Annotated in this window: 55 protein-coding genes (1 of these 55 only partly in view); 31 read left to right on the plus strand and 24 right to left on the minus strand. The window is 70.5% G+C overall.

All coding sequences use genetic code 11. From position 1 onward, the window contains the following. Positions 1-69 precede the first annotated feature (69 nt). Positions 70-2,031 carry a BCCT family transporter gene (locus tag CJ226_RS05760; RefSeq protein ID WP_102208602.1) on the plus strand — a complete coding sequence of 654 codons (1,962 nt, stop codon included), beginning with the start codon at positions 70-72 and terminating at the stop codon, positions 2,029-2,031. A gap of 18 nt (positions 2,032-2,049) precedes the next feature. Here CJ226_RS05760 and CJ226_RS05765 read toward each other — a convergent pair whose 3' ends face one another. The 3 genes from CJ226_RS05765 to CJ226_RS05775 are packed head-to-tail and all read right to left on the minus strand — an operon-like array spanning position 2,050 to position 4,451. Continuing rightward, the gene (locus CJ226_RS05765; RefSeq protein WP_102208603.1) at positions 2,050-3,633 is read right to left on the minus strand and encodes an SDR family oxidoreductase; all 1,584 of its coding nucleotides are present in this window, start codon (positions 3,631-3,633) and stop codon (positions 2,050-2,052) included. Between the two features lie 39 nt (positions 3,634-3,672). Next, on the minus strand, positions 3,673-4,218 hold the full coding sequence (locus CJ226_RS05770) for a MarR family winged helix-turn-helix transcriptional regulator (protein WP_025104061.1): 546 nt from the start codon (positions 4,216-4,218) through the stop codon (positions 3,673-3,675). Continuing rightward, entirely contained in the window at positions 4,215-4,451 is a 237-nt protein-coding gene (locus CJ226_RS05775; RefSeq protein ID WP_025104060.1) for a hypothetical protein, read from the minus strand. Before CJ226_RS05775 ends, CJ226_RS05770 begins: the two co-directional genes overlap by 4 nt. 128 nt (positions 4,452-4,579) lie before the next feature. Between CJ226_RS05775 and CJ226_RS05780 the strand changes: the two genes are divergently transcribed. Further along, on the plus strand, positions 4,580-5,026 hold the full coding sequence (locus CJ226_RS05780) for a MarR family winged helix-turn-helix transcriptional regulator (RefSeq protein ID WP_062633229.1): 447 nt from the start codon (positions 4,580-4,582) through the stop codon (positions 5,024-5,026). A gap of 69 nt (positions 5,027-5,095) precedes the next feature. Next, the gene (locus CJ226_RS05785) at positions 5,096-5,422 is read left to right on the plus strand and encodes a hypothetical protein (protein WP_101847700.1); all 327 of its coding nucleotides are present in this window, start codon (positions 5,096-5,098) and stop codon (positions 5,420-5,422) included. A gap of 167 nt (positions 5,423-5,589) precedes the next feature. On the opposite strand, the gene CJ226_RS05790 is transcribed toward CJ226_RS05785, so the two are convergent. Further along, entirely contained in the window at positions 5,590-6,342 is a 753-nt protein-coding gene (locus CJ226_RS05790) for an SDR family NAD(P)-dependent oxidoreductase (RefSeq protein WP_062633228.1), read from the minus strand. A 192-nt stretch (positions 6,343-6,534) separates the two neighbouring features. Here CJ226_RS05790 and CJ226_RS05795 point away from each other — a divergent pair, with 192 nt between their 5' ends. Further along, positions 6,535-7,470: a GrpB family protein gene (locus CJ226_RS05795; protein WP_146008208.1), complete on the plus strand. Its 936-nt coding sequence runs from the start codon at positions 6,535-6,537 to the stop codon at positions 7,468-7,470. Positions 7,471-7,491: 21 nt separating this feature from the next. On the opposite strand, the gene CJ226_RS05800 is transcribed toward CJ226_RS05795, so the two are convergent. Then, complete coding sequence (locus CJ226_RS05800; RefSeq protein ID WP_102208605.1) at positions 7,492-8,838, minus strand: MFS transporter; 1,347 nt, start codon at positions 8,836-8,838, stop codon at positions 7,492-7,494. Between the two features lie 110 nt (positions 8,839-8,948). Here CJ226_RS05800 and CJ226_RS05805 point away from each other — a divergent pair, with 110 nt between their 5' ends. The 3 genes from CJ226_RS05805 (at position 8,949) to CJ226_RS05815 (ending at position 11,783) form a co-directional block, all read left to right on the plus strand. After that, on the plus strand, positions 8,949-9,356 hold the full coding sequence (locus tag CJ226_RS05805; protein WP_102208606.1) for a metalloregulator ArsR/SmtB family transcription factor: 408 nt from the start codon (positions 8,949-8,951) through the stop codon (positions 9,354-9,356). 1 nt (position 9,357) lies between these two features. Continuing rightward, the gene (locus CJ226_RS05810; RefSeq protein ID WP_102208607.1) at positions 9,358-10,335 is read left to right on the plus strand and encodes an SRPBCC family protein; all 978 of its coding nucleotides are present in this window, start codon (positions 9,358-9,360) and stop codon (positions 10,333-10,335) included. Positions 10,336-10,430: 95 nt separating this feature from the next. Further along, on the plus strand, positions 10,431-11,783 hold the full coding sequence (locus CJ226_RS05815) for an FAD-dependent oxidoreductase (RefSeq protein ID WP_102208608.1): 1,353 nt from the start codon (positions 10,431-10,433) through the stop codon (positions 11,781-11,783). On the opposite strand, the gene CJ226_RS05820 is transcribed toward CJ226_RS05815, so the two are convergent. From CJ226_RS05820 to CJ226_RS05845, 6 genes are all read right to left on the minus strand, one after another. Beyond that, positions 11,774-12,472, minus strand: a complete 699-nt coding sequence (locus CJ226_RS05820; protein WP_257996535.1) for a Pr6Pr family membrane protein — start codon at positions 12,470-12,472, stop codon at positions 11,774-11,776. The genes CJ226_RS05815 and CJ226_RS05820 overlap by 10 nt on opposite strands. Positions 12,473-12,611: 139 nt before the next feature. Next, positions 12,612-12,995 carry a MauE/DoxX family redox-associated membrane protein gene (locus CJ226_RS05825; RefSeq protein WP_102208609.1) on the minus strand — a complete coding sequence of 128 codons (384 nt, stop codon included), beginning with the start codon at positions 12,993-12,995 and terminating at the stop codon, positions 12,612-12,614. A 28-nt stretch (positions 12,996-13,023) separates the two neighbouring features. Next, positions 13,024-13,782: a ribonuclease H gene (locus CJ226_RS05830; RefSeq protein WP_062633215.1), complete on the minus strand. Its 759-nt coding sequence runs from the start codon at positions 13,780-13,782 to the stop codon at positions 13,024-13,026. Positions 13,783-13,890: 108 nt separating this feature from the next. After that, positions 13,891-14,082, minus strand: coding sequence for a hypothetical protein (locus CJ226_RS05835; RefSeq protein WP_102208610.1), 192 nt, complete (start codon positions 14,080-14,082; stop codon positions 13,891-13,893). Positions 14,083-14,185: 103 nt separating this feature from the next. Continuing rightward, entirely contained in the window at positions 14,186-14,497 is a 312-nt protein-coding gene (locus CJ226_RS05840) for a protealysin inhibitor emfourin (protein ID WP_102208611.1), read from the minus strand. Beyond that, positions 14,472-15,542, minus strand: coding sequence for a M4 family metallopeptidase (locus CJ226_RS05845; RefSeq protein ID WP_102208612.1), 1,071 nt, complete (start codon positions 15,540-15,542; stop codon positions 14,472-14,474). The genes CJ226_RS05840 and CJ226_RS05845 overlap by 26 nt, the downstream gene beginning before the upstream one ends. A 106-nt stretch (positions 15,543-15,648) precedes the next feature. On the opposite strand from CJ226_RS05845, the gene CJ226_RS05850 reads away from it, so the two are divergent. The 8 genes from CJ226_RS05850 to CJ226_RS05885 all read left to right on the plus strand — a co-directional run bounded on the left by CJ226_RS05850 (position 15,649) and on the right by CJ226_RS05885 (position 26,425). Next, positions 15,649-16,824 (plus strand): ROK family transcriptional regulator, encoded by a 1,176-nt coding sequence (locus CJ226_RS05850; protein ID WP_102208613.1) that lies wholly within the window; start codon positions 15,649-15,651, stop codon positions 16,822-16,824. A gap of 79 nt (positions 16,825-16,903) precedes the next feature. Beyond that, entirely contained in the window at positions 16,904-18,391 is a 1,488-nt protein-coding gene (locus CJ226_RS05855; protein ID WP_062633204.1) for a M81 family metallopeptidase, read from the plus strand. Between the two features lie 150 nt (positions 18,392-18,541). Continuing rightward, complete coding sequence (locus CJ226_RS05860; RefSeq protein ID WP_102208614.1) at positions 18,542-20,347, plus strand: peptide ABC transporter substrate-binding protein; 1,806 nt, start codon at positions 18,542-18,544, stop codon at positions 20,345-20,347. Between the two features lie 15 nt (positions 20,348-20,362). Beyond that, positions 20,363-21,379, plus strand: a complete 1,017-nt coding sequence (locus CJ226_RS05865; protein WP_082802807.1) for an ABC transporter permease — start codon at positions 20,363-20,365, stop codon at positions 21,377-21,379. Further along, the gene (locus tag CJ226_RS05870; protein ID WP_062633201.1) at positions 21,376-22,254 is read left to right on the plus strand and encodes an ABC transporter permease; all 879 of its coding nucleotides are present in this window, start codon (positions 21,376-21,378) and stop codon (positions 22,252-22,254) included. The genes CJ226_RS05865 and CJ226_RS05870 overlap by 4 nt, the downstream gene beginning before the upstream one ends. Next, on the plus strand, positions 22,251-23,918 hold the full coding sequence (locus CJ226_RS05875) for an ABC transporter ATP-binding protein (protein WP_102208615.1): 1,668 nt from the start codon (positions 22,251-22,253) through the stop codon (positions 23,916-23,918). Before CJ226_RS05870 ends, CJ226_RS05875 begins: the two co-directional genes overlap by 4 nt. Positions 23,919-23,971: 53 nt before the next feature. After that, complete coding sequence (locus CJ226_RS05880; RefSeq protein ID WP_180964544.1) at positions 23,972-24,871, plus strand: ROK family protein; 900 nt, start codon at positions 23,972-23,974, stop codon at positions 24,869-24,871. Positions 24,872-24,907: 36 nt separating this feature from the next. After that, on the plus strand, positions 24,908-26,425 hold the full coding sequence (locus tag CJ226_RS05885) for an SDR family oxidoreductase (protein WP_062633195.1): 1,518 nt from the start codon (positions 24,908-24,910) through the stop codon (positions 26,423-26,425). Between the two features lie 69 nt (positions 26,426-26,494). Here CJ226_RS05885 and CJ226_RS05890 read toward each other — a convergent pair whose 3' ends face one another. Then, a complete protein-coding gene (locus tag CJ226_RS05890) occupies positions 26,495-27,586 on the minus strand; it encodes a HAMP domain-containing sensor histidine kinase (RefSeq protein WP_102208617.1) in 1,092 nt (363 codons plus the stop codon). Beyond that, complete coding sequence (locus CJ226_RS05895; protein ID WP_025104044.1) at positions 27,579-28,250, minus strand: response regulator transcription factor; 672 nt, start codon at positions 28,248-28,250, stop codon at positions 27,579-27,581. The genes CJ226_RS05890 and CJ226_RS05895 overlap by 8 nt, the downstream gene beginning before the upstream one ends. An 87-nt stretch (positions 28,251-28,337) precedes the next feature. Here CJ226_RS05895 and CJ226_RS05900 point away from each other — a divergent pair, with 87 nt between their 5' ends. Genes CJ226_RS05900 through CJ226_RS05910 form a run of 3 tightly spaced genes read left to right on the plus strand, consistent with a single transcriptional unit; the run spans position 28,338 to position 31,074 of the window. Then, entirely contained in the window at positions 28,338-29,009 is a 672-nt protein-coding gene (locus CJ226_RS05900; protein ID WP_102208618.1) for a D-alanyl-D-alanine carboxypeptidase family protein, read from the plus strand. Further along, positions 29,006-30,127 (plus strand): alanine racemase, encoded by a 1,122-nt coding sequence (gene alr / locus CJ226_RS05905; protein ID WP_102208619.1) that lies wholly within the window; start codon positions 29,006-29,008, stop codon positions 30,125-30,127. The genes CJ226_RS05900 and alr overlap by 4 nt, the downstream gene beginning before the upstream one ends. Further along, the gene (locus CJ226_RS05910) at positions 30,124-31,074 is read left to right on the plus strand and encodes a D-alanine--D-alanine ligase (RefSeq protein ID WP_102208620.1); all 951 of its coding nucleotides are present in this window, start codon (positions 30,124-30,126) and stop codon (positions 31,072-31,074) included. Before alr ends, CJ226_RS05910 begins: the two co-directional genes overlap by 4 nt. Positions 31,075-31,108: 34 nt before the next feature. Here the strand turns inward: CJ226_RS05910 and CJ226_RS05915 are convergent, their stop codons facing one another. From CJ226_RS05915 to CJ226_RS05930, 4 genes are read right to left on the minus strand one after another with little or no spacing between them, the layout of a single operon-like run. Next, positions 31,109-32,086: a sugar kinase gene (locus tag CJ226_RS05915; RefSeq protein ID WP_102208621.1), complete on the minus strand. Its 978-nt coding sequence runs from the start codon at positions 32,084-32,086 to the stop codon at positions 31,109-31,111. After that, the gene (locus CJ226_RS05920) at positions 32,083-32,841 is read right to left on the minus strand and encodes an SDR family oxidoreductase (RefSeq protein ID WP_102208622.1); all 759 of its coding nucleotides are present in this window, start codon (positions 32,839-32,841) and stop codon (positions 32,083-32,085) included. The genes CJ226_RS05915 and CJ226_RS05920 overlap by 4 nt, the downstream gene beginning before the upstream one ends. Beyond that, on the minus strand, positions 32,838-33,863 hold the full coding sequence (locus tag CJ226_RS05925) for a zinc-binding dehydrogenase (protein ID WP_102208623.1): 1,026 nt from the start codon (positions 33,861-33,863) through the stop codon (positions 32,838-32,840). The genes CJ226_RS05920 and CJ226_RS05925 overlap by 4 nt, the downstream gene beginning before the upstream one ends. Before the next feature lie 11 nt (positions 33,864-33,874). Continuing rightward, positions 33,875-34,828 (minus strand): C-terminal binding protein, encoded by a 954-nt coding sequence (locus tag CJ226_RS05930; RefSeq protein WP_062633178.1) that lies wholly within the window; start codon positions 34,826-34,828, stop codon positions 33,875-33,877. 139 nt (positions 34,829-34,967) lie between these two features. Between CJ226_RS05930 and CJ226_RS05935 the strand changes: the two genes are divergently transcribed. From CJ226_RS05935 to CJ226_RS05975, 9 genes are all read left to right on the plus strand, one after another. Beyond that, the gene (locus tag CJ226_RS05935; RefSeq protein ID WP_102208624.1) at positions 34,968-36,056 is read left to right on the plus strand and encodes a mandelate racemase/muconate lactonizing enzyme family protein; all 1,089 of its coding nucleotides are present in this window, start codon (positions 34,968-34,970) and stop codon (positions 36,054-36,056) included. A gap of 53 nt (positions 36,057-36,109) precedes the next feature. Then, complete coding sequence (locus CJ226_RS05940; RefSeq protein WP_102208625.1) at positions 36,110-37,171, plus strand: ABC transporter substrate-binding protein; 1,062 nt, start codon at positions 36,110-36,112, stop codon at positions 37,169-37,171. Positions 37,172-37,202: 31 nt separating this feature from the next. Beyond that, the gene (locus CJ226_RS05945) at positions 37,203-38,762 is read left to right on the plus strand and encodes a sugar ABC transporter ATP-binding protein (protein WP_102208626.1); all 1,560 of its coding nucleotides are present in this window, start codon (positions 37,203-37,205) and stop codon (positions 38,760-38,762) included. After that, positions 38,759-39,742 (plus strand): ABC transporter permease, encoded by a 984-nt coding sequence (locus CJ226_RS05950; protein WP_062633171.1) that lies wholly within the window; start codon positions 38,759-38,761, stop codon positions 39,740-39,742. Before CJ226_RS05945 ends, CJ226_RS05950 begins: the two co-directional genes overlap by 4 nt. Beyond that, a complete protein-coding gene (locus CJ226_RS05955) occupies positions 39,739-40,728 on the plus strand; it encodes an ABC transporter permease (protein ID WP_062633169.1) in 990 nt (329 codons plus the stop codon). Before CJ226_RS05950 ends, CJ226_RS05955 begins: the two co-directional genes overlap by 4 nt. Positions 40,729-40,762: 34 nt before the next feature. Continuing rightward, entirely contained in the window at positions 40,763-41,542 is a 780-nt protein-coding gene (locus tag CJ226_RS05960; RefSeq protein ID WP_102208627.1) for a glucose 1-dehydrogenase, read from the plus strand. A 19-nt stretch (positions 41,543-41,561) separates the two neighbouring features. Continuing rightward, positions 41,562-43,055 (plus strand): aldehyde dehydrogenase family protein, encoded by a 1,494-nt coding sequence (locus tag CJ226_RS05965; protein ID WP_257996536.1) that lies wholly within the window; start codon positions 41,562-41,564, stop codon positions 43,053-43,055. Positions 43,056-43,137: 82 nt separating this feature from the next. Next, positions 43,138-44,163, plus strand: coding sequence for a LacI family DNA-binding transcriptional regulator (locus CJ226_RS05970; RefSeq protein ID WP_197462090.1), 1,026 nt, complete (start codon positions 43,138-43,140; stop codon positions 44,161-44,163). A gap of 62 nt (positions 44,164-44,225) precedes the next feature. Further along, positions 44,226-44,615 carry a VOC family protein gene (locus tag CJ226_RS05975; protein ID WP_025104040.1) on the plus strand — a complete coding sequence of 130 codons (390 nt, stop codon included), beginning with the start codon at positions 44,226-44,228 and terminating at the stop codon, positions 44,613-44,615. A gap of 15 nt (positions 44,616-44,630) precedes the next feature. Here the strand turns inward: CJ226_RS05975 and CJ226_RS05980 are convergent, their stop codons facing one another. From CJ226_RS05980 to CJ226_RS06010, 7 genes are all read right to left on the minus strand, one after another. Next, positions 44,631-47,240, minus strand: a complete 2,610-nt coding sequence (locus CJ226_RS05980) for an RNA helicase (protein ID WP_102208628.1) — start codon at positions 47,238-47,240, stop codon at positions 44,631-44,633. A gap of 24 nt (positions 47,241-47,264) precedes the next feature. Then, positions 47,265-47,765 (minus strand): hypothetical protein, encoded by a 501-nt coding sequence (locus CJ226_RS05985; RefSeq protein ID WP_062633156.1) that lies wholly within the window; start codon positions 47,763-47,765, stop codon positions 47,265-47,267. After that, positions 47,762-48,325: an ATP/GTP-binding protein gene (locus CJ226_RS05990; RefSeq protein WP_062633154.1), complete on the minus strand. Its 564-nt coding sequence runs from the start codon at positions 48,323-48,325 to the stop codon at positions 47,762-47,764. The genes CJ226_RS05985 and CJ226_RS05990 overlap by 4 nt, the downstream gene beginning before the upstream one ends. Positions 48,326-48,393: 68 nt before the next feature. Further along, entirely contained in the window at positions 48,394-48,765 is a 372-nt protein-coding gene (locus CJ226_RS05995) for a hypothetical protein (protein ID WP_062633152.1), read from the minus strand. A gap of 110 nt (positions 48,766-48,875) precedes the next feature. Continuing rightward, positions 48,876-49,589, minus strand: a complete 714-nt coding sequence (deoD, locus tag CJ226_RS06000) for a purine-nucleoside phosphorylase (protein ID WP_062633150.1) — start codon at positions 49,587-49,589, stop codon at positions 48,876-48,878. 13 nt (positions 49,590-49,602) lie between these two features. Continuing rightward, the gene (locus tag CJ226_RS06005) at positions 49,603-50,262 is read right to left on the minus strand and encodes a DNA alkylation repair protein (RefSeq protein ID WP_102208629.1); all 660 of its coding nucleotides are present in this window, start codon (positions 50,260-50,262) and stop codon (positions 49,603-49,605) included. Between the two features lie 106 nt (positions 50,263-50,368). After that, a complete protein-coding gene (locus CJ226_RS06010; protein WP_062633146.1) occupies positions 50,369-51,406 on the minus strand; it encodes an aromatic acid exporter family protein in 1,038 nt (345 codons plus the stop codon). Positions 51,407-51,507: 101 nt separating this feature from the next. Here CJ226_RS06010 and CJ226_RS06015 point away from each other — a divergent pair, with 101 nt between their 5' ends. The 4 genes from CJ226_RS06015 to CJ226_RS18590 all read left to right on the plus strand — a co-directional run. Then, on the plus strand, positions 51,508-51,963 hold the full coding sequence (locus CJ226_RS06015; protein WP_025104032.1) for an SRPBCC family protein: 456 nt from the start codon (positions 51,508-51,510) through the stop codon (positions 51,961-51,963). 94 nt (positions 51,964-52,057) lie between these two features. Beyond that, positions 52,058-53,146, plus strand: coding sequence for a DUF998 domain-containing protein (locus CJ226_RS06020; protein WP_257996538.1), 1,089 nt, complete (start codon positions 52,058-52,060; stop codon positions 53,144-53,146). 132 nt (positions 53,147-53,278) lie between these two features. Then, complete coding sequence (locus tag CJ226_RS06025; protein WP_102208630.1) at positions 53,279-53,500, plus strand: hypothetical protein; 222 nt, start codon at positions 53,279-53,281, stop codon at positions 53,498-53,500. 65 nt (positions 53,501-53,565) lie between these two features. Further along, positions 53,566-55,768: the 5' portion of a helix-turn-helix transcriptional regulator gene (locus CJ226_RS18590; RefSeq protein ID WP_180964545.1), read on the plus strand. It continues 665 nt past the right edge of the window; 2,203 of the gene's 2,868 nt are visible here — the first part of the coding sequence; the start codon lies at positions 53,566-53,568; its stop codon lies off the right edge, out of view.

Genomic DNA, 55,768 nt, shown 5'->3' on the forward strand with positions numbered 1-55,768 from the left:
CGCTCCCGCGCGGGAGTGCCTGATCTCCCGCGTCCGCCTGAGCCCGCGCAGGTGGAAAGATGGTCTCTCATGGACACGCCTGACGAGAAGCCCACCGAACGCTCCGCAGGATCCCCGACCCGTCCGCGCACCGACGCCGTCGTGACCGGGACGCACCGCCAAGCCGCGAAGGCCTCCGAGACGGCGCGCAAGATCGTCCGCGACATCACGACGGTCCCGCCGCGCAGTGTGCACCCGGCGCTGGTTCCCGGGGTGTCGGTGGAGGAGACGGGGCGCACCTACCGCACCGACCCGCTCGTGTTCGGCGTCGCCGCCGCGTTCGCCCTCGCCTTCATCGCGTGGGGCGTGTTCGCGGGGGACAACCTCGCCGGCACCACGAGCACGGTCCTCGCCTGGGTGGTCGAGTACTTCGGATTCTTCTTCACGACCATCGCCACGATCATCCTCGTGTTCATGCTGTTCGTCGGCTTCAGCAAGTACGGGCGCATCCCGCTCGGTCGCGACGACGAGGAGCCCGAGTTCTCGATGTTCTCGTGGATCTCGATGCTCTTCGCGGCGGGCATGGGCATCGGCCTGGTGTTCTGGGGTGCGGCGGAGCCGCTGACGTTCTTCGAGAACCCGCCGCCGGGCACCGTCGAGGCGAACACCCTCGAGGCCATGCACACCGCGCAGGCCCAGGTGCTCTACCACTGGGGTCCGCAGGCCTGGGCGTTCTACGCGCTCGTCGGTGGGGCCATAGCGTACGGCGCCTACCGCCGCGGCCGTACGCCGCTGATCTCGTCGATCTTCGCCCCGCTGCTCGGCGAGAACCGCACGACGGGCCCGGTCGGCCGCACGATCGACATCTTCTCCATCATCGTGACGCTGTTCGGCACGGCCGCCTCCCTCGGTCTCGGGGCGCTGCAGATCGGCCACGGCGTCGAGCTCGTCAGCGGCATCGGCCCGCTCGGCAACGGCATCCTCATCGCGGTGATCGCGGTGCTCACGGCGTGCTTCATCGCCTCCGCTGTCTCCGGCGTCTCCAAGGGCATCCGGGCGCTGTCGAACATCAACGCCGTCGTCGCGATCCTGCTCGCGTTCTTCGTGTTCTTCGTCGGTCCGACGCTGCTGATCCTGAACGTGATCCCGTCCGTCGCCGTGCAGTTCCTCGGCGATCTGCCGACCATGATCGGCCGCTCCGCATCGCAGGGGGAGGCCGCGCAGGCCTTCCTGTCGAGCTGGACGATCTTCTACTGGGCGTGGTGGATCTCCTGGTCGCCGTTCGTCGGCATGTTCATCGCGAAGATCTCCCGCGGACGCTCGCTCCGTCAGTTCGTGTCGGTCGTCATCGTGGTGCCGTCCGCCATCTCGCTCGTGTGGTTCGCGATCTTCGGAACCACGGCGATCCAGCAGCAGATGGACGGCGCAGGGCTCACCGTCGACCCGCCGGAGGAGGTGCTGTTCGGGGTGCTGGAGAACCTGCCGTTCCCGCTCATCACCAGCATCGTGCTCATCCTCCTCATCGCGATCTTCTTCATCACGGGCGCCGATTCCGCCTCGCTCGTCATGGGCACGCTGTCTCAGCAGGGCCGCCCGGAGCCGTCGCGCTGGGTCGCCGTCGTCTGGGGTGTGTTGGTCGGTGTGATCGCCGCGGTGCTGCTCGTCAGCGGCGCCGAGGGGAGCGGTCTGCAGTCGCTGCAGAACGCGACGATCATCGCGGCGCTGCCGTTCGCGATCATCATGGCGTTCATGATGATCGCGTTCATGAAGGATCTGCGGCGCGATCCCCTGATCCTGCGCGACCGCTACGCCAGGGCCGCCGTCCGCCACAGCGTCATGGCCGGGCTCGAGGAGTACGGCGACGACTTCGCGCTCGTGCCGGTCGAGTACGACCACTCGGAGGACGACCTCGCCTGGATCGACGAGGACACCGTCGACGACACCCTCGCCGAGGTGTACGAGGCCGCGACCGAGGCGATCGACATCATCCCGCCGGCCGAGGTGGACGCCGCCGTCGATGCGGCGATGGACGCCCCTGCCGACAAGGACTGAACGCGAGAGCTCAGGCGCTCACGCCGGGTCAGGCGCGTCCTCTCGCAGGACGCCTGAACCGGCGTGGTCGCCTGTTTCGGCGGCCGCGGTGATCCGGGCGGCCATGCCGGAGAAGATGAGTCCGTGGAAGGGCAGCACGGCGAGCCAGTACAGCCGGCCGAGGAGTCCGCGGGGGAAGAACACGGCGCGCTGCTCGTAGCGGGCGCCGTCGCCGTCGGGAACCGCACGCAGTTCGAGCCATGCCTCGCCCGGCACCTTCATCTCGGCGCGGAGTCGCAGCAGATGGCCGTCCTCGGTCTGATCGACCGCCTCGACGCGCCAGAAGTCGATCGCATCCCCGACGCGGGCGGCGGTGCGGCTGCGGCGTCCGCGTCGGAGCCCCACGCCGCCGACCACGCGGTCCATGAGCCCCCGCACCGCCCAGAGCAGCGGTGACGAGTACCACCCGTTCTCGCCGCCGATCCCGAGGATGACGCGCCACAGCTCCGCGACGGACGCGCGGGTCGCGACGGAGCGCTTGTCTGTGAACACGGTGCGTCCGGCCCAGTCGGGGTCGCTCGGCAGCGGGTCGCTCGGGGCGCCGGTCACCTCGGCGTCCTGCCAGCTCGTCTCCACGGCGTCCGCGTCCACCCGGCCGAGGGCCAGCGCCACGGACCGGCGATACGGCGTGAGTCCGCCCTCGGGGCGCGGGATGAGCGCGTCGACGGCGTGGTCCTTCATGATGCACTCGTTCTGCAGCGAGGCGACGAGGGGCCGGGCGATGGAGCGCGGCACCGGGGTGACGAGGTTCACCCAGTGCGAGGCGAGCTCCGGGGTCAGCACCGGAAGGGCGGCGATGGCGCGCTGCCGCAGTCCGGCCTCTACCGCGTACCCGTTCATCATCTGGCCGTAGCGCAGCACATCCGGTCCGCCGATGTCGACCGCGCGATTCACCCGGTCGTCGACCCGTGCCGCCCCGAGCAGGTAGTGCAGCACGTCGCGCACGGCGATGGGCTGGATGCGGTTGCGCACCCATTTCGGCGCCGGCATGTACGGCAGCACGTCGGTGAGGTGCCGGATCATCTCGAAGGACGCCGAACCGGAGCCGATCACCACGCCCGCCTGCAGGACGAGGGTGGGCACCCCGGACTCCAGGAAGATCTCGCCGACGTGGACCCGGGAGCGCAGGTGCGGGGAGAGCTTCACGTCGTCCGGGTGCAGGCCGCCGAGGTAGACGATCCGCCGCACGCCTGCCCGGGCAGCGGTGGTGGCGACGGTGGTCGCCGCACGCTCGTCGCTCTCCTCGAAGCCCTTCCCCGCCGACATGGAGTGGATGAGGTAGTACACGACGTCGACGTCGTCCATCGCGGAGGCGACGGCGTGCTCGTCGTCGGCGGACCCCTCAAAGATCTCGCACTCCTCGCCCCAGCCGAATGAGGCGGCGCGGACGGCGTCGCGGGCGAGGATGCGGACCCGGTAGCCGGCGTTCAGCAGACGAGGGGTCAGGCGGCCGCCGATGTAGCCGGTGGCGCCGAGCACGAGGGCGCGGGGTGCGGAGCCGTCGTCGCGGGGGACCGCCCGCAGGGCGTCTTCGCGACCGGTGGGCTGGGTGAGCTCGCTCATGCTCCGAGGGTAGATCCCGGGGCCGACATGCGGTACGGGCTAGGCCGGCTCCTCCACGAGGTCGGCGCCGCCGTGCACGGCGTCCGCCTCGGCGGCCTCCTGGATCGCGGCGGTCATCCCGACGAGGAACCGCATGACGACCACGCGCTCCTCATCGGTGAGGTCGTCCACGAGGGAGAGCATCCGGCGGTGCATGGCACCGAGTGTCGCGCGCACCTCGTCGTCGCTGCTCACGGTGGGCACGACGATGCCGGCGCGGCGGTCGGTCGGGTGCGGTTCGCGGCGGGCGTGCCCACCCTTCTCCAGCCGGTCGATGAGCGTCGTCGTCGACGCGGTCGAGATGTCGAGCATGCGCGCCAGATCGATGGGCCGCACGATGCGGCCGGCCTTCTGCTCGCGCAGCAGGAACCGGAGGGCGACGAGGTCGGTCTCGTTCATGCCCATCGACGCGCGCGTCCGGGCGCGCATCGCCGTCTCGGCACTGCGGTAGCGCCGCAGCATGTTGAGCACGTCGACCGTGGTGGCGCGCTCGCTGTCGGGGTACCAGTACCCGGAGGCGTGGAACTCGCCGGTGCTGTCGGTCACGCGACCTCTCCTTCGTCGCTGGAACCGGCCTCCCGCTCGAGCATCTCCATCGCGCCGGTCTCGACCTCGGCCGGGACGATGCGCAGAAGCCCGCCCGTGATCGCATCGGTCTCGGCGGCGATGATCTGCTCGATCCGGCGTCGCGAGACGGAGGGGAAGAGTTCCTCCAGGCGTGCGAGCAGATCGGCGTAGCGGATGTACGACGCCTCCTCGAGGCTCAGTGGCTCGGGCATGGCATCCTTTCGGGGGCAGGGTTCCATCATCGCACCTCCGGAAGTCCCTGGTCGCACCCGATATCGCTAGACAGCCTTACTGTCAGGTTGTCGAGGTACCATGGAGAGCGGGGAAGGAGGATCTCTGCATGGGAAACACGAGTACCGACGTCACGACCTCAGCGCTCGCTCGCGATGTCGACGACTTCCGTCGCGCCGACGCGCAGTTGAACCGCCGTCTCGCCGCCCGGCGCGAACCCAACGATACCGACCGTGCGGCGATGCACTTCATCAGCACCGCGCCCGTCGAGAAGCCCGTCACCCCCCGCGACCTTGCCACCTATCTCGGCATCAGCACGGCCGCCGTCACGAGCGTCGTGCGGCGGATGTCGGAGCGGGGGCAGATCGTCGTCGCGCCGCACCCTCTGGATGCGCGGTCCAAGGTCCTTCGGCCGTCGCTCCGCGATCTGCACGGACAGGGGGACGAGCTGGCGCAGCGCGTGGCCGCCGTCGAGGGTGAGTTCACCGCGGAAGAGGCGACCGTGATCTCCCGCTTCTTGCGCCGCCTGACCGACGAGCTCGGCGATCTTCCCTGATCGATTTGATTTAACTAGTTAAACTAGTAAACTATCCTCGTCCAGGTTTTCTGCCACGAGGAGAAGAACATGGGAACCCTCACCTACGCGAACCTCGCCGAGCCGATCGAGATCGACGACGAGCTGCTCGCCCACCTTCGCGCCGCCACCGTCACCAAGCTGCGGCGCAACGAGCCGTTCGCGCTCACGGTGCAGACCGGCGCCGACCGCACCGAGACGCTGTGGATCCACGCGTCCATCCCGATCCGCTTCGTCGTCGAGACGTCGGTCGCCCTGCAGCGACCGCTGCTGGCCCGTCTCATGCAGGCCGCGGGTTCGACCGGCGGACTCGACCTCACCGACCCCGAGCTCGCGCTCGATGCGGTATCGCGCGAACTGCACGCGATGTCCGCCTGATAACGGAGGGGTGCAGACCTGCCTCACCGCCTCGGGATCCTCTTCAAGGGCTCTCGGATCCCGGGTGGTGACGGCTACGGCGAGAACGGAGCGGGGGCTCTCGATCGCCGACCGCGGCATCCGGCCGCCGGGATTCGGGTTCCCGGCAGCCGGATGCCGTTTCTTCGTCAGAGGGCGGTGTAGCCGCCGTCGACCAGGTGGTAGCTGCCGGTGATGAAACTCGCGGCGTCGCTCGCGAGGAACACCACGAGGTTCGCGACCTCCTCTGCCTGGCCGAGGCGCCCGATCGGGTGCTTCGACACGAGGAAGTCCTTCGCCTCGTCGCCCATGTTCGCCAGGAGCGGGGTGTCGATGAAGCCGGGGCCGACCGAGTTCACGCGGACGCCCTGCGCGGAGTACTCGAGGGCGGCTGTCTTCGTCATGCCGACCACGCCGTGCTTGGCGGTGACGTAGGCGGGGGAGCCCGCGAAGCCGACGCTGCCGAGGATTGAGGCGATGTTCACGACCGAGCCGCCGCCGTTGGCGAGGATCGACGGGATCTGCGCCTTCATGTTGCGGAACACGGCGTTGAGGTTGATGGCGATCACCTTGTCCCACGCGTCTTCCTCGTAGTCCGCGGTGGGCGCCGTCGCGCCGCCGATGCCGGCGTTGTTGACGCCGATGCGGAGCGGGGCGAGCGAGTTGGCGAGCTCGACCGACGAGGCGATCCAGGCCGGGTCCGTCGCGTCGCCGACCGACGCCTCCGCGGTGCCGCCGGCGGCGCGGATCTCCTCGACGACCGCGTTCGCGTGCTCCGCGTTCAGGTCGTTGACCACCACCGCCGCGCCGTTCTGCGCCAGCAGGAGGGCGACCGCACGGCCGATGCCGCTGCCCGCTCCTGTCACGATCGCCGAGCGGTTCGAGACGTCGTACTGAGCCACTTTCGGGCTCCTTCCCGGGCGGGCGCGGTGCCGGGAGATCTTCTCGGACGGTCCGTCCTTCCCTCCAGCCTACGCCCGGAATACCGGTGTGGATTCATGTGAATGGAAATGGTCAGCGGGCTGGCTACGCTGTGGGGACCGTCTGCTCCGGGAGCACCGATTCCGGCGGGACGAACCCCGAGGAGGCGACCAATGCATCCGCTTGCAGATGATTCCGCGAGCTCTCCGGGGGCTGACGTGTTCTCGCCCCTCACCGTGATCGTCGTCGGGGAGGATCATGGTGTGGTCGTGCGCCGTCTGCGTGCGGCGCGACCGGATGCGATCGTGACGGGACTCGGACCCGTCGATGCGGCTGCCCTGGCGCACGCCTCCGCAACGGCTCATCTCGTGCTCGGCGTCGGCGAAGTCTCCGCCGCCGCGTGGTGCGACGCGGTTCTCGCGGAGGGCGACGAGGGCGGCCTGTCCCGCTTCCTCGCCCGAGCGGCGGAGGTCGAGGAGCGCCGGAGGGCTCGGCGACTCCCTCCGGACACGCCGCCGATCCTCGAGCCGTGGTCGCCGCACTGGGCGGCGGATGCCGCTCGCCTCGGCGCCCGCGTCGCCGCGGCGTTCGACGGCGTCCCGGTGCGCGTCGATCACATCGGCTCGACGGCCGTGCCCGGGCTGCGTGCCAAGCCGATCATCGACCTTCAGGTGGGGGTGCGCGACCTCGCGGACGCGGATGCGGCGGAGCAGCGCCTCGGGGACGCCGGCTTCGTGAACGTGCAGCGCATCGTGCCGGACGCGCCGGGCGTCTCCCGGGACAACGCGCGGACGAGCGGCGACCAGGGCGAGTGGTCGAAACGCCTGTTCGCGAGCGTGGACGCCGGCGCGCGGGCGATCGTGCATGTGCGACGCGTCGGGGCGTCGAACGCGCGGTACGCCCTCCTGTTCCGGGACTGGCTGCGGGCGGACCCGGGGGCGCGCGACGAGTACGCGGCGCTCAAGACCGCGCTGGCCTCCGCCCACCGGGACGACCGCGACTTCGACGACTACGCGCGCGCGAAGGACCACTGGTTCGACCGGGCGCAGCGGGAGATGGAAGCCTGGGCGCGAGCGACCGGGTGGGTGCCGGGAGGCCGTGGGGCGTGAGTGCCGCGAAGAGATCCGAGCTCATGACGCAGGGCGAGGCTGCTCCTCGCCTGCGGGATCCCCGTGCTGCGGTGCCGCGTCGTCTGAGTCCTCGGGGTCATCGACATCCTCGCGGGGTTGAAGGCCACGCATGAGCGTGGCACCCAGGCACAGCAGGACGAGAGCGACCACGCCGGCGCCGACGAGGGCGAGCCGGGGGCCGGCCACCGCCACGATGATGCCGGCGGAGAGGAAGACGAGGATCTGGATGACGTTCTCGGCCATCTCGTCGAGCCCGCCGATGCGCCCCAGGTGTTCGTCCTCGACGCTCGTCTGGAAGAGCGAGGTGACGGCGACGTTGTAGGGCGCGTTGACGAGCGCGCTGATACCCACGCCGACGAGGAGGACTCCGATGTGGGGTGCCATGCCCATCACGAACTGCGCGACCACGAAGAAGGCGAGGCAGACAAGGAACGACGGTTTGACCTTCACCCACTTCACGAAGACCCCCACCAGCAGAGCAGCGACGACCGCGATCAGTCCGTTCCACGACAGCACGATTCCGAGGGTCTCGACGGGGAGGCCGAGTTCGTCGTCGAGGAGGAAGAGGAGACCGAAGGAGTTGACGCCCGCAGTGAACGTCACGCCGTAGGAAGCGACCAGCATGCCGAGCGCGAGTCGGTTGCGCGCCAGGATGCCGACAGCTTCGGGAATGCCGCGGATCGAGTCGGCGGCTTCCGCCAGGCCGGTGCGGATGCTGACGCGGAGAGGCGTCTTCTCTCCGCTCGTGGGCTCAGGGCGGATCAGGACCTGCAGGAGCGCGGCCGAGACGAGGAAAGACACAGCGTCCAGGAGGAAGGCGACCGACGGGCCGTAGGCGGCGAAGGCAAGTGCCGCCAACGCCGGACCGACGGAGGCGAGGGCCCAGCTCACCGCCTGGATGATGCTGTTCGCGCGGGGGATCATCCCCCGCCGCACCAGGCGGGGCACGAAGACGAACGCCGACGAGGCGAAGAAGACGCTCGCCGTCGCTGCGCTGAAGACGAGCACATAGGCGAGCGCGCCTGGGGCAACCGACCATGCGACGACAGCGAGCGCCACGCTGAGAGCGCCGCGGATGAGCATGGTGGCGATGAACGTCTTCCGAAGGTCGAAGCGATCGGCGATCGCTCCGGCGATCGGAGCGAAGAGCATCCCGGGGACGACTCCTGCCAACAGGAGAAGGACGCGGGTGAGCTCCTTGTCCGGCGTCTCCTCGTAGAACCAGAGATTCAACGACATGACCCGGAAGGCGTCGCCGAGGTTCGACACGGCGATCGTGCTCAGGAACACGAAGAAGGTTCCGGGGAGGCCCACGAACGACCTTCCGGGGTGCCGCACTGTGTTCATGCTCTGCCTTCTCGAGTCGCTGCAAGAGGATGCGCCCACCGTAGCCGAGCGGGAATCGTCCACAGGAAAGTTCTTGACACGCTCCCGACGCGGGTCTAACGTACAACCAAATGGTTGCACAAACGGAGTTGAGCGAAGCGGAGGTCGACCGTGTCTTCCACGCACTGGCGACGTCGACCCGGCGGGACATCCTGCGCCGGACGATCGAGCGGGAGCAGTCCGTCTCGACCCTCGCCTCCGAGTACGAGATGTCGTTCGCCGCGGTCCAGAAGCACGTGGCCGTGCTCGAGGCGGCGAACCTCATCGTCAAGCGCGCCGAGGGACGCGAGCGGCTCGTCCGCGCGAACCCCGAGATGATCGCCCGCGCCAGGGCGCTCCTCGCCCGATACGAAGAGCTGTGGCGGTCGCGCATCGCCCGGCTCGACGATCTCCTGGCCGAGCCCTCCCCGCCCGCGGGGGAGCGACCGGCCTCCACCGACCCCACCAGCAGTCAACGCAACGAATCGCAAGGAGACTGACATGCCTGTCACGGACATCATCACGGATGCCGAGAACCTCACCATGACCGTCGTCGCCGACCTCGCCGCGCCCGTCGAGCGCGTCTGGGCCGCCTACACCGACCCGCAGCAGCTCGAGCGGTTCTGGGGTCCTCCCGGCTGGCCGGCCACCTTCACCCAGTGGGACCACACCGTCGGCGGCCGAGCCGTCTACACGATGAACGGTCCCCGCGGGGAGAAGGCCTCCGGCACGTGGGAGTTCCTGGAGATCGACGCGCCGCGCAGCTTCACGGTGCTCGACTCGTTCGCCGACGAGGAGGGCACGCCGGACGCCAACCTCCCCTCCATGCGCATGACCTTCACGTTCGAGCCGACGGCCGAGGGCACGCGCATGGTGAACACGAGCCACTTCACATCTGCCGAGGCGCTCGAGCAGGTCGTCGCGATGGGCGCAGTGGAGGGCACCCGGATGGCCATGGCCCAGCTCGACGCCGTGCTGCAGGACCTCCGCGACTACGCCCAGGGCAAGGGCACGCGGGTGGAGCTGCTCGACGACACGCACGTGCGCATCACCCGCCTCGTCGAGGGTCCGCGCGAGCTGGTGTGGCGCGCCCACTTCGAGCCCGACCTCATCCGGCAGTGGATGCTCGGCCCGGACGGGTGGGAGATGACCGAGTGCGTGTCGGCGACCGAGGTCGGCCAGTCGTACCGGAACTCCTGGGCGCCCGTGGGCGACACGGAGGGTGAGCCGTTCGGGTTCGAGGGGGAGGCACTGCTGATCGACGCCCCGAAGCGCGCCGTCACCACCGAGCGGATGCAGGGCATGCCGACCGAGACGCTCAACGACCTCAACCTCTACGAGGAGGACGGCGCGACCCTCGTCACGGTGCTCATCGAGTACCCCGACAAGGAGACGCGGGACATGATCCTCGCCACCGGCATGGCCGACGGCATGGAGGCTTCGTTCGCGCGACTGGAGCGGGAACTGCTGTCCGTCTGACATCCAGGCACTCGCGCCGGAACAGGCGGTTCTCATCGAGAGCCGCCTGTTCCGGCGCTTCTGCCTGTGCGAAAGCGGGATAAAGTGGCGGCACGATGAGGATCACGCGCCGTACCCTGCTCCTCGGCGCCGGAGCCGGTGCCGTCTCGGTGCTTCTCGCCTCCTGCACCCCGGAGCCGGAACCGACGCCGACCCCCACCCGCACGCGCGAACCGGAGCCGCCGCCCGGTGTCCCCGCCCCGAGCGGCAGCGTCCGCAGCACCTGGACCACCGACCCCTTCGCCCGGGGTGCCGCGAGCTTCACTCCCGTGGGGGTGCTCGCCGCGACCCGTGCGGCACTCGCGCAGCCCGTCGACGACCGGCTCTTCTTCGCGGGCGAGGCGACCGACGACGAGGCGCCGGGTACCGTCCGGGGAGCCCTGCGCTCGGGCCGCCGTGCCGCGCGGGAACTCACCGTCGCCGCCGAGGACGGCGAGCGGGTGGCCGTGATCGGCGCCGGGATCGCCGGGGCGACCGCTGCCGCGCAGCTCGCGGAGGACGGCCTGCAGGTGACGGTGTTCGAAGCGCGCGACCGCGTCGGCGGCCGGATCCTCTCCCGCGCAGACGAGAAGTGGCCCGTTCCGGTGCAGCTCGGCGCGTGGCTGTTCGGCGAGGCCGACGCGGAGCTTCTCGAGACGATCGACGCGGGCGACGGGGACCTCGTCGACCTCGACGGGGCGCGGTGGCGCTCGGCCGAGGGCGATGTCGACCCCGTGGATCCGCAGCCGGTGGAGGCCGCGGTGGCCACGGCGCAGTCCGCCCCGCAGGACTCCTCGGTGGCGGACGCCCTGGTGGCGGCCGGCATCGACCCGGATGACCCCGCGACCGCCGCGCTCCTCGCGCTCCTCGCGGCACGGACGGGCGCGGACGCCGCCGACCTGTCGAGCTGGTTCGCCCCGCCGCTCCCCGACGCAGCGCTGCAGGGAGTAGGCGACGACCTGACCCCGTTCATCGAGAGCGCCCTGGACGGCGTGAAGGTGGGGCTGAGCTCGCCGGTCACGCGCCTCGCGTGGGACGACACCGGGGTGAGCGTGCGCCTCGGCACCGGGGAAGCCCTCTCCTTCGACCGGGTGCTGCTGACGGTGCCGCTCGGGGTGCTGCAGGAGCAGGGCATCGAGTTCGATCCGCCGCTGCCGTTCGACAACCGCGGCGCCGTCTCCGCGCTCGGCATGGGCGCCATCGAGACGGTGTGGCTGCGATGGGACGAGCCGTTCTGGGACGGCGACGAGGCGATCTGGCACGCGGTCGGCGACGACATCGCGATCCCCACGTGGATCAACCTCCGCCCCTCGACCGGCGAGAACGTACTCGTCGGCATCGTGGGCGGGGCGGCGGCGCGGGACTTCGCGGAGCTCGGGGATGCGGAGGCCGTCGAGGCGGCGCTCGCCTCGCTGGCGCTCTACGCCTGAACCGTCTCGCGCGCGGCCTCGGTCGGGGCGCGGTCCTCGGGAGGGGGCTCGGCAGGAGCGCGGTCCCACGGGTCCGGCAGGCGACTGATGAGCACGAGCGCGGTCGCCACGGCGGCGAAGACGGCCAGCGCGATCGCGCAGGAGACGGTGAACTCGACGGGACCGCTCACCTGCCGCGGGTCGAGGAAGTAGTACGGATACCAGCCGATCAGCGGTCCGCGGATGAGCGTCACGACGCCCCACAGCACCGGGTAGGCCAGGGTCACCGGGATCACGCGCCACGGCACCGCCCGATGCCCCGGGGCCAGGGCCCAGGCCGCGACGGTCACCGCGGGCAGCCAGAAGTGCAGCACCTGATCCGACCACGGCACGTCGATGCGGATCCCCCGGACTCCGGCCTGCCAGACGAGGATCGCGAACACGAGCCCCGCCGTGATCGTCCAGGTGAGCACGAGGGCGAGGGCTACCGTGAGCCACCGCGGGTCCTGGGCTCTCCGCAGCGCGAGGACTCCGGCGACGGTGAGGAGGACGACGAAGGCGATGTTCGACTGGTTCGTCAGGTACGCGAAGAAGTTCTGGCTCGCGATGGTGTTCGACGCGAGTCCCCACGCGAGGCGGTGGATCAGCGCGATGAGGCAGACGGCGGCAGCGGTGAGCCGGAGCAGGCCGAAGACGGTGCGCCTGCTCACCGTCGCCTCGTCCTTTCCGCCATCCGCCGAGTCTACGGAGCCGACCCGGGGGGACGCCGCATCAGGCTGTCGCGCGGGTTCAGGCGTAGGTGGGTGTGGGAGCCTGTTCTCGCGGGAACGCCGGTTCTCGCGGGGTGGGTCAGCGGCGCGGGGCGCGCGTCGACCACAGGGCCAGCGCGATGAGCGCCGGCTGGAAGAACAGACGCACGAAGCGCTTCATGTCGGTGTCGAGGCCGAAGCCGTCGCGATGATGCATCCACTGCGCCACGTTGCCCGGGAAGACCGCCGCGAAGAAGAGGGCGGCGACGGTGCCGACCGTGCGGCGGCGGCGGGCGAAGAGGAGAGCGGAGCCGAGCGCGACCTCCGCGACGCCGGACGCGAGCACCGTGGTGTCGGGATCGAGCGGCAGCGATTCCGGCACCTGCGCCTGGAACTCCTCGCGGGCGAACGTGAGGTGGGAGACGCCGGCGAACACGAGCGCGGCGCCGAGGAAGATCCGGCCGATGGTGCGGGGAGTCGACATGGTGCGAGTGTACGCCTCGGGGTCGCCGTCAGATCAGGCGGCGGAGTGCTTCTTCCAGGGTGATGCCCTGCGCTTCAGCGCGGTCCCGGAGGCGCGCGTGCTCGTCGGGCGACAGTGGGAGCTGGAGCACGATGGGGTCGTCCTGCGCGAGGTCGAGTCCGTCGAGGAGGTCGGAGGTCTCGGCCCACAGTGGCGCGGCGAACTCCGCCTCGGCGACGGGTGTCGAGGTGCGAGACGAGGCTGTCGTTGCGGAGGATGCCGGGGCTTCGGTAGCGGCAGCGGCGACCGGAGCGGACGCGGCGACGGCGGCTCCGGCATCGGTCGCGCGGGTGAACCCGGGGCCTCGACGAGGCTCCTGCTTCTGCTGATAGGCCTTGGCGGCGGCGTTCGCGCGCTCGTCGGCGGCTTCGTTCAACGGGTGCCCGGCGTGACCCTTGACCCAGGAGAACTCGACGTCCCGACCGCGCAGGGCCTCATCGATCCCCTCGAGGAGGTCGCGGTTCAGCACGGGCCCGCCGTCGGACTTCCGCCACCCGCGGCGCTTCCAGCCGGGCATCCACTTCGTCACGGAGTCGATCACGTAGCGGCTGTCGCACTCGATCAGGAGCTTCTCGTCGGTGCCGGCCGTCGCCCGGAGCAGTTCGAGGACGGCGCGGAGCTCGCCCTGGTTGTTCGTGCCGTGCGGGGAGCCGCCGGCCGCCCAGTTCGCGTCGTCGATGTACCAGGCCCAGCCGTTCGGGCCGGGGTTGCCCAGGGCGGAGCCGTCTGCGGCGGCGGTGATGGTCATCCGTCCACCGTATCGCTGGCCGCGGACGCCCTTTCGCGCCGCGGTCGCACGGAGTTGTTCGGAAGCTGCGACGGGAGTGCGAAACCGCGACGCCGCGCGGGGAGGGGGTCAGGCCTCGGGGGCAGGCGGGGCGACCGGGAACACGATAGAGCTCACGGAGGACGGGGTGTCGAGGCCGAGGGTCAGCGGGTCGACCGTCGGCGCGGCGTCGAGCGTGTCTGCGGCCGAGGTCTCGAGAGGTTCAGAGGGGAGTCCCCACTGCTTCTCTTCTTCCTCCGGTCGCTGCTGGAAGAGTCCCATGTGTCCATTGTCACCCCCGGCCGGCGCGGCGTCGCGGTTTCGCACCGAGGTCGCAGGGATCCGGCGGATCCGTGCGACAGGAGCGCGAATCTCCGACCGCGGCTCACTCCGCGCGCGCCGCCTCGCGCACCGCGTCGATGAGGGTGCGCCACGGACCGTCCACGGCGGAATCGGGCAGCTCCCGCTCCCGGCGCTCGGACGGCGTGCGGGCGCGGATGCTCCACACGAACCGATCGGCTCCGGGCGGGGCGTCGACGTCGTCGTCCCAGGGGCAGCTGTCGATGAGGCCGATCCATTCCTCGGCCTCCGGCGGCTCGGCCTCCACATGCCACTGGCGACGGATGCCGGCGAGCCCTCCCGAGCGGACGACGGCGATGACGACGGGGGCGTCAGGCGGAGTCGGGTCCTCGGTCATTCTCATAGACTCCCACGGTCGTCCAGGCGCGTCGAGCGGCGACGACCGCCTCTCGGTCGACGGAGGCTGCGGCGGCGACCGTGGCGTCGGCGAAGTCCCTGAAGGTCGCGGTGCTCGACAGCCCGCCGGTGAGTGCCCGATACCAGACCGTGCCGGCGCGTTCCCAGGCGTTGCCGCCGAGGTCGAGGGCGAAGAGGGCGAAGGCGCGGTTCGGGATGCCGGAGTTGATGTGCACGCCGCCGTTGTCCTCGGTGGTGCGCACGAATCCGCTCATGTGGTCGGGCTGCGGGTCTTTCCCGAGCTCATCGTCGTCGTAGGCCGTGCCCGGCGCGATCATGGAGCGCAGCGCTGAGCCCTCCACCGCATCCGTGAAGATCTCCGCCCCGATGAGCCAGCTCGCCTGGTCGGCGGACTGCCCCAGGGCGTACTGCTCGGTGAGCGCGCCGAACACGTCGGCCACGGACTCGTTCAGTGCGCCCGGCTGGCCCTGGTACTCCAGGTTCGCCGTGTGCTGTACGACACCGTGGGCGAGCTCGTGTCCGATCACGGTGAGCGAGCCCGTGAAGCGCTGGAACACCTCGCCGTCGCCGTCACCGAACACCATGCGCTCGCCGTCCCAGAACGCGTTGTCGTAGTCGACGCCGTAGTGGACGGTCGCGTCGAGAGGAGCGCCGGCGTCGTCGAGCGAGTTGCGGCCGAACGCGGAGAGCAGCATCTCGAACGTCGCACCCAGGCCGTCGAAGGCCTCGTTGACCGCGGTGTCGGCGACGGGCTCGTCGTCTTCCGTGCGGACCACGGCCCCCGGAAGCTGCTGCGTGTTGCCGGCGTCGCTGATCGTGCGGTTCGGCGCATCGGAGAGCTGCGCGACGAGGTCGCCGTTCTCGTCGATCGAGAGATCGATGCGGGCGCGGAACGGCGGGCGCCCCGCGGTGAGCGTCTGTCGGGCGGCGGCGGCGGCCTTCGGGAAACGACCCGACTCCGCCAAGCGGGCGAGCAGGTAGGAGGGGACGACGCCGGGATGCGGGATGGATTCTGCGCTGCTCATGCGATGACCCTACGCCGGGGATCCGACGTTGCGGCGGAAGTGATGACACCCTCTCGTTCTGGGGCTATCTTTGTTTGACCAACGAAACAAGGTGATTCGAGGACCCGTGGCGCCGGCGACACAGACCGTACATTCCGAGGGCGAGATCTTCCGGCTCGTGCATACCGGGGCCGCGCATTCGCGTGCCGACCTCGCGCGCCTGACAGGTCTGTCGCCGTCCACCGTGGCGCTCCGCGTCGAGGAGCTCATCGCACGCGGTTACATCGAGGAGAACGGCGAAGGCGAGTCCCGCGGCGGTCGGCGCCCGCGTGTGCTCGCCGTGGCGTCCGGGGGTTCCGTGGTCGTCGGAGTCGAGCTGGGGGAGCAGCATGCGACGGTCGCGCTGTTCGACCGGCAGGCGGAGGTCGTGGCGTCGACGGTCGTGCAGGTGTCCCTACTGGACGGGGTGGAGCGAGTGGTCACCCAGGTGTGGGAGCACGCCGAGGCGCTCGTCGCGGAGAACGGCGGTCGGCGTGTCGAGGGGATCGCGATGAGCCTGCCAGGACCCGTCGACGCGAAGACCTCGCGGCTCCTGTCTCCGATGCGGATGCCGGGGTGGAACGGGGTGGACGTGGGCGCGGTGCTCGGCTCGGTCACCGGGCTGCCGTTCCTGGTGGACAATGACGCGAACGCGATGGCCGTCGGGGAGTACATCGAACGCGGTGGCGAGCTCGAGCAGCTGGTGTTCGTCAAGGCCGGCAGCGGCATCGGCTGCGGGATCATCCTCGACGGTGCCGTCTACCGCGGCTACCGGGGTGTCGCCGGAGACATCAGCCACGTCGCGCTGCACAACGCGCCGCCCGTCATCTGCTCGTGCGGCCGCGTCGGGTGCCTCGACGTGGTGGCCAGCGGCGCGGCGATCGTCGACGCGCTGCGGGAGGCCCGCGTCCCGGTCGAGACACTGGACGACGTGCTCGCGCTCGCTCAGGATGCGCACCCCAAGGCGACCTCGGCGCTCCGCGAGGCCGGGGCCAGGACAGGCGAGGTCCTCGCCACCATCATCAACTTCTTCAACCCGCAGGCCCTGGCGCTGGGGGGCCGTCTCGCGACGGCCGACGCCTTCGTGGCCGGAGTGCGCCAAGCGCTGTTCACCCTCTGCTTGCCGATGTCGACCGACGCGCTGGAGATCGGCGTGAGCCGTGCGGGCGCGCTCGCCGGGGCGCGCGGGGTGGCATGGGAACTGCTGGAGCGCATGCTCGACCCGGCCCGCATCGACGAGGTGCTGCGAGAAGCCGCAACATAAATTCGAGGATCGATATAAGTTTCTGTTCCTACGCACCAAGTCGCCTAATTTGCTTCGATCCTCGTTCTAGACTCGGAGCATGATCGAGACCGTCCCGCTCCCGCGCATCGCCATCGCCGGCATGGCGATCGAGTCCAGCACCTTCTCGCCGCACCGGGCGGGCGAGCGGGACTTCCTCCGAGTCGAGGGTGACGCGCTCGTCACCCGCTACGACGCCCTCCGGGTCGGCGAGCTCACCGATCGCGCGGAGTGGCTCCCGGTGTACTACGCGCGGTCGATCCCGGGTGGCGCCGTGCTGCCGGAGGTGTACGAGAGCATCAAGGTGCGGATCTGCGACGGCCTGCGGGCCCTGGTGGCGGACGGCGGGCGTCTGGACGGCCTGTTCTTCGACATCCACGGCGCGATGAGCGTCGTCGGGATGGACGACGCGGAGGGCGATCTCATCACCGCGATCCGCGACGTGATCGGCCCTGATGTCGTGGTCTCGGCGTCGATGGACCTCCATGGCAACGTCTCCCGCACCCTGATCGAGAACGTCGACCTCATCACCTGCTACCGGCTCGCCCCGCACGAGGACACCTGGGAGACGCGCGATCGCGCGCTGCGCAACCTGGTCGAGGCTCTCGAGAGCGGAGTGACGCCGCGACGGGCCTGGGTGAAGGTGCCGATCCTGCTGCCGGGCGAGAAGACCAGCACCCGCGTCGAGCCCGCGAAGAGCCTGTACGCGCGCATCCCCGAGATCGAAGCGCGGCCCGGGGTGACCGATGCGGCCATCTGGATCGGGTACGCCTGGGCGGATGAGCCTCGCTGTCACGCGACGGTGGTCGTGACCGGCACGGACGACGATGTGACCGCCGCGGCGGCCGAAGAGCTCGGGCGCGCGTTCTGGGACGTCCGGGACGACTTCGCCTTCGTCGGCCCTCCCGGCACGCTCGATGAGGGTGTGGCCGCCGGTCTCGCTGCGGCCGACACTCCGTATTTCATCAGCGACTCCGGGGACAACCCCGGGGCCGGCGGCACGGGGGACGTCACGTGGACGCTGGCCCAGCTCCTGCAGAAGCCGGAGCTCACGGCCGAGGACGCGCCTGTCACGCTCTGCGCTTCCGTGTTCGACGAGGGCGCTCTCCGGATCCTGCGGGGTCGCCGGGTCGGAGACCGAGTCTCGGTCGAGGTCGGGGCGCGCGTCGACGACGGGCCGCACGGGCCCGTGCGCGTCGAGGGTCTCCTGCACAGCCTGCACGAAGGGGATCCGGACGCGGGGGGCATCGCCGTCATCCGGGTCGGCGGTCTGCACGTGATCGTCACGGAATTCCGCAAGGCCTACCACGACGTCGCGGACTTCACTGCGATCGGTCTGGATCCGGCCTCCGCTCAGATCGTCGTCACGAAGATCGGCTACCTGGAGCCCGAGCTCTACGCGGCCATGCGCGGTTGGACCCTCGCGCTCACTCCGGGTGGGGTGGACCAGGACCTCGAGCGTCTCGGCCACCACCGCATCGTGCGGCCGATGCACCCGTTCGACGCGTTCGAGGAGGATCCCGACCTCCGCGCCGAACTCGTCGGCTGATCCGTCACATTCTTCGACGCTGAAAGAAAGTTAGTTACTTAACCGTAACAAGATTGGCTTTTGTGCGCGTACTTTATTCGGGCATCATGCAAAGTACGTCATGATTCGGACGAACGCTTCGGTGACGAGGCATTGAACAAGGAGGTTTTCATGCGATCTCAGTCGCTGCGCCGCCGGCTGCTCGCCCCTCTGGGCGCGATCGCCGTCGCGTCGCTCGCCCTCACCGCCTGCTCCGGCGGCCAGGGCGACAGCGGGGCCGAGGAGAAGGACACCGTCAGCTTCGCGCTGCAGGTGGGCACCGGACCCAACTGGATCCTGCCGATCTCGTCGCCGGACAAGATGGCCACGCACAACAGCGCCATCAAGGCGACGATGTGGCCTCGACTCTTCGAGTACAACGGCGTCGACGGCGAGATGGGCTGGGACGAGCGCGCTTCGGCCGCGAAGTCCTACGAGTTCTCGGAGGACCGGAAGACGATCACGATCACCCTCAACGACCTCGACTGGTCGGACGGGGAGCCCGTGACGTCCCGCGACGTGGAGTTCTGGTACAACCTCGTCCGCTTCAACGGCGAGAAGACCGGAGGCTACTCCGCGGGCCTGATGCCCGACAACATCACGGCCTTCACGACCATCGACGACAAGACGTTCTCGCTGACGATGGACAAGGTCTACAACGAAGAGTTCCTGCTCGGGAACCAGCTCAGCCTCATGTACCCGATGCCGCAGCACGTCTGGGACAAGACGAGCGCCGACGGCGAGATCGGCGACCATGACCGCGACGCCGCGGGTGCCGCGGCCGTGCTCGACTACCTCTTCGCCGAGGCCGAGGACATGAAGACCTATGCGACCAACGAGCTGTGGAAGACCGTCGCCGGCCCCTACACGGTCAAGCGCTGGTCGGACTCGGGGCTCGTGGAGCTCACCGCCAACACCGAGTACACCGGCGAGGACAAGCCGAGTATCGAGAACGTCAAGTTCCTCCCGTTCACGTCGGCGGACGCCGAGATGAACGTCGTGCGCTCCGGAGAGGTCGACTACGGCTACGTGACGAGCTCGCAGCTCACGAACGAGAAGCAGTTCACCGACCTCGGCTACCGCGTCGAGCCGTGGGCCGGCTGGTCGATCACGTACATGCCGTACAACTTCGCCAACCCGGAGAAGGGCCCCTTCTTCGAGCAGCTGTACGTGCGCCAGGCGCTGCAGCACGCCGTCGACCAGGAGACGATCTCCGAGGTCGTCTGGCACGGCGCCGCGACGCCCGACTACGGCCCCATCCCGCAGACCGCGGAGTCGAACAGCCTGTCCGACGTGCAGAAGGACAACCCGTACCCCTTCGACCTGAAGAAGGCCGAGAAGCTCTTCACCGACAACGGGTGGGTCGCCGGCTCCGACGGCACGCTCGAGTGCGCCGACGCCGGTGCAGGCGCCGGGCAGTGCGGTGAGGGCATCGCCGCCGGGATGAAGGCCGAGATCGTCGTCACCACGCAGAACGGCTCGCAGGAGACCGACAACATGATGGCGGAGATCCAGTCGTCGCTCGCGAAGATCGGCGTGAAGATGACGATCGACTCCAAGCCGCTGGACACCGTCCTCACGCAGGCCCAGGAGTGCAAGACCGGCACCTCGTGCACGTGGGAGCTCGTGTTCTTCGGCACCGCCGGCAGCTGGTACTTCCCGCCGTACGCCACGGGCGAGCGCGTGTTCGCCAAGGACACGAAGTGGAACGCGGGGCAGTACGACAACCCCGAGGCCGAGGAGCTGGTGCAGGCCATGGCCTTCTCCACCGACCCGGAGATCGCGAAGAAGTACTCCGAGTTCCTCGCCACCGACCTCCCGGTCATGTGGATGCCGAACCCGGTGTACCAGGTCTCCGTCGTCCGTGACGGACTCGACATCGCCCACCAGGACCCGGGTGCGTCGTTCCTCCCGCAGCGATGGTCCTGGTCCGAGTAACAGCAGGCAGGTGACATGAGCGTGGTGGAAGCGGCGCCGAGTGCGCAGAAGAAGGAGAGGGCCGGCGGCCCCCGATTCTGGTGGTACCTGTTACGACGGGTCGGCCAGGGCGGGCTCGTCATCCTCATCGTGACGCTGATCGTGTTCGCGCTGCTCCACCTCGCCATGCCGCAGGGGCCCGCCGCCGGAATCCTCGGCATGCAGGCCACACAGGAGCAGATCGATGCCTTCAACAAGGAGAACGGCTTCGATCTGCCCCTGTGGCAGCAGTACTTCCATTTCCTCGGACAGCTCCTGCAGGGGGACCTCGGCGACTCCTTCAAACTGAACCGTCCGGTCTCCGATGCGATCGCCCAGCGGCTGCCGAAAACGCTGATCCTGGCACTGATCTCGATGATCGTGGCGCTCGCGGTGGCGATCCCCATGGGCATCTTCCAGGCCGTCCGCCGCGGCAAGGCTTCCGACTACGCGCTGACCACCTGGAACTTCATCGTCTACTCGACGCCGTCGTTCTTCCTCGGCCTCATCCTCGTGATCGTCTTCGCGCAGTGGCTCCGGCTGGTCCCGGCGCAGGCGCCGCAGGGCGAGACCGTGGGCGCTGTGCTCGCGAACCCGGCAGGACTCGTGCTGCCGGTACTCACCGCGGCACTCGGCATCATCGCGACGTTCTCGCGGTACATGCGCTCCGCGACGATCGACAACCTCTCCGAGGACTATGTGCGCACGGCCCGAGCCAAGGGCACCTCGGTGCGCACGGTCATCACGCGCCACGTGGTCCGCAACTCCCTCACGCCGGTGATCGCGATGCTCGGCTACTACCTGCCGGTGATGTTCGGCGGCATGATCGTCGTCGAGTCCCTCTTCAACTACCCCGGCATGGGGCTGCTGTTCTGGACATCTGCGCAGACCTCCGACTACCCCGTCCTGCTCGGCTGCATCCTGGTGATCGCGCTCGCGACCGTCATCGGATCGCTGCTGGCCGACATCATCCAGGCGCTGCTCGATCCCCGCACCCGAGAGGAGCTGTCGTGAGCACGACAACGATCGCCCTGCGCACGCTGACGCCGCGCCAGCGCGGCATGCGCCGCTTCCTGCAGAACAAGCTCGCGATCTTCGGCATCGTGACGATCGCGCTGTTCCTGCTGTTCTGCTTCGTGGGGCCCCTCATCCACCCCACCGACCAGATCCACACCGACCTCCGGAACACGATGCTGCCACCGGGCAGTCCTGGCCACCCGCTCGGCACGGACGACGTGGGCTACGACGTGCTCGGACGCCTCATGATCGGGGGGCAGATCTCGATCCTCATCGGTCTCGCCGCCGGCATCCTCGCGACCGTGATCGGCACGCTCTGGGGAGCGATCGCCGGCTACGTCGGTGGCACCGTCGACACCGTCATGATGCGCGTCGTCGATGCGGGTATCGCGATCCCGGCGACCTTCCTCCTGCTGATCCTCTCCGCCATCCTCCGGCCGAGCGTGCCGCTCATGATCTGCGTGATCGGCCTCGTGTCCTGGCTCGTGCCGGCCCGGCTCGTGCGGGCGGAGTCGATCTCGCTCAAGTCACGGGAGTACGTCCTCGCGCTGCGGGCGATGGGTGGCACGCACTCCCGGGCCGTACTCAGGCACATCGTCCCGAACACGGTCGGCACGATCGTCGTGAACGCCACCTTCCAGGTCGCCGACGCCATCCTCCTCGTCGCCTACATCTCCTTCCTCGGCATGGGGCTGCAGAAGCCGGCGACGGACTGGGGTGCGATGCTGACCAGCGGCATCACCTACACCTACGCCGGTGCCTGGTGGCTCATCTTCCCCGCGGGCTTCTGCATCGTCCTCACGGTGTGCGCGTTCAACAGCATCGGCGACGGGCTCCGGGACTTCTTCGACGTGAAGGGGCGTGCCGCATGAGCGATGCACTGCTGTCGATCTCCGACCTGAGAGTCACGTTCCGCACCGAGGATGGCGCCGTGGAGGCGGTGAAGGGCATCGACCTCGACGTGCGCTCCGGCGAGGTGCTCGCGCTCGTCGGCGAGTCCGGGTCGGGCAAGTCGGTCACCGCGATGGCCGTCATGAAGCTGCTGCCGCGGACGGCGCAGGTGACCGGGTCCATCCGGCTGGACGGCCGGGAACTCCTGCCGCTGCCCGAGTCGGACATGAACGCGGTGCGCGGAGCCGAGATCTCGATGGTCTTCCAGGAGCCGATGACCGCGCTCAATCCGAGCATGCGCATCGGCGACCAGATCACCGAGGCGATCCTCAACCACAACGAGATCCCGCGCTCGGACGCCTGGGAGAGGGCCGTGGAGCTGCTCCAGCGCGTCGGCATCCCCGAACCGGAGCGCCGCGTCAAGAGCTATCCGCACGAGCTCTCCGGAGGGCAGCGCCAGCGGGTCGTCATCGCGATCGCGCTCGCGTGCGAGCCGCAGCTCATCATCGCCGACGAGCCGACGACGGCGCTCGACGTCACCGTGCAGGCCGAGATCCTCGACCTCATCCGGCGCCTCGCCGCCGAGTCCGGCACCGCGTTCCTCCTGGTGACCCACAACATGGGCGTGGTGGCGGACATCGCCGACCGCGTCGCCGTGATGTTCCGCGGCACCATGGTCGAGGTCGGCGACACGCGCGCTGTGCTGACCGCCCCGCGCGAGGACTACACGAAGAAGCTGCTGAGCGCGGTGCCGTCGCTCCCCGACGTCGCCACGGCCGTCCCGCGGGAACCCGAGCCCGTGGCGCCCGACCCGGTCCTCGCCCTCGATCGGGCGAGCGTGACCTACCGGCGCGGCGGGCGTTCCTTCCTCGCGCTCAACGGGGTGAGCCTGCGCATCGCGCCGGGCGAGATCGTCGGTCTCGTCGGCGAGTCCGGATCCGGCAAATCGACGCTCGGTCGCGCCGCCCTCGGTCTGCTGCCCCTGTCCGGCGGCGAGATGACCCTGTTCGGTCAGACGGTGGGGCGCGGCGGCGTCTCCGGCCGCCGCGAGCGGGAGTTGCGCGCACGGGTCGGGGCCATCTTCCAGGACCCAGGGTCCAGCCTCGACCCCCGCATGACGGTGGGGGAGGCCATCGCCGAACCGCTGCTCGTCCAGCGCCGGCGTTTCCCGACCACCGCGAGTCAGCGGCGGAACCGCGTCGCGGAGCTGCTCGACGCCGTGGAGCTGCCGACGTCCTATGCCGGCCGCTATCCGCACGAGCTCTCCGGCGGCCAGCGCCAGCGCATCGGACTGGCCAGGGCCATCGCCCTGGAGCCGGAGTTGATCATCGCCGACGAGCCGACATCGGCGCTCGACGTGTCCGTGCAGGCCGCGGTCCTCGAGGTGCTGCGCACGCTGCAGGAGAAGATGCACTTCGCCTGCCTGTTCATCAGCCACGACCTCGCCGTCGTGCACGAGATCTCCGACCGTGTCGCCGTCATGCTGAAGGGGGAGATCGTCGAGACCGGCTCGGCAGACGATGTCCTCCTCGCCCCGCAGCACCCGTACAGCCGGCGTCTGCTCGCCTCGGTGCCGGTTCCCGACCCGGACAAGCAGGCTGTGCGGCGGGAGGCCCGCGCGGCCGCCCGGGTGGCCACGCCGTGACCCCCGGCGATTCCGGCCGAACGACACGCGACAGTCACGACGGCGATTCGCTCGTGCTCGGACTCGACGTGGGGGGATCGAGCGTCAAGCACCTCCTCGCATCGGCATTCTCGTCGCTGGATGAGCCGCCGACCCCCCTCGCGCGGGGACGGGACGCCACCCCGAAGGCCGCGCCCGTCGAGGGTCTCGTGTCGATCGCCGAGTCGGTGCGCGGTGAGCGGACTCTGGAACGCGTCGTGCTGTCGATCCCCGGTCTCGTCGACGAGGCTGACGGAGTTGTCGTGCGCTCCGCCAACATCCCCGCCCTGGACGGCCGTCCGCTCGGTGCTGAGCTCGGCGCGGTCCTCGGCGTCCCTGTCGACGTGATCAACGACGGGCACGCCGCCGCGGTCGCCGAGGCATCGTGGGGTGCCGGAGCCGGGGCGGACGACGTGTTCGTGCTGGCGCTCGGGACCGGGATCGCCGGTGCGCACGTCGTGCAGGGTGGGGTGGTGCCGGGGGCCCACGGGTCTGCGGGCGAGTTGGGGCACATCACCATCGAACCCGACGGCGACCCGTGCTCGTGCGGGCGCCGCGGGTGCCTGGAGACCGTGATCGGCGCGCCCGCGCTGCGTCGTGCCTGGCACGCCCTGGGCGGCACGGGCGGTCCGGAGGGGCTGCTCGCCGCTGCCGCGGACGGGGTGCCCGTGGCTGAGGCCATCGTGGAGCGCGCCTCCTCCGCGCTGGCCGAGGCGCTCCTGACCCTGTGCGCGCTGGTGGACCCGGGGTGCATCGTGATCGGCGGCGGCCTCGCCCAGGAACCGCACCATCTGGTGACCCTCGCCGCCGGCACGGTGAGGGAACGGGCCACCTTCCATCGCGTCCCTCCGATCGTGCCGGCGACGCTCGGGGGGTGGGCGGGAGCCAACGGCGCCGTGCTCACCGCGCTGCGCCGTCAGCGTGCTCTCGTCTGAGCCGGGTGACCGGAATCCTCGCGTAAAATCGGCCTAATGACCGACGCGCCCGACGCCACCCCCGACCTGGGCCCCGGCATCGACCCCGACGACCTCGCCACGACGCTGCGCGTCCTCGCCGAGCTGCACACCATCGACAACGAGCACCCCGACTTCGTGGCCGTGCGCCACGCGACCGCGGCCATGTTCAAAGCGGTCAAGCGCGTGCGCCGCAAGGAGATCCGGGATGCGATCGCCGAGGCGGACAAGGCCGTCGTCGCCCGCACCGCCACCGGCGCCCCCGACCGCATCGACGACGAGACGCGCGGGCACGACCTCGCGTCCCGTGTGGTCGACGCCCCCATCGCCGGCGAGCTCCTCAAGCCCCGCAACTGCTACATCTGCAAGCAGCCGTACACGCTCGTCGACGCGTTCTACCACCAGCTCTGCCCGGACTGCGCCCGCTTCAGCCACGGCAAGCGCACCGCCCGCACCGACCTCACCGGAAAGCGCGCGCTGCTCACCGGCGGCCGCGCGAAGATCGGCATGCACATCGCGCTGCGCCTCCTCCGCGACGGCGCGCACACCACGATCACCACCCGGTTCCCGCGTGACGCCGTGCGCCGGTTCTCGGCCCTGCCGGACGCGGGCGACTGGCTGCACCGGCTGCGCGTGGTCGGCATCGACCTCCGCGACCCCGCCCAGGTGATCGGGCTCGCCGACTCGGTCGCCGCGCAGGGCCCGCTCGACATCCTCATCAACAACGCCGCCCAGACGGTCCGCCGCTCGCCGGGGGCGTACTCGCTGCTCGCAGACGCGGAGCTCCAGCCGCTGCCGGACGGTCCGCTGCCGGAGATGGAGACCTTCGGGCACACCGTCGACCCACACCCGCAGGCGCTGCAGGCCTCGGTCGACGCGCATCCGCTGCTGTCGGTCGCGGCGCTCGGCGGCACGGTCGCGGAGCAGGGGGGACAGGCGCTCACGGCCGAAGACCTCGCGCGGCTCGCGATGGCCCCCGGCTCCTCCTCGCTCGAGAAGCACGCGGACGGCACGGCGATCGATGCGGGCGGTCTCGTGCCGGACGTGAACCGCGTCAACAGCTGGGTGCAGTCCGTGGATCAGGTCGATCCGCTGGAGATGCTCGAGGTGCAGCTCGCCAACACCACCGCGCCGTTCCTGCTCATCAGCCGGCTGCGGGCGTCGATGGCCGCGTCGTCGTCGCGCCGGAAGTACGTCGTGAACGTCTCCGCCATGGAGGGGCAGTTCTCCCGCCGTTACAAGGGCCCAGGCCACCCGCACACCAACATGGCGAAGGCCGCGCTGAACATGCTGACCCGCACGAGCGCGGGGGAGATGCTGGAGAAGGACGGCATCCTCATGACGGCCGTCGACACCGGCTGGATCACCGACGAGCGCCCGCACTACACGAAGGTGCGCCTCGCGGAGGAGGGCTTCCACGCTCCGCTCGACCTCGTCGACGGCGCCGCGCGGGTGTACGACCCCATCGTGCGCGGCGAGGCCGGCGAGGACATCCACGGCGTCTTCCTCAAGGACTACGAGCCCAGCCCCTGGTGACACCCGTTCGAATCGCCTGAATGGTTCCATCCGGAGCTGAAATGGGGCCAATCGGGCGATTCGAAACCGTCAGCCGGGGGAGGGGTGGGGGAACCAGACCGTCACGATGAGGCCTCCGCCGGTGCGGGGTGTCAGCACGAGGGTGCCGCCATGGGTCTGCGTGATGCGCTGCACGATCGCGAGGCCGAGACCCACCCCGGCGTGCTCCGTCCCGCGCGTGCGCTCGGTGCCGCGCTGGAAGGGCTCGACGAGCGTCGCGACCTGCGAGGCGTGCAGCTCCGCACCCGTGTTCTCCACGACGAGGGCCACCGCGTGCGGGAGGGAATGGGTGCGCACCGCCACGGAACCGCCGCCGTCGCTGCGGTTGTGGACGATCGCGTTGGCGACGAGGTTCATGACGAGCTGCGGCAGCAGGGCGGAGGAGCCGAGCACGGTCGCCGGCACGCCGGACACCTCGACCTCGACCCCGCGGCGGTCGGCGAGCGGGAGGAGAGCCTCGACGGACTCCTCGGCCAGGAGCGACAGGTCGACGAGCGTCCGCGGGAACGTGCGCTGATCCGCCCTGCTCAGCAGCAGCAGCGCCTCGGTGAGGTCGATCGCGCGCGTGTTGACCTCGCGGAGCCGGTCGATCAGGGCGTCGACGTCGCGGTCGGGATCGGTGCGGGCCACGTCGAGGAGGGTCTGCGAGATGGCCAAGGGGGTCCGCAGCTCGTGCGAGGCGTTCGCGGCGAAGCGCTGCTGCTCGGCGACGTGCGCCTCGAGCTGCTCGAGCATCGTGTCGAAGACGTCGGCGAGGTCGCGGAACTCGTCGCTGGGACCCTCCATGCGGATGCGGTGCGAGAGGGAGCCCTGCGCCGCGAGCCGGGCCGCGTCGCCGATGCGGTCGAGCGGTGCCAGCATCCGCCCGGCGAGCAGCCAGCCGCCGCCGAGGCCGATCACGAGCAGGGCGAACATCACCATCGCCGCGACCGGCACGAACGCCCGGATCAGATCCGAGCGGTTGGGGACGAAGAAATCGACGACGGGGATCTGCACATCCGGCACGTACCGCAGCAGGTACGCCGCCACGGCCCCGAGCAGCAGCGCGCCGGAGACGACGACGATGCCCGCGTAGCTCAGGGTCAGCTTGAGGCGGACGCTGAGGCCGCGTCGCCTAGGCATCCGCGTCGGCCCCGATGCGGTAGCCGACGCCGGGCACCGTGAGGATCAGCCACGGCTCGCCGAGGCGCTTGCGCAGCGAGGACACGGTGATGCGGACGGCGTTCGTGAACGGGTCGGCGTTCTCGTCCCACGCCCGCTCCAGCAGCTCCTCGGCGCTGACCACGCCGCCCTCGGCGTCGACGAGCACCTCCAGCACGGCGAACTGTTTCCGGGTGAGGGCGACGTAGCGGCCGTCGCGGTAGACCTCGCGGCGGAAGGGGTCGAGGCGCAGGCCGGCGATCTCCAGCACCGGTGGCCGCGCGCGCTGTCGACGGCGGTCGAGGGCACGCAGCCGCAGCACCAGCTCCCGCAGCTCGAACGGCTTGGTGAGGTAGTCGTCGGCGCCGAGCTCGAACCCGGAGGCCTTGTCGTCGAGGCGGTCGGCGGCCGTGAGCATGAGGATGGGGATGCCGCTGCCCGAGGCGACGATCCACCGCGCGATGTCGTCGCCGGACGGGCCGGGCACGTCGCGGTCGAGGATCGCGATGTCGTACGCGTTGATGCTCAGGAGCTCGAGCGCGGTGTCGCCGTCGCCGGCGATGTCGGCCGCGATCGCCTCCAGTCGCAGCCCGTCGCGGACCGCCTCGGCGAGGTAGGGCTCGTCCTCGACGATCAGCACACGCATGGCAGTGATCCTACGCAGTGCGGCATATCGCCGGTGTATGGAAAAGGCCATACGCCGTGACAACCGCGTGCTCTCTTCACTGGAAGCATGAACGACCTCCGCACCCCCCGAGCCGTCCGTGCCCGGCGCCGTCGGCGCATCGCCACCACGGCCTCCGTGCTGGCGCTCGCCGTGGTCGCCGCCGTCGCCGTGCAGCAATCGCTGTCGGCCGCGTTCGCCGAGACCGCCCCGATCGTCGCGCCCGCCACCACCGGTTCCGATTCCGAGCCACATCCGCCGACCGGATCGGTACTCGCCCCGAGCGAGGCCGACGGCGTGATCCGCGACGGCGATCAGCCCACGGTGTTCGACGTCGACAGGGTCGCCATCGGCAATCTCGACCCCGCCCTGCTCGACGCCCTCCAGCGCGCCGCAACCGATGCGGAGGCCGACGGGGTGACGTTCCTCGTGAACAGCGGATGGCGTTCGGCGGCCCTGCAGGAGCAGCTGCTCCGCGACGCGATCGACGACTACGGCTCGGAAGAGGAGGCGCGCCGCTGGGTGGCGACCGCGGAGACCTCGGCGCACGTCTCCGGCGACGCGGTCGACCTCGGTCCCCTGCCCACTCTCGACTGGCTCACGCAGCGCGGCTGGCGCTACGGCCTCTGCCAGACCTACGGCAACGAGTCCTGGCACTACGAGCTGCGACCGGAGGCCGTCGAGGACGGGTGCCCCGCACAGTACGCCGACCCCACGGAAGACCCGAGGATGCAGCGATGACGGCCCTGCTCGCGCAGGGGATGACCCTGTCCCGCCTCCACGCACCGACACTGTCCACCCTTCCCGCCGCCGTGACCGAGAACCTCCGCCGCGTCAGGGAGGCCGCCGCCGTGCCCGTCATGGCCGTGGTCAAGGCCGACGCGTACGGTCATGGCATGGTGGCCGTGGCGACCGCCGCCGTGGCCGCGGGGGCCGAGTGGCTCGGGGTCACCGACGTCGCCGAGGGGGTCGCGCTGCGCGAGGCCGGACTGCGCGTGCCGATCCTCGCCTGGCTGCACCCCGCGGGCATCGACGCGCCGCGCGCGGCCGCCGCCGGGGTCGACGTGGCCGTGGGCTCCGTCGAGGAGCTGCGTCAGCTCGCAGCCGATGCCGCCGCTCCGGTGCGTGTGCATCTGCATCTCGACACCGGGATGGCACGGGGAGGGTGCCCCGTGGAGGACTGGGAGGAGCTGCTGCGCACGGCGCGGGCGGCCCGCGGCCGGATCGAGGTCGTCGGGGTGATGGGGCACCTCCCCCGCGCCGACGCCGCGGATCCGCGGGCGAATACGGCCGCGGTGCTGCGGATGAGCCAGGGGAGGGACGCGGTCCTGCGCGCCGGCTTCGGACCGCTGCTCGTGCACCTCGCGGCGACCTCGGGCGCCCTGACCGATCCCGCGACGCACTTCGACATGGTGCGGGTGGGGGCGGCGCTGGTGGGGATCGACCCGTCCGAGACGGTCTCTCTGGTCGGGGCTTCGCGCTTCACCGCGCCCGTGGTGCACAGCGCCGCCGTGCCGGCCGGCACGGTCGTGGGCTATGGCGGGACGCACACGACGGTGGTGGCCACGCACCTGAGCGTGGTGGGCGTCGGATACGCCGACGGCGTCCCGCGGGAGATCGCGCCGGGCGCGGGGGTGGAGATCGGAGGGGAACGGCACCCGATCGTCGGGCGGGTGTCGATGGATCAGATCGTCGTCGACACCGGGGGGAGGGCGTTCCCCCGAGGAGCGGTCGCGACGGTGTTCGGGCCGGACGGCGGCGCGGTGCCGTCGGTGCAGGAGTGGGCGCGGTGGGCGGGCACCATCCCGCACACCATCGTCACGGGCATCGGCCCGCGGGTGAAGAGGAGCGTGGCATGACGATGAAGGTCCTGGTCGTCGGAGGGGGACGGAATCCCGAGCACGAGGTGTCGCTCGCCTCGGCGGCGGCGGTCGCCGCGGCGCTGCGGTTGGGGGGACACACCGTCACGACCGTGACGATCGACCGCGACGGCGTGTGGCGGGCCGACGGGATCCCGCCCGGCGTGAGTCCGGCGGCGTCGTTGCAGCAGGCCCTGCCGCTGCTCGCGGCGAGCGACGTCGTGTTCCCTGCGGTGCACGGTGCGCTCGGGGAGGACGGCGCCCTCGCGGCGCTGTGCGCGCTCGCCGGGGTGCCGGTCGTCGGCTCCGCGCTGGGGGCGGGGGCGATCGGCATGGACAAGTGGGCCACGAAGCTCGTGGCCCAGGCCGTGGGGCTGCGCACCGCCCGGGGGCGGCTGGTCGCCGCGGAGGACATCGGCGACGTGGAGTTCGAAGGCGCCGTCGTGGTCAAGCCGGTCACGGCCGGCTCGAGCCACGGCGTGAGCCTGGTGACGGAGGAGGGCGACCTGCTCACGGCGCTGCGGGGGGCGGCGCGCTTCGACCGGCGGATCCTGGTCGAGGAGGTCGTGCACGCGCGGGAGATCGACGTCGCCGTGCTGCGGGAGAAGGGCGGGGTGCGGTGGGCCGCCCCGCCCCTGGAGATCCACGCGCCCGGGCTCTTCGACACCGCGACGAAGTACGACGGCACGGCCCGGTTCACGGTTCCCGCGCAGCTCGATGCGGCCGCCACGACGGCGCTCACACGCGCCGCGATCGCGATGTTCGACGCCCTGGGGTGCGACGGGGTCGCCCGCATGGACTTCTTCCTCACGGACGAGGGTCCGGTGCTCAACGAGGTCAACACGATGCCGGGGCTGACCGCCGCCTCCCAGGTGCCGCGGATGTTCGCGGCGGCCGGGGTGGACTACGTCGACCTCGTGGGCCGGCTCGTGCGCGCGGCCGAGTGACAGGGGGTCGACAGGGCGCCTGCGGAGGCGGTGCTCACCGAAGGACGGGGTCCGGGGCCGCGAGGAGCGCGAGCTCGGAGCGGCGGGGCAGCCCCGCCCAATCCCCGGGGTTCAGGCAGGCGAAAGCGCCGGCCGCGGCGGCTGTGATCAGCCGCTCGGCCGGTGGTCGGCCGGAGGCCCGATCGGCGAGATATCCGCCGACGAAGGCATCCCCCGCTCCGACGGTGTCGACCGGATCGATCGGCACGGCCCCGACACGGTGCATCTCGTCGTCGATGAGAGCCGTGCACCCCTCCGCGCCACGCTTGATGATCACCTCCCGCGGTCCGAGCGCGGCGATTCCCCGGGCGAGCTGCTCAGCGTCGCCGTCGTCGTCGAGGAGCAGCATCGCCTCCTCCTCCCCGGCGAAGACGATGTCGGCATCACGGGCGAGACGACGGTAGACGGGTCGGGCCTCCCCCGGGCCCCACAGCGACGCGCGATGGTTCACATCGAACGAGACGGTCACGCCGTGGACCCTGGCCTCGGCGACGGCGGTGAGCACGGCCTCGTGCGCACTCCGTGACAGCGCGGGGGTGATGCCGGTGACGTGCAGGAGCTGGGCCGTACGGATCGTCGCGAGAGGCAGATCGGATGCGGTCATCCGGGAACCGGCGCTGCCTGTGCGCGCGTAGGACACGCGGGCGAGGGACGGGGTGCGCATCTCCCGCACCATGTGGGCGGTCCGGGCTTCCGGATCCTGCACCGCGTGCACCCTGACCTCCTCGGCCCGGAGCTCGCGCAGGATGAGATCGCCGAACGTGTCCGCGCCCACCCGTCCGCACCACGCGGCGGTGCCACCCAGACGGGAGATCGCAACGGCGACGTTGCTCTCGGCCCCTCCGATACTGAGGGTGAACGCCGTGTTGTGGGCGAGCGGCCCCACACCTGTCGAGCGGAACAGCGCGAGCGTCTCACCGAGAGTCACCACGTCCACGGCCTCGACAGCCGCAGACGCCGAGCGACCCGTCATCGGGCCAGCCAGCCGCCGTCGACGGGCAGCACGGTCCCGTGAACGTAGGCGGCGGCATCCGACGAGAGGAAGACGACGGCCCCGGCGATATCCTCCGGAGCACCCCAGCGTCCCGCCGGGATGCGCTCCAGGATCTGCGCGTTGCGGGCGTCATCGGAGATCAGGGCTTCGTTCATGTCTGTGCCGATGTAGCCGGGCGCGACGGCGTTCACGTTGACCCCGCGCGCCGCCCACTCGTTGCAGAGCGCCTTGGTCAGCTGCGCCACCGCGCCTTTCGATGCCGCGTACGCAGCGACGCGCAGGCCCCCCTGGAAGCTGAGCAGGGAAGCCATGTTCACGATCTTGCCGTAGCGGCGACGCAGCATGTCGGCGCCGAATCCCTGCGCGAGCTGGAAGGCCGCCCGCGTGTTGACGTCCAGAAGCGCCGTGAACTCGTCGAGGGGGAACTCGACCGCGTCGTGGCGGGCCTGGATGCCGGCGTTGTTGACCAGGATGTCCACCTCGTGATCAGCGCGCACGTCCTCGATCGCTCGAGCGATGGACGTGGTGGATGCCAGGTCGACGGACACGCTGGTCAACGACGAGCCGGACTCCTCGGCGACGTGCGGCAGCCTGTGCGCGGGCAGGCCCCGCTGCATCGTCACGACGTGGGCCCCGGCATGCAGGAGGGCCTCCGCCACGGCCGCCCCGATGCCTCGCGAGGCGCCCGTCACGACGGCTGTCCGTCCATCCAGCCGGAACGACGCCGCGCTCATCGGGTGCCGTCCGCATCCGTGGAGGCCGCGCCGACGAGCACCTTCAGTGCGGCGCCGGCCGAGGTGGCGGCGTCGAACGCGTCGGCCGCCCCATCGAGGCCAAAGATCGCCACCGGGATCCGTGCCAGGCCGAGGGCGTCGCTCCGGATGAGCTCGACGGCATCGCGGAAGTCATCGGTCGTGTAGACGCGGACGCCGACCATCGACTGCTCAGCGAATGTCACCGCCTGGAGGTCGAAGGGGGTCGGCTGCTTGTACACGCCGACGAGCACGATCGTGCCGCGCACGGCTGCCGCACGCGGAAGCCGAAGGGCGACGGACGGATGGGCGGCGGTGTCGAACACGATCTCCGCGCCGCCACCGAGCCGGGCGCGCACATCGTCCGCCGCCGTCTCGCCCGCCGGCAGGGTCGGCAACCCCAGCTGCTCGGCGACAGTCCTTCGTTCCGGACTGGGCTCGACCACCACCACCTTCTCCGCGCCCCGATGCCGGGCGACGAGGGCGGTGAGGACGCCGATGGGACCGGCGCCGAAGACGGCGACCGTCTCGCCGCCGGCCAGCCCGGACCGGCTCACGGCGTGCACAGCGACGGCCAGGGGCTCGACGAGGGCGGCGACCGTCGCCGACACCCCGTCGTCCAGGGGGAAGAGCCGGTCGTCGGGGAAGACCGCGAACTCGGCGAGACCACCGGGTGCATCGATGCCGTACAGTCCGAGGCGCTCGCACACGTGCGTGTGCCCCGCGCGGCAGGGAGGGCACGTCCCGCAGCTCAGGAGCGGCAACACGGCGACGCGGCGGTCTCGGAGGCGCTCGTCTCCGCTGTCGATCACGCGGCCGACGATCTCGTGCCCCATGATCAGCGGCGCCGTCGCGCGGGGGTGCGAGCCGTGCAGGATGGAGAAGTCGGTGCCGCAGAGACCCGTGAACTCGATCTGCACGAGCGACTCGCCGTCAGCGGGGGAAGGACGGGGAACCGAGGCGACGCGCAGCCGATCAGGACCGTCCCACAGCACCGCTTTCATCGTCGTCTCCCTCACGCGCGCACCTCCGGGTTCAGCAGGTCGCGCGGATCGCGCCCTGCACAGTAGTCCACGACGTTCTCGATGGTCCGTCGCTTGAGCTCCGATTCCGATTCCTCGCTGTACCAGGCGGTATGCGGGGTCACCACCACCGAGGGCACCTGCAGCAACGGGCTCGTCGTCGGGAGCGGCTCCTGCTCGAACACGTCGAGGGCGGCGGCCTTGACCCTGCCGCTCCGCAGGGCCCGGACCAGCGCCTCGGTGTCCACGACACCGCCTCGGCAGGTGTTGACGAGCACCGCGCCCGGTTTCATCCGGTTCAGGGCTCCCTCGTCGATCAGGTGCCGGGTGCGCTCATCGAGCGGCACGTGCAGCGAGACCACGTCAGCCTCGCGCAGCAGGTCGTGGAACCCGACCAGCGGGACACCGTCGACTCTCGCCTCCGGCCGCGGATCGTGGCCGAGCACCGCGAACCCCAGCGCCGCGGCCTTGCGCGCGGTGGCGGTTCCGATCCGCCCGACGCCGACCACGCCGAACGTCAGTGCGGAGATGCGGTGCAGCGGCTTGACCTCGCTGAGGCCGTACGAGCCAGCCCTGGTCCGGCGATCGAGTTCGGTCACTCCGCGGACCAGTGAGAGCGCCAGGGCGATCGCGTGGTCCGAGACATCCTCGGTGCCGTAGTCGGGCACGTTGCACACCGCGACGCCTCGCGCCGTGGCCGCGGCGACATCGACCGTGTCGACGCCGACGCCGTATCGACCGATCGCGCGCAGGCCGGGCAGCGCGTCGAGAACGCGAGCGGTGATGGGCGCGTACTGGACCACGATGGCGTCCGCATCGGCCGCAGCGGCGATCACCTCATCCTCCGAGCGGCATTGGAACAGCTCCAGATCGACGCCGTGCGCTTCCGCGACCCTTCGCTCCTCGGCGATGGCATCGTGGTCGCAGTCTGTGATGACGATCCTCATCCGACGTCCTCTCCTTCGTGACGCTGCCTCCTCCGCCGTGTGCGCCGGCGGGGTGTTGGCAACAGTAGCGGAAGTGTGTATGTTTAGGAAATCGGTTTTCTAGCGGGTCAACTCGACCCCCGACCCGGAGTACTCATCAATGGCGAAGATCACGAACGTCCGCACCGACCTGTATCGGGTGCCGCTGGCGACGCGGCTCTCGGACAGCACCCACGGCGACATGGACGACTTCGAGCTCGTCGTCGTTCGGGTGACGGATGCCGACGGTGCCAGCGGCATGGGGTACACGTATACGGTCAACGCGGGCGGGCACGCGGTCGCCCGCATGGTCGACCCGTACCTGAGCGATGTCCTCGTCGGCGAGGACGCCGATCGGATCGAGGCGCTCTGGCAGAAGATGTGGTGGCATCTGCACTATGCCGGGCGAGGGGGTCATGTCACCTCCGCGATCTCCGCCGTCGACATCGCGCTCTGGGATCTCAAGGGCCGACGGCTCGGGCAACCGCTCTGGCGCGTGTTCGGCGGCTACGACCCGGTGGTGCCCGTCTACGCGGGCGGCATCGATCTGCAGTTCTCGGTGCCGCAGCTCCTGGCGCAGGCCGATGACTTCCGCGCGCAGGGATTCCGGGCGATCAAGATGAAGGTCGGTCGGGAAGAGCTGCGTGAGGATCTCGTCCGCGTGGCGGCGATGCGCGAGCACCTCGGCGACGGATTCCCTCTCATGGTGGACGCCAACATGAGGTGGTCCGCCGACCGCGCCATCGCGGCGGCCCGCGAGCTCCGTGCGTTCGACCTGGTGTGGTTGGAGGAGCCCGTGATCCCCGACGATCTCCCCGGACAGGCCCGCGTGCTCGCATCCGGCGGTCTACCGATCGCGGCGGGCGAGAATCTGCACACGCTGTACGAGTTCCGTGCCGCGATCGACGCCGGTGCGGTGACCTACCCTGAGCCCGATGTGAGCAACTGCGGCGGGATGACGGTCTTCCGCAAGGTCGCCTCCCTCGCCGAAGCTCACAACCTCCCGGTGACCAGCCACGGCGTGCACGATCTGACCGTCCACTGCCTGGCCGCAGCGCCGAACCGCACCTATATGGAAGCGCATGGGTTCAGCCTCGAGCCGTATCTGGCCGAGACCATGCCCATCGTCGGCGGTGCCGTAACCGCACCGGAGCGCCCCGGGCACGGACTCGACCTCGACTTCGAGAAGCTCGCGACGTTGCGAGCCTGACCGCGTCGACCGCCGTCGCGGCGGCTTTTTCACGAATGATCAAAGGAGATGTCATGAAATCGAACCGCATCATCACCGCGGCCGCCGTGGCCGCAGGACTGCTCTTCGCCGCCACCGGTTGCGCGAAGCCCCTGGACGACCAAGGCGCCGCCACCGCCAACGGCGAGGGCACCGAGCAGGTCGTCGAGAGCGCTTCGGAGGCGACGTGCACGAACCCCGCTCCCTCGGACGAGGAGCTCGGGGACATGAAGATCGGGTTCTCGCAATCGGAGAACGAACAGAACCCCTTCCGCGCGACAGAGACGGCCTCGGTGCGCCAGTCGGTCGAGGAGGCGGGAGCCGAGTTCGTCTACACCAATGCCAACAGCGACCAGGCGAAGCAGCTCAGCGACATCCAGTCGATGATCAATCAGGGTGTCGACGCGCTCATCGTCGCGCCGATCAGCGCGACGGGTCTGCAGAGCGCCTTCGAGGCGGCCAAGAGCAAGGGCATCCCGGTCATCACGATCGACCGCGAGACCGCAGGCGAGCCCTGCACCGACTTCATCTCGTTCATGGGCTCCGATTTCGAGCGGCAGGGCGAGCGCGCCGGCGAGGCGATGATCGAAGCCCTGGGCGGCGAGGGCTCCGTCGCTGAGCTGCAGGGGGCGCCGGGCAGCGATGTGGCGACCCTCCGCACCACCGGCTTCGACGTGGCGGTGAAGGACGCGGGCGGCATCGAGATCGTCGCCCAGCAGACGGGCAACTGGGCCACCAGCGAGGCCCAGGAGGTGCTCGCCCAGCTGCTGTCGTCCAACCCCGATATCGACGCGGTCTACACCCACAGCGACACCATGGCGCTGGGGGCGCTCACCGCCATCAGCCAGGCCGGGCTCACTCCCGGCAAGGACGTGAAGGTCGTCTCGATCGACGGCACGAGGGAGGCGGTCGGGCACGTGGCGTCCGGCGACATCGCCGCGATCGTCGAGACGAACCCGCGCTTCGGCCCGGCCGCGGTCGACCTGCTCGCGAAGTGGTTCGCGGGAGACGAGGTGGCGCAGGAGATCATCATGAAGGACGAGCTCTACACCGAGAAGAACGCCCAGGACGCGCTCGACTCGGGTCGGGCGTACTGAGCCTTCCGTCGTGCAGCGAGAGGACGAGCACATGGCTTCACAGGCGGGGGACGTGATCCTCGAGGCCCGTGACATCACGAAGAGCTTCAACGGCATCCGTGCGCTGAAGGGCGCATCGCTCGCGCTGCGCGCCGGGGAGGTCCACGGACTCAACGGGGAGAACGGCGCCGGCAAGTCGACCCTGATCAAGATCATCACGGGGTTCTACCAGCAGGACGCGGGCGAGGTGCTCCTCGACGGCCGTCCCGTGCGCTTCGACCGGCCGAAGGACTCGCAGGACGCGGGCATCAGCACCGTGTACCAGGAGGTCAACCTCATTCCGGAGCGCACGGTGGCGGAGAACATCCTCCTCGGTCGCGAGCCGCGCCGAGCCGGCCTGCTGCGCAAGCGGGCGGCGATCGCGCAGGCCCAGAGCATCCTGGACCGCTTCGGACTCGCCATCGCGGCGAAAGCGCCGCTGTCATCGCTCTCGCTGGGGATGCAGCAGATGGTCGCCATCGTGCGCGCGGTCGCCTTCGACGCACGGGCCGTGATCCTCGACGAGCCGACCTCGGCCCTCAACGGTGCCGAGATCGACATCCTGTTCGGAGTGGTCCGTCAGCTCCGCGACGAGGGCCTGGCGATCATGCTCGTGAGCCACCGTATGTCGGAGCTGTACGAGCTCTGCGACCGCTTCACCGTGCTGCGTGACGGGCGGTTCGTGGTGGAGAGCACTCCGGCCGAGCTGCCGCCCGCGGAGCTGGTGAGCGCGATGCTCGGCGGCATCCGCCTGAACGAGACCGACCGGGATCCCGAGGCCCACAGCCGGCGCGTCGAGGAGCTGCGGGCCGGGCCGCCGGTGCTGGAGGTGGACGGGCTGAGCTGGGGCAATCGGCTGCACGACGTGTCGTTCGACGTGCGCCGCGGCGAGATCGTGGGCCTGCTCGGCCTGCTGGGGTCCGGCCGCACGGAGATCTGCAAGGCGGTGTACGGGGCCATCAGGCCGGACGCCGGGGAGATCCGGCTCGGCGGCGAGGCGCTCGCCCGCCGGTCGCCGGCTCGCGCGCTGCGCGCCGGGATCGCCTACCTCTCCGAGGACCGCCGGAGGGAGGGGATCTTCCCCGGGCTGAGCGTCCGCGAGAACCTCACCGCCGCCGTCCTCCCGCGTCTGTCGACCCTGGGCGTGGTGCGGCCTCGGGAGCAGAGCGACATCGTCGCCCGATTCTCCGAGGAGCTGCGCCTGAAGGCGGCCGGCGCGGAGCAGCCGGTCGCTGAGCTGTCCGGCGGCAACCAGCAGAAGGTGCTGCTCGCCCGGTGGATCGCCACGGAACCGCGGGTCGTCCTGCTGGATGACCCCACTCGCGGGATCGATGTCGGTGCGAAGGCGGAGGTCCACCGCGTCATCCGAGCCCTCTCGGACCGCGGCATCGGGGTGCTGGTCACCTCGAGCGAGACGGAGGAGCTGCTCGCGCTGTGCGACCGGCTCATCGTGCTCAGCGAGGGAGCCGTGGTCGGCGAGCTGGATCCGCTGTCCGTCGACCCGGCCGACGTCGTCGGCCTTCTCTCCGCGACCTCCGCGGCGACCCCCGTCCGGACAGGAGAGAGCGCATGACCGTCACGACGACGACCACGGTGGTCGTCACAGAACGGACCCCCCGGCAGAAGCTCGCGCACTTCGCGCGCACGTACACCGTGTACCTCGCCCTCGCGGCGCTGGTGCTGTTCAACGTGATCGTCACCAACGGATTCGCGACGACGTCGACACTGCAGAACGTCCTATTCGCGGTCGCTCCGATCGTGCTGATCGCCGTCGGGCAGACCCTCGCGATCGGAACCGGCGGCATCGACCTGTCGGTGGGATCGATGATGGCGCTGTCGTCGGCGATGCTCGCGCTGTACCTCGGCTACGGCGAGGTCGTCGCGCTGCTGACCGGCGTGCTCGTCGCGGCCGCCGTCGGCACGCTGAACGGCACGATGATCGCGTACCTGCGCATCAACCCGCTCATCACCAGCCTCGGTCTGCTTGTCGCCGTCCGCGGACTCGCTCAGGCGCTCTCCGGGGGTGCACGCAGCCCCATCCCCGGCGACGGGCTGTTCGGCTGGCTCGGCAACGCGGTGCTGTTCGGCATCCCGGGTGTGGCCGTGATCGCCGCCGTGATCGCGGTGCTCATCTGGCTGCTGGTGAAGAAGACCACCTTCGGCCGGTATGCGCTGTTCGCCGGATCGAACCGCGCGGCCGCGCATCTGACCGGTACGCCGCGCAACCGGACCCTCATCACGATCTACGCGCTGAGTGCGGGACTCGCCGGTCTCGCCGGGGTGTTCGTCTCCGCCCGCATCGGTGCGTCGGATCCGAGCTTCATCGGCATCCACCTGGAGCTGACGGCGATCGCGGCGGTGGTGATCGGCGGCACGCCGCTCGCCGGAGGCCGCATCAACGTGGGCGGAACGGTCGCCGCGGCGCTGTTCCTCCAGGTGATCGACACCACGTTCATCATGAACAACCTCGATTTCGCATACGCGCAGGTACTCAAGGCGGTCCTCATCGTGGTCGCCCTGTTCCTGCAGCGTGCAGGGAAGGACGCGCGATGACCGCGACGAGAGAGAACGCTCCGCGGTGGCAACTCCGCCGGCAGAGCGCGGGAACCGCCTGGGCGGCGGGCCTGCAGCGGTACGGCATCGTCGGCGTGCTCGTCGCCGTCGCCGTGGCCGCTGCGATCGTCTCACCCACGTTCGGCACGATCGACAACGCGGCCAACATCGTCACGGCGGCCTGCTTCATCGGTCTCATCACCATCGGGCAGAGCTTCGTGCTCATCACCGGCGGCATCGACCTGTCCGTCGGCTCGATGATCGGGCTCGGCACGGTGCTGGCGGCGCTGGCGGCACCGGCCGGTTGGGTGGCGGCTCTGCTCGTGCCGATCGCCGCCGGCATCGCCCTCGGCCTGGTCAACGGGCTGCTGGTCGGCACGGCGCGCATGGCACCGTTCATCATCACCCTGTCGGCTCTCCTCGCCGTCAATGGCATCGCGGTGGCACTGGCCAGCTCCAGCATCGTGATCGAACGCGGGTTCTTCACGTCGATCGCGAACGGCAGCGTGCTGGGCCTGCCGAACCTGGTGTGGATCCTGCTGATCGCCTTCGTCGTCGCTGCGGTCGTGCTGAATCGCACGTCGTTCGGCTCCCGCATGTTCGCCCTCGGCGGCAACGAGGAGGCGGCGCGGATGATGGGCGTCAACGTCACCCGCGTGAAGATCCAGGTCTACACGATCAGCGGCGGTCTCGCCGGTCTCGCCGGCGCTCTGCTCGCGTCGCGCCTCTCCTCCGGCGTCGCCAGTCTCGGCTCCACCTACGAGCTCAAGTCCATCGCGGCCGCCGTGATCGGCGGCGTGCTGCTCACCGGCGGCGTCGGCACCATGCTCGGCGCACTCTCGGGGGTGCTCCTCATCGCCATGATCGACAACCTGATCAACCAGATGGGAGCGCTCAATGCGTACTTCCAGGATCTGTTCACCGGCGTGTTCCTCGTGCTCGCGATGATCGTGCAGACGCTCCTGAGCCGCCGCCGAGATCACTGACCATCCATCCCAGGACCTTCAGAAAGGGAACCCCATGTCGTCTCTCGACAACAAGATCGCACTCATCACCGGAGCCGCCTCCGGCATGGGCCGCGCCATGGCGCACGGCTATGCGGCGGAGGGCGCGCACGTCGTCATCGCCGACCTCAACCTCGCCGGCGCCGAGACCGTCGTCCGCGAGATCCAGGAGGCAGGAGGGCAGGCGTCCGCCCGCGCGCTCAACGTCGCCGACCCCGCGGCATCCGCGGCGCTGGTCGACGGGATCGTGGCCGAGCACGGCCGGCTCGACATCCTCGTCAACAACGCCGGGATCGGGCTCATCAAGGCCGTGTGGGACACCACGCCCGCGGAGTGGGACCGCATCTTCGCAGTGAACGTGAAGGGACTGTTCTTCCTCTCGCAGGCGGCGGCGGAGCCGATGCGCCGTCAGGGCAGCGGCAAGATCATCAACATGGCATCGGTGGCCGGGCGCCGAGGCGAAGCGCTCGTCACCGCCTATTGCGCATCGAAGGCCACGGTGATCTCCATCACCCAGTCGGTCGCGCTCGCACTGGCACCGCACGGCGTGAACGTCAATGCGATCGCGCCGGGCGTCGTCGACACCCCGTACTGGAAAGAGGTCGACAAGCAGTTCGGCGAGATCACCGGCAAGGCCGAGGGTGAGACCTTCAAGGGCATCGGGGAGACCATCCCGCTGGGGCGCACCTCCGTCCCGTCCGACATCGTTCCGATGGCGATCTTCCTCGCCGGCCCCGGATCCGACTACATCACCGGCCAGACGTTCAACGTCGAGGGCGGGACCTACTTCAACTGATCAGGCACGAGGAGCACGCATGACCATCACCACCCCACCCCCGATCCTCGGCGAGGGCTCCCTCCTCGAGGAGAGTCCCCGGATGCTCGTCGCCGGCAGCTGGCGCTCCGCCGAGGCCACCCGCCCGGTGACCAACCCCGCGACGGGCGCCGTCTTCGCCGAGGTCCCCTCGGCGGATGCGAGCCACGTCGACGAGGCCGTCGCCGCTGCCGTGCACGCACAGCGTGAGTGGGCGCGCCGTCCCGTGGCGGAGCGCGCCGCTGTGCTCGCCGAGGTCGTCCGCCTCGTGGAGCAGAACGCCGAGGAACTCGCCGCACTCGTCGTCGCCGAGCAGGGCAAGACCATCACCGAAGCGCGCGGCGAGATCCAGGGAGTCGTCGCCTTCTTCGACTTCGCGCTCAGCCAGAAGTACCGCACGGAGGGCGAGGTCGTCACCCCGTCGTCGGCGCAACGGCAGTTGATCGTGAGGGAAGAGCCTCTCGGTGTCGTCGTCGCCATCATCCCGTGGAACTTCCCGGCTGCGATCTTCGCGCGCAAGGTGGCTCCGGCTCTGATGACGGGGAACGCGATCATCGTGAAGCCGAGTGACGTGACGCCGCTCTCCTCCCTCGCGCTGGCGCGTCTCTGCCAGCGGGCAGGAGTGCCGGACGGGCTGCTGAGCGTGCTCACGGGGCGCGGCAGTGTCGTCGGGACAGCGCTGATCGACCACCCGGAGACGGCGATGGTCACGGTGACCGGGTCGACGAGAGCCGGGATCGACATCCTCGAGCGCGCGGCGAAGAAGGTCATCCCGGTCTCGCTCGAGCTCGGGGGCAAGGCGCCCTTCATCGTCTTCGGCGACGCGGATCTCCCGCGCGCCGTGGAGGACGCGTTCGAGGCCCGGTTCATGAACTGCGGACAGGTGTGCACGTGCAACGAGCGCACCTACGTCCACCGTTCCGTGTTCGACGCGTTCGTCGCGCAGCTCGTGGAGAAGGTGCGCGGGCTCCGCGTGGGCGACCCCATGGACGACGAGTCCCAGATGGGGCCGAAGGTCTCGGGCGAGGAGTGGTCGAAGGTCGATGAGATGGTACGAGCCGCCGTCGCCGCGGGCGCGCAGGTCGAGGTCGGCGGCGGTCGGCCCGAGGGGCGGGACGAGGATCCCGGCTTCTGGTTCGCGCCGACAGTGCTGACGGGGGTCTCGAACGACATGGACATCGTGCAGCAGGAGGTCTTCGGGCCGGTGCTGCCGATCGTGCCTTTCGACGACTACGACGAGGTCATCCGGTTCGCCAACTCCACGCCGTACGGGCTGACCGCCTACGTGTACACCACCGACATCCGTACCGCCATGCAGGCTACGGACGACCTGGCTTTCGGAGAGGTGTACGTCAACCGGGTCGGTCCGGAGGAGGTCGCCGGCTTCCACACCGGGTGGAAGATGTCCGGCCTCGGAGGCGATGACGGGCACCACGGGTTCGAGCGCTACACCCAGCGCAAGACCGTGTACGTGGACTACAGCCGAGACCGTTGACCTCCGCACGACCCGATGACACCGGTGCGCCGGGGAACGAGGCGTCTCGTTCCCCGGCGCACCCTGCATGAGAAGATGGCGCGTGCCTGATTCATCCCCGAGCCGTGGACGAGTCCGACTGATCGACGTCGCGAATCTCGCCGGCGTGACCAAGTCCGTCGCGTCGAGGATTCTCAGCCGTGACGAGACCCTCAACGTGCGCCCCAGCACTCGCGAGCGCGTGTTGGAGGCAGCGGAGCGGCTGCAGTACTCCCCGCACGCCGGGGCCCGCGCTCTTGCCGCTTCGACGACGGGCGCTCTGTCGCTCCTCATCCCCGATCTCACGAACCCGGTGTACGCGAGGATCGCGCGCGGCGCCTACCAGCGGGCCCACGAGCTGGGCTACGTGGTCCTGCTGGCCGAGGACACCGAGGAGACGGATGCCGGTACCGACTTCACCGATCTCGTCGCGGCGGGTCGCGTCGACGGACTCCTCATCGCCAGCGCGCGACGCGATCACCCCCTGATCGAATCCGGTCGCCTCGCCGCGATCCCCCATGTGTTCGTCAACCGGACCGTGCCAGGATCGGGTCGCAACGTGACTGTCGATCTCCGGCTCGCCAGCACCGTCGCCTTCCAGCACTTGCACCGGCTCGGACATCGCCGGATGGCGCACATCTCCGGCCCGGGCGATCTGAGCCCCGCACGCGAACGCGAACGCGGGTTCTCCGCTGCGGCGGACGAGGCAGGCGCTCCGCCGCCACTGGTCGTGCACGCGGACTTCTCGGAGGCCGGCGGATATGGTGCGGTAGAGCAGATCCTCGATGAGCGCCCCGACGTCACGGCGATCTACGCGGGGACCCTCCCGCAGTCGATCGGGGCGATGAAGTCGCTGCACCGTCGCGGTCGACGTGTGCCGGAAGAGGTCTCGTTGCTCTCCGCCGACGACCTCCCCATGGCCGGATACCTGACTCCCGCGCTCACGGCACTCGAGCTGCCGCTGCAGGAGCTGGGTACGGCGGCCGTCGATGAGCTCGTGCATCAGCTGCACGGGCAGCCGGCTCGCGACGTCACCCTCAGCGCCGGGATCCGGATCATCGATCGCGACTCGGTGGGGGCAGCGCCCTGACGCCTCCGGCGCCGCTCGCTGATCCTCTCGACAACGGCGGGGGAGTGGCGGATGCTGGGGACATGGCAGCCTTCACAGCGGAGAACGCGTTCAGCGGCTTCAGCGTCGACGACATCGACGCGGCGAGAGAGTTCTACGGCACGACCCTCGGGCTCGACGTCGAGGTCAACGCGATGGGATTCCTCGACCTGCGTCTGCCCCGCGGCGGATCGGTCCTCGTCTACGCGAAGCCGAACCATACCCCGGCGAGCTTCACGATCCTGAACTTCCCGGTGGCGGACGTCGATGCCGCCGTCGAGGAGCTCAACGAGCGCGGGGTGCAGACCAAGATCTACGGCGACGACGAGTTCCCGTCGGACTCCCGCGGCATCGTCCGCGGGAACGGGCAGGGACCGGACATCGCGTGGTTCCGCGACCCGGCGGGCAACGTGCTCGCCGTCATGCAGGCCTGACGGGGCCCGCCTCGCTCACAGCCGGTCGACCGCCGTCACCGTGACCACCGCCTCGCCCGCCTCGTCGGACGCGGCGAGGTCGACGGTGGCGCTGATGCCCCAGTCATGGTCGCCGGCCGGGTCGTCGATGATCTGCCGCGCCGTCCACGCGGTCGGACCCTCGGTGAGCAGCAGCATGCGGGAGCTCCGGGCGTCCGGTCCGGTGCCGATGTCGTCATGCTCGGCGAAGTACGCGTCCAGCGCGTCGGACCAGGCGGCGGCGCCGAACGTCGGGTCGAGCTCGGCCAGGGCGTCCACGTCCTCCCGGGCGGCGAGCTGCACCCGCCGGAAGAGCTCGTTGCGGACGAGCGTGCGGAAGGCGCGGGTGTTGCTCGTGAGGCGCTTCGGTGCGGGCGGGACGATCGGCTCGTCGGTTTCGCCGCGGGCCGCGGTCCCGGCGGTCAGCTCGCTCCATTCGTCGAGCAGGCTGGAGTCGATCTGGCGCACGAGCTCGCCGAGCCACGCGATGAGGTCGTGGAGGTCCTCGTCCTTCCGCTCCTCAGGGATCGTCTGGGAGGCGGCGCGATACGCGTCCGACAGGTACCGCAGCACGACGCCCTCGGAGCGGGCGATCTTGTAGAACGCGACGTACTCGCCGAACGACATGGCCCGCTCGTACATGTCGCGGACGACGGACTTCGGGTGCAGCGCGAAGTCCCGGATCCACGGCTGCGCCGCGCTGAAGGTCTCGAAGGCCGCGTCGAGGAGCTCCTCCAGCGGCTTCGGGTAGGTGATCGCCTCGAGGAGCTCCATGCGCTCGTCGTACTCGATGCCCTCGCGCTTCATGGCGGCGACCGCCTCGCCCCGTGCGAGGAACTCCTGCTGGCTGAGCACGGCGCGGGGGTCGTCGAGCGTCGCCTCGACGATCGAGATCATGTCGAGCGCGTACGACCCCGTCCCCACCCCCTGGTCCCCCGAGCCCGCCGGAGTCCCTGAGCCCGCCTGGGTCCCTGAGCTTGTCGGAGCCTGGGTCCCTGAGCCTGTCGAAGGGTCCAGCAGGTCGAACGCCGCGAGGGCGAACGGCGAGAGCGGCTGGTTGAGCGCGAAGTTGGGCTGCAGGTCGACCGTGAGCCGGACGCCCTTCGGCGCTCCGGGCACTCCCGTGTCGAAGGTCTCCACGACGCCCGATTCCCGGAGCGTGCGGAAGATCGCGAGGGCGCGGAGGGCGAGCGCACGCTGCCGGGCGCGCGGCTCGTGGTTGTCGAAGACGAGCCGGCGGACGTTCCCGAACACATCCCCGCCCCGGGCGATGACGTTGAGCAGCATCGCGCTGGTGATCTGCATGTGCGAGGTCAGCGTCTCCGGCGTCGCGTCGATGAGCTTCCGGAACGACGGCTCGCCCCACGAGACGAAGCCGTCCGGGGCCTTCTTGCGGATGATCTTCCGCTTCTTCTTCGGGTCGTCGCCGGCCTTGCGGATCGCGGCGAGGTTCTCGGTCTCGTGCTCCGGGGCCTGGGCGACGACGGTGCCCGCGGTGTCGTAGCCCGCGCGTCCGGCCCGGCCCGCGATCTGGTGGAACTCCCGCGCGTTGAGCTGCCGCATCCGCGTGCCGTCGAACTTCGTCAGCGCGGTGAGCAGTACGGTCCGGATCGGGACGTTGATGCCCACCCCGAGCGTGTCGGTGCCGCAGATGACCCGGAGGAGACCGCGCTGGGCGAGCTGCTCCACGAGTCGGCGGTACTTCGGCAGCATGCCGGCGTGGTGCACCCCGATGCCGGCCCGGAGGAAGCGCGAGAGCGTCTTGCCGAACGCCGTCGTGAAGCGGAAGCCGCCGATGAGGGCGGCGATCTCGTCGCGCTGCTCGCGCGTGGCGACCTTCGTGCTCGACAGGGCCTGCGCCCGCTCCATGGCCGCCGCCTGTGAGAAGTGCACGATGTAGATCGGTGCCTGCCCGGTGTTGAGCAGGTCGTCGATGGTCTCGTGGATGGGCGTCGTCTCGTAGAAGAAGTGCAGGGGAACCGGGCGCTCGACCCCCGTGACCGAGGCAGTCTCCCGTCCGGTGCGGCGGGTCAGGTCGGCGGCGAGGGTGGTGACGTCGCCGAGAGTGGCCGACATCAGCACGAACTGGGCCTGCGGGAGCTCGAGGAGCGGCACCTGCCAGGCCCACCCGCGGTCGGGGTCGCCGTAGAAGTGGAACTCGTCCATGACCACGAGGCCGACGTCGGCGGCATCGCCCTGGCGCAGGGCCAGGTTCGCGAGGATCTCCGCGGTGCAGCAGATGATGGGGGCATCGGCGTTCACGGCGGAGTCTCCCGTGACCATGCCCACGTTCTCGGCGCCGAACACCTCCGCCAGCGCGAAGAACTTCTCGCTCACGAGGGCCTTGATCGGCGCCGTGTAGTAGCTCCGGTGCCCGCGGACCATCGCCGCGAAGTGGGCGCCGACCGCGACGAGCGACTTCCCGGTGCCGGTCGGCGTGGACAGGATGACGTTCGCACCGGAGACGATCTCGATGAGCGCCTCGTCCTGCGCGGGGTACAGGCGGATGCCGGTCGACTCCGCCCACTCCACGAACGCCAGGTAGACCGCATCGGGGTCCGCCGCGTCGGGAACGAGAGAGGGTTCGAGCCGCGGCGTGGGATTCATGGTGCTTCGATCATCCCATCTGCGTCATGTCGCCGATCCCGTGACCCCGAGCGCGGTGAGCAGCTCGTACGCCGTGGAGCGCGCGTGCACGATCACGGTGCCGAGCTGCGACGAGGAGGCCGACACCGAGAGCAGGAGCTGGCCGTATGGCGCGAGGATGAAGCTCAGCAGCGCCATCTGGTTCTCGCCGATGGACAGCGACACGATGGCCGACAGCGTCGGCTCCGTCCCTCCCGCGATGATCTCGGCCTCGGCCCGCGCGACCCCGAACAGGGAGCCGTTCATCGCCGCGAGCTGCTCGCCGCCGTCGGGGTCGACGCCGAGCGAGGCGATGTGGAGGCCGTCCGCGGTGCCGAGGACGGCGGTCGTCAGCTCCGGGAAGCGCTCCTCCAACTGCTGCAGACGGGCCTGGGCCGACGGGCCGACGATCCGCGACCACAGCGCCCAGTTGCCGGCGACGTCGGGGTGCATGCGGGACGGATCGGGCGTCGCGGCGGCGTCCTGCCGCCCGGCGGGTCCGGTCATGGCTTCTCCTCCGGAAGATCGAGAACGGCACCGGCGACGCGCATCACGCTGTCGCGGTCGCGTGCGTCGGCCGCGAGGACGCGGGAGACGGGGATGCCGTGTCGAGCGAGCACGGGGGCGAGATCGCGGCGGATGTCGCCGATCGGGTGCCCTGCCGCGTGGCTGACGGCGATCACGATCCGATGCTCGTCTCCGGAGAACACGTCCAGCCACTCCTCGGCGGCGGCCGCGAGGGTGTCGTGGTCCGCGCGCAGCCAGAGCAGCACGCGAGTGCCCGGCATCGAGACCCGCTGCCGGGCGGACGCGAAGCGCTCCTGCCCCGGGATGCCGACGAGCGCGATGGAGACCTCGGGCGTGGGCCGCCAGGTCCCGTAATCGAGGCCGACGGTCGTCGTCGTCTTCCCGTCGCCGCTCGCGAGCGACATCGGCACGTCGGTGTCCACCGGCGGGACATCGCTCAGGGCGCGGACCGCGGTGGTCTTGCCCGCGCCCACCGGACCGGCGAAGATCAGGCGGTACCGCTGAGGCAGGTCGGTCCGTCGCCGACGCGGGCGCCTCATCGCCCGCTCCACGGGACCGCTCTTCCGCTGTCGCCCTCTCCCGAGGCCGCTCCCCACGGCCCCATGGATCACGCGCCGAGGGCGGCGACCCGGCGGTTCACCGAGGAGCGCAGCAGGGCGAGGTTCGTGGCCTGGCGATCGGCGGCCAGGTAGATGAACAGGTCGTCGTCGAGCATCTTGAGCAGGTGCAGCTGCGTGTTCAGCGTCAGCAGCATGTCCTCGAGCTCGCCCTGGATGCCGAGGGCGTCGATCGTACGCTTCTTGTTCTTCACGATCTCGCTGTTGAACGCGCTCGCGACCTCGAGGTCGAAGTCCGGGCGGACGGAGCTCGAGGCGAGCGGCAGTCCCGATTCGAGGTCGACGATCGACGCCCCGATGAATCCGTTGATGTCGCGTTCGATGTCCGCCAGCAGCGCGTTGAGCTGATCTTGCGTGGCCATGGTTCTCCCCAGTCGTCTTCGTCGCGCGCAGCAGCGACCGCCCTGTGCGGTCTTCCCCGGCGCCGCGCGACCTGTGAAGTGTATAACGTTACTCGACGAGGAGGCCAGTCTCAGACCGAGGTCGCCGCGCGGAGGGCGATGCGCACCATGTCCCCGAACGTCTGCTCGCGCTCCTGGGCCGTGGTCTCCTCGCCGGTGACGATGTGGTCGCTGACCGTGCAGATCGCGAGCGCGCGGCGTCCGTGGAAGGCGGCGAGCGTGTAGAGGCCCGCCGCCTCCATCTCGACGCCGAGGATGCCGTGCTGTACGAAGGGCGCGGTGAGCTCCGGCCGCGTGCTGTAGAACTGATCGCTCGAGAACAGCGGCCCCACGTGCACCGTGGACGACAGGGGCTCCGTCTCGCTCGCCTCCACCGCGGCGCGCAGCAGGGCGAAGTCGGCGAGGGGAGCGTAGTCGAGGCCGTGGAAGCGCACGCGGTTGATCCCGGAGTCGGTGCTCGCGCCGTTGGCGATGATGATGTCGCGCACCGCGAGCTTCTCCGTCAGCGCGCCGCACGACCCCACCCGGACGATCGTCTGCACGTCGTACTGGGTGAACAGCTCCGTCGCGTAGATCGCCATCGACGGCTGCCCCATCCCCGAGCCCTGGACGGAGATCCGATGCCCCTCCCAGGTGCCGGTGAAGCCCAGCATCCCGCGCGTCTCGGAGTACAGCTCGGCGTCGTCGAGGAAGGTCTCGGCGATCCACTTCGCCCGCAGCGGGTCGCCGGGGAACAGCACGATGGGGGCGATCTGACCGGGTTCCGCGGCGATGTGGGTGCTCATCCGCTCAGCGTACTCAGCCCTCGCGACGGCGGACGATCTCCCCGATCCAGAGGGGAGCGAACGGCGAGGTGCAGCCCGGGGCCGTGGGATAGTCGGCCAGGACCTGGAGCCGCTCGCCGATGTCCACGGCCCGTGCGCGCAGGTCCGGATGGAAGATGCCGATGTTCGCGAGGGTCTCGTTCATCGCCCACTGCAGACGTGGTGGGGCCTGCTGCAGGTCGCGCTCGATGAGGTCGAGCAGGTGCGACAGGTCGAGGCCGTCGGGGTCCTTCGTCACCCGGACCGTCGTGAGCGACCACGCGGCGGCGGCGACCGTGGGATCGGCGTCGTCGAACCAGCGCCGGCGCAGCTCCTCGGCGAGGGGCGACTTCTTGAGGACGTAGTTCACGAACCAGTCGTTGACCTTGGGCGGACGGGTCTCACGCAGCATCGCGTCGAGTTCGTCGGCGGTGAAGTCCGCCGGGCGGCACACGAGCAGGGCCAGCAGCCGGGCGGACGTCTCGCCCGTCGCCCACAGCTCCCGCGCGAGGGCCTGATCGGTCTTGATGCGCTTCGCGAGGGCGCGCATCCGGCTCAGGTTGATGCCGTGGTCGTCGCCGCGCTTCTCGTTCGCCGCGCGCTGCCGGGGGTCTTCCAGCGCCGCGAGCTCCGCCAGCGCCTCCTCCACTGTCATCCCGCCAGGGTAACCCCCGTCGACCCACCCCTTTCGGTGCGTCCCGGCCCGTTGCGGACGCACTTACGGGGCCGGGAGGCGCGAAAGGGGGTGGGTCGGCGGGAGGTCAGTCCTCGTCGAGGAGTTCGCCGCGGATGCGACGGAGGTCTTCCATGAGGGAGCCGATGAGGATCCAGTGCTGCGAGGACGGCGGACGGATCACGAGCGGAGCCGTCAGAGCGGGGATCGCGGAGGTCAGCGGCTCGGGCTCCGCGGAGGGCGCCGTGGTCTGCACCGCGAGGCGCACGTCGTGTCCGGCGCGGCGGAGCTGCTCGGCGATCGCGGCCACCGCGGGCTCCTCGCCGAGCCGGTCGTCGTAGTGGTCGAAGTAGGCGCGGGTCATGCCGATGGTCTGCGTGACGATGGGCGAGAGCCGGTCGAGCAGCGCCTTCAGCTCCTGCAGGTCGGCACGATGGGTCGAACGCCGCGGATTCAGCGTGAGCGACTCCTCCCCGGCGGCGATCGCGGCGGCGGCAGCATCCTTCATGGGCCGCAGCAGCCGCACCTCGACCATGAGCTCCTGCAGCCGCGCCGGCGTCTGCGGGGCGGGCAGGGCGTCCGCCAGGCGGTCGAGGCTCGCGGCGAGCTCCCGCCCGAGCAGCCCCACGTTCCGCCGCGCCGGCTCGACGAGCACCGGGGGCACGATCAGCGCGTTCACGACGATGCCGATCGCCACCCCGATCAGGGTCTCCACGATCCGGGCGACCGCGTACTCCGGGCTCGACGACCCCAGCGCCAGCACGAGCATCGCCGAGATCGCGACCTGGTTGCCGGTGCCGGGGGACGCCCGGAAGATCCACGCCACGAGCATCGCGACGACGATCGCCAGCAGCACGATCCAACTCGGCGAGCCGAGGAGCAGGCCGAGACCGACCGCGATGACGACCCCGACGATCACGCCGATGCTGCGCTCGAGCGCCTTCGACAGCGACTGGTTGACGCTGGGCTGCACGACCAGGAGCGCGGCGATCGCGGCGAACACCGGCAGCTGCCCGGGGAAGACCCAGCCCGCGATCAGCCACGCGGCGATGGTCGCCGCGGCCGACTTCACCACCTGCAGCAGGGGGGAGCGCTGGGAGGCGCGGATCGCGGCGGGGATGCGCATGACCTCCACGGTAGTCGCGCCGATGTCAACCCCATCGCCCTTCTCGCGCGCAGCAGGCTGAATGGAGGCACACGAACGACGAACAAGTGAGGAGCATCCCCATGGTGCAGATCATCGAGACCATCGACGTCGACGTTCCCGTCCGCACGGCGTACAACCAGTGGACGCAGTTCGAGAGCTTCCCGAAGTTCCTCGACGAGGTCGTCTCCATCACGCAGATCGACGAGACCCACACGCACTGGAAGGTGAACGTGGGCGGCGCGGAGCGTGAGTTCGACGCCGAGATCACCGAGCAGCACCCGGATGAGCGCGTGGCGTGGAACAGCGTCGGCGGCGAGACCGAGCACGCGGGCGTCGTGACGTTCCACAAGCTCGACGACAACACCACGCGGGTGACCGTCCAGCTCGACTGGGCGCCGGAGGGGCTGCTGGAGAAGGTCGGTGCGCTGGTCGGCGCGGGATCCCACGCGGTGAAGAAGGATCTGAAGAACTTCAAGGAGTTCATCGAGGGCCGCGGCGTCGAGACCGGCGCCTGGCGCGGTGACGTGGACGCCTGACGCGTCTTCGACGAGGCCCGGGACCGCTCGCGCGGCCCCGGGCCTCGTCGCGTGCGGGGGTGCGGGCGTCGGACGGGCGTGCTTGCATGGGCGCATGGACACGAGGGAGCGTCTGCGCGGCGAGGGGCGGGCCGTCCTCGCGACCGTGGTCTGCTTCGTCGGGGGAGCTCTCGCCGGGGCGCTGCTCCTCGGCGGTCCGCCGCGGCCGCTGACCGGTGAGGGAGGTCTGGCGCTGCCCGCCGCGGGAGTCGCCGGCGGCATCACGGCTCTGGCTTTCGTCATCAGCACGCTCCTGCACCGTCGGGAAGAGGCCGCGGGGATGCCGCGCTGGCAGCGGGCGGTGTCACGGCTCTCCGCCGCCGCGCTCACCGTGGCTTTCGGGGCCGTGACAGCGATGGGCGTGCTGCTCACCGCGGAGGTGCTCGCGGCGGGCCTGCGGGGTCTCGCGCTCGGAGCGATCGGCGGCGGGCTGCTCACGGGGGTCGCGGCGGCGGTCGGCGGACGACTCGCGTTCGGTGCGGGGATCGGTCTCCGGACCGCCGACCTCGCCGGGCTCCTGTTCGGGTTCCTCGTGATCGGCACGCTGTTCGCGATGGTGACCGCCGTCGACCCCCGGTGGTGGGAGGAGAACTTCTCGCAGCTCGGGGTGGGCTGGGCGTTCAACGGCACCCTCGTCGTGGCCGGGCTGCTGGTCGCCACCGTCGGCGCGTACATCGGGCGCGACCTGCATCGGCTGCTCGGCGACGACGCGCTGTCCCGGATCGCGACCGTGGTCGTGCTGTGGGCCGCGGCCGGACTCGCGCTCGCCGCCGTCGGGCTCCTGCCGCTGTACCGGGCCCCCGTTCCGCACGACATCGCGGCCGTCGCGGCGCTGCTCCTCTTCCTCGGGGCTGCCGCCGCGACGACGCTGACCGTCCCCGGCCGACCCCTGGCCCTCGTGGTGACCTCCGTCGTGGTGGGGGTGCTCGTGGTCGCGGCCGTGCTGCTGTGGTGGCCGCTCGGCTTCTTCCCGGTGACAGCGGTGGAGGCGGTCGTCGTCGGGCTCGGGCTGCTGTGGATGACGACGCTCGTGCGGGTGCTCGCGATCCTCGTGCCGGAGGGGACCCGTCCGTCCGCGCGGCCCTCGCTCCGGCAGGGCAGGCAGTCGCGCGAGGTCAGGCGGGTTCGCGCGCCAGGAGCCTGATGCGGCGCGGGCGCCTGTGCCGGCATAGGGAGCCGAGGGCGAGAGGGACGCGGAAGATAGGGCATCCGTCCGATGTGGCGGGGGCACCTCAGAGCGGAGTGTAGGGATACACCGAACCGTCGAGGAGACATCATGTTCGAGCACCCCTCCCTCATCCACCAGGTCACCGTCTTCGAGCAGGAGCAGATCGAACGCGCGGTCGCCCGGCGCCGGATGCTCCTGGAGCACGCGGATCAGATCGTGCCGCGTCCGGCGGGTCCGCTGCGTCGGCTCCTGCGCCGCCTCGCACGCCGGGGAACGCCGGTGCCGCGGGCGTCCCGCGCGGGGGCCTGCGATCCGGTCGTCGCCCGATGACGGACGGCGTCGTGCTGTCGTTCCCCGGCCCTCCGGATGTCCGGGGGGAGTGGCACGATGGGTCCATGGCCCCAGCCCCCTCCGCCGCGATGGTCGGGCGTGACGCCGAGATCGCCGGGATGCGCCGCCTGTTCGACGGTGTGCGCCAGGGCGTGCCCGCCGCGCTGCTCGTCGAGGGCGAGGCCGGAATCGGCAAGACCCGGCTGGTGCGGGAGTTCGGCGCCGAGATCACGAGCGCGGCAGACGTGCACGTCGGCTGGTGCCTCGACCTCGGCGCCTCGCGTGCGCCGTTCGGACCCCTCGCGGGCATCCTCCGCTCGCTCGTGGAGCGGCTGGGAGCCGAACGCGTGCGTGAGGCGGTCGGCGTGGGCGTCGAGGCGCTCGGCATGCTGCTGCCCGAGCTCGTCGACGCCCCCGCCGCCCGCGACCGCACCAGTCCCGAACGCCTGCGCGACGCGATCGCCTCCCTCATCGAGGCCGCCACGGAGCTGGCGCCGCAGGTCATCGTCGTCGAAGACCTGCACTGGGCCGACGACTCGACCCTCGCGATCCTCTCCTTCCTCCTGCGCACGCTCGACCGCGGCCGCCTGCTGCTGCTCATCACCTGCCGCACCGACGACGTGCGCCGAGGCGACGCGGTGAGCCGGTTCATCGGCGAGGCGACGCGCGCACGACTGCTCGAACGGATGACGGTGCCGCGTCTCGACGACCATGCCGTCGGCGAGCTCGTCGCGCAGATCACGGGACGTGCGCCGACCGCGACGGCGTTGGAGCGGCTGCAGGTCCGGGCGGAGGGCGTCCCCTTCTTCGTGGAGGAGATCGCCGGGTGCGCCCAGGGGCCCCTGCCGGAGAGCCTGCGCGACCTCCTGCTCGCCCGGTTCGACCGTCTCGGAGACGATGCGCGCCGCGTGGTGCAGGTCCTGTCCGGCGCCGAGCGGCCGCTCACGGATCCGCTGCTGCTGCGTCTCGTCGAGCTTCCGGAGGATCGGGTCGACGACGCCGTCCGCGAGGCCGTGCGCAGCGGCATCATCGTCGTCGGCGAAGACGACTACCGGTTCCGGCACGCGCTGCTGCGCGAAGCCGTGCACGACGATCTGCTGCCCGGAGAGCGCGCGCGTCTGCACCGCGCCTACGCCGAGGTGCTGGACGAGGACGGCGGCGGCGACGCGGCGGCCCTGGCCCACCACTGGCAGCTCGCGCAGGACGATCGTCGCGCCATCGCGTCCGCCGCCGACGCCATGCGGCAGGCCAAGGCCCAGTACGCCTTCGCCAGTGCGGCGCGGTTCGGGGAGCTCGTCCTCGAACTCTGGCCGCTCGTGCCGGACGCGGAGCAGGCGACGGGATTCGCGCGTCTCGACCTCCTCCACGTGCTCGGGTCGGTCCTCCGCAACGCCGGTGACGGCGAGCGGGCGCTGGCGGTCGCCAATGTCGCGCTGAGCGAGGTCGACCCGGCGACGGTCGACCCGCGGCTGCACGCGCGCCTGCTCCGCAACAAGGCGCTGTATCTCGTCAATCTCGGACGCCTCGGGGCCATCCCGCTCCTCCAGGAGGCGCTCGCGCTCGCGGAGCGCGTCGACGACGAGGCGTTCCGCGCGGAGCTGGTGAATCAGCTGGCGAGCCGTCGCATGATCGCGGGCGATCGCGAGGAGGCGATCCGGCTCGCCGACGAGGCGGAGCGTCGGGCCGCGGGCGCCGCGACGACGGATCAGCTCTCGATCGCCGCGAACGTCCGCGGCGGGTCGCTGGCCCATCTCGGCCGGGTCGCGGAGGGGGTGCGCGAGTACGAGCGTGCGCGCGACCTCGCCGCCGGATCGACGGCCGAGATGCGCTACCGCGTCAACTACTCCGACCTGCTGACGCTGCTGGGCCGCTACCGGGAGGCCGTCGCCGTCGCCGAGGAGGGTCTGCGCCGGGCTCGTGAGCTCCGCGTCGAGCGCACCTCGGGTTCGATCATGGCGCAGAACATGATCGTGCCGCTGCTCGAGCTCGGCGAGATCGACCAGGTCGAGGACATGCTGGCCCGCGACTTCCTGCAGGGCACGCTGCGGGTGTTCCGGATGTACGTGAGCATGACCCGGGTGCGGGTGCTCGCTTGGCGGGGCCGGGCCGCGGAGGCCGCGGAGACCCTGCAGGAGTGGCTGCCGGCGTTCGAGGAGACCGGAGTCTCGGAGCGGCAGATCTGGTACGACCGGATCACGATGCAGGTCGCCGTCGCCGAGAGTCAGGGCGACCTCCGCGGGGCGCTCGACGTGATCGGGGAGATGCTGG

This window comes from Microbacterium sp. UMB0228 (assembly GCF_002871415.1).
Classification (GTDB): domain Bacteria; phylum Actinomycetota; class Actinomycetes; order Actinomycetales; family Microbacteriaceae; genus Microbacterium.

Coding starts and splice junctions, on each gene's coding strand:
- CJ226_RS05760 (WP_102208602.1), top strand. CDS start 70: ATGGACACGCCTGACGAGAAGCCCACCGAACGCTCCGCAGGATCCCCG.
- CJ226_RS05765 (WP_102208603.1), bottom strand. CDS start 3,633: ATGAGCGAGCTCACCCAGCCCACCGGTCGCGAAGACGCCCTGCGGGCG.
- CJ226_RS05775 (WP_025104060.1), bottom strand. CDS start 4,451: ATGCCCGAGCCACTGAGCCTCGAGGAGGCGTCGTACATCCGCTACGCC.
- CJ226_RS05780 (WP_062633229.1), top strand. CDS start 4,580: ATGGGAAACACGAGTACCGACGTCACGACCTCAGCGCTCGCTCGCGAT.
- CJ226_RS05785 (WP_101847700.1), top strand. CDS start 5,096: ATGGGAACCCTCACCTACGCGAACCTCGCCGAGCCGATCGAGATCGAC.
- CJ226_RS05795 (WP_146008208.1), top strand. CDS start 6,535: ATGCATCCGCTTGCAGATGATTCCGCGAGCTCTCCGGGGGCTGACGTG.
- CJ226_RS05800 (WP_102208605.1), bottom strand. CDS start 8,838: ATGAACACAGTGCGGCACCCCGGAAGGTCGTTCGTGGGCCTCCCCGGA.
- CJ226_RS05805 (WP_102208606.1), top strand. CDS start 8,949: ATGGTTGCACAAACGGAGTTGAGCGAAGCGGAGGTCGACCGTGTCTTC.
- CJ226_RS05810 (WP_102208607.1), top strand. CDS start 9,358: ATGCCTGTCACGGACATCATCACGGATGCCGAGAACCTCACCATGACC.
- CJ226_RS05815 (WP_102208608.1), top strand. CDS start 10,431: ATGAGGATCACGCGCCGTACCCTGCTCCTCGGCGCCGGAGCCGGTGCC.
- CJ226_RS05825 (WP_102208609.1), bottom strand. CDS start 12,995: ATGTCGACTCCCCGCACCATCGGCCGGATCTTCCTCGGCGCCGCGCTC.
- CJ226_RS05830 (WP_062633215.1), bottom strand. CDS start 13,782: ATGACCATCACCGCCGCCGCAGACGGCTCCGCCCTGGGCAACCCCGGC.
- CJ226_RS05835 (WP_102208610.1), bottom strand. CDS start 14,082: ATGGGACTCTTCCAGCAGCGACCGGAGGAAGAAGAGAAGCAGTGGGGA.
- CJ226_RS05840 (WP_102208611.1), bottom strand. CDS start 14,497: ATGACCGAGGACCCGACTCCGCCTGACGCCCCCGTCGTCATCGCCGTC.
- CJ226_RS05845 (WP_102208612.1), bottom strand. CDS start 15,542: ATGAGCAGCGCAGAATCCATCCCGCATCCCGGCGTCGTCCCCTCCTAC.
- CJ226_RS05855 (WP_062633204.1), top strand. CDS start 16,904: ATGATCGAGACCGTCCCGCTCCCGCGCATCGCCATCGCCGGCATGGCG.
- CJ226_RS05860 (WP_102208614.1), top strand. CDS start 18,542: ATGCGATCTCAGTCGCTGCGCCGCCGGCTGCTCGCCCCTCTGGGCGCG.
- CJ226_RS05865 (WP_082802807.1), top strand. CDS start 20,363: ATGAGCGTGGTGGAAGCGGCGCCGAGTGCGCAGAAGAAGGAGAGGGCC.
- CJ226_RS05875 (WP_102208615.1), top strand. CDS start 22,251: ATGAGCGATGCACTGCTGTCGATCTCCGACCTGAGAGTCACGTTCCGC.
- CJ226_RS05885 (WP_062633195.1), top strand. CDS start 24,908: ATGACCGACGCGCCCGACGCCACCCCCGACCTGGGCCCCGGCATCGAC.
- CJ226_RS05890 (WP_102208617.1), bottom strand. CDS start 27,586: ATGCCTAGGCGACGCGGCCTCAGCGTCCGCCTCAAGCTGACCCTGAGC.
- CJ226_RS05895 (WP_025104044.1), bottom strand. CDS start 28,250: ATGCGTGTGCTGATCGTCGAGGACGAGCCCTACCTCGCCGAGGCGGTC.
- CJ226_RS05900 (WP_102208618.1), top strand. CDS start 28,338: ATGAACGACCTCCGCACCCCCCGAGCCGTCCGTGCCCGGCGCCGTCGG.
- alr (WP_102208619.1), top strand. CDS start 29,006: ATGACGGCCCTGCTCGCGCAGGGGATGACCCTGTCCCGCCTCCACGCA.
- CJ226_RS05910 (WP_102208620.1), top strand. CDS start 30,124: ATGACGATGAAGGTCCTGGTCGTCGGAGGGGGACGGAATCCCGAGCAC.
- CJ226_RS05915 (WP_102208621.1), bottom strand. CDS start 32,086: ATGACGGGTCGCTCGGCGTCTGCGGCTGTCGAGGCCGTGGACGTGGTG.
- CJ226_RS05920 (WP_102208622.1), bottom strand. CDS start 32,841: ATGAGCGCGGCGTCGTTCCGGCTGGATGGACGGACAGCCGTCGTGACG.
- CJ226_RS05925 (WP_102208623.1), bottom strand. CDS start 33,863: ATGAAAGCGGTGCTGTGGGACGGTCCTGATCGGCTGCGCGTCGCCTCG.
- CJ226_RS05930 (WP_062633178.1), bottom strand. CDS start 34,828: ATGAGGATCGTCATCACAGACTGCGACCACGATGCCATCGCCGAGGAG.
- CJ226_RS05935 (WP_102208624.1), top strand. CDS start 34,968: ATGGCGAAGATCACGAACGTCCGCACCGACCTGTATCGGGTGCCGCTG.
- CJ226_RS05940 (WP_102208625.1), top strand. CDS start 36,110: ATGAAATCGAACCGCATCATCACCGCGGCCGCCGTGGCCGCAGGACTG.
- CJ226_RS05945 (WP_102208626.1), top strand. CDS start 37,203: ATGGCTTCACAGGCGGGGGACGTGATCCTCGAGGCCCGTGACATCACG.
- CJ226_RS05950 (WP_062633171.1), top strand. CDS start 38,759: ATGACCGTCACGACGACGACCACGGTGGTCGTCACAGAACGGACCCCC.
- CJ226_RS05955 (WP_062633169.1), top strand. CDS start 39,739: ATGACCGCGACGAGAGAGAACGCTCCGCGGTGGCAACTCCGCCGGCAG.
- CJ226_RS05960 (WP_102208627.1), top strand. CDS start 40,763: ATGTCGTCTCTCGACAACAAGATCGCACTCATCACCGGAGCCGCCTCC.
- CJ226_RS05965 (WP_257996536.1), top strand. CDS start 41,562: ATGACCATCACCACCCCACCCCCGATCCTCGGCGAGGGCTCCCTCCTC.
- CJ226_RS05975 (WP_025104040.1), top strand. CDS start 44,226: ATGGCAGCCTTCACAGCGGAGAACGCGTTCAGCGGCTTCAGCGTCGAC.
- CJ226_RS05980 (WP_102208628.1), bottom strand. CDS start 47,240: ATGAATCCCACGCCGCGGCTCGAACCCTCTCTCGTTCCCGACGCGGCG.
- CJ226_RS05985 (WP_062633156.1), bottom strand. CDS start 47,765: ATGACCGGACCCGCCGGGCGGCAGGACGCCGCCGCGACGCCCGATCCG.
- CJ226_RS05990 (WP_062633154.1), bottom strand. CDS start 48,325: ATGAGGCGCCCGCGTCGGCGACGGACCGACCTGCCTCAGCGGTACCGC.
- CJ226_RS05995 (WP_062633152.1), bottom strand. CDS start 48,765: ATGGCCACGCAAGATCAGCTCAACGCGCTGCTGGCGGACATCGAACGC.
- deoD (WP_062633150.1), bottom strand. CDS start 49,589: ATGAGCACCCACATCGCCGCGGAACCCGGTCAGATCGCCCCCATCGTG.
- CJ226_RS06005 (WP_102208629.1), bottom strand. CDS start 50,262: ATGACAGTGGAGGAGGCGCTGGCGGAGCTCGCGGCGCTGGAAGACCCC.
- CJ226_RS06010 (WP_062633146.1), bottom strand. CDS start 51,406: ATGCGCATCCCCGCCGCGATCCGCGCCTCCCAGCGCTCCCCCCTGCTG.
- CJ226_RS06015 (WP_025104032.1), top strand. CDS start 51,508: ATGGTGCAGATCATCGAGACCATCGACGTCGACGTTCCCGTCCGCACG.
- CJ226_RS06020 (WP_257996538.1), top strand. CDS start 52,058: ATGGACACGAGGGAGCGTCTGCGCGGCGAGGGGCGGGCCGTCCTCGCG.
- CJ226_RS06025 (WP_102208630.1), top strand. CDS start 53,279: ATGTTCGAGCACCCCTCCCTCATCCACCAGGTCACCGTCTTCGAGCAG.